Below are 57,038 nucleotides of genomic sequence, written 5' to 3' on the forward strand. Positions count from 1 at the left end.
CGCCTGCCAGGCCGTGTGGATGCGCGGCGCCTCCATCACCATGCTGCACCAGCCGACGCCGCGTACCGACCTGCAGGTGTGGGCGCACGACACCGAGACCGTGCTGGGCATGATCGAGGCGCGGGCGGTGATCCTGGGCGCGCCGTTCGAGATCGCGGAACCGCTGCTGCGCGAACGCGGTATCGCGGTGGTCACCATCGACGCCATGCGCGCGGGCGAGGCCGTCGAGCCGGTGCCCACCGGCGAGGACGTCGTCGCCCTGCAGCAGTTGACATCCGGCTCCACCGGCTCGCCCAAGGCGGTGCGGATCACGCACGGCAATTTCTTCGTCAATGCCTACGCCATGTTCGATCGGGTGAAATTCCAACTCGACGACGACGTGATGATCAGTTGGCTGCCGCTGTTCCACGACATGGGCATGGTCGGATTCCTCAGCGTGCCCATGCAGTTCGGCGCGGAAGTGGTGTGCGTGACGCCGATGGACTTCCTGGCCCGCCCCATCCTGTGGGCGGAATTGATCTCGAAGTATCGCGGAACTGTCACCGCCGCACCCAATTTCGCCTATTCGCTGCTGGCCCACCGATTACGCAACGCGGCGGAGGGTTCGGTCGATCTGAGCAGCGTCCGCTACATGTGGAACGGCGCGGAACCCGTCGACGCCGACACCATGGAAGCCCTCGCCGAGGCCGGAAAACGCTTCGGTCTCAACCCCACTGCCCTCACCCCCGTCTACGGCATGGCCGAAACCACCCTCGCCGTGTCCATTCCCGACCCGGGCCTCGGGCAGGTGCTCGACGTGGTCGACGCCGATCTCCTCGAAGCGCTCGGCAAGGCGGTCCCCGTCCGCGATCCGGAACATCATCACAGCGGGCTCCGCCGCCTCCCCACCCTCGGCTATCTGGTCGACAACCTCGAAGGTCGGGTGGTGGACGCCGAACGCCAACCGCTTCCGACCCGCAGTGTCGGCGTCATCGAATTACGCGGTCCCGCAGTGACCGCCGGGTACGTCACGGCCGACGGGTTCCGCTCCGCCCAGGACGCCGAGGGCTGGCTCGACACCGGAGACATCGGCTACTTCACCGAGGACGGCCTGGTCGTGGTGTGCGGCCGCATCAAGGACGTCATCATCATGGCCGGCCGCAATATCTTCCCCACCGATATCGAACGAGCGGCCTTGCGCGTCAAGGGTGTTCGTCCCGGCAACGCGGTGGCGGTCCGCCTCGACGCGGGCCAGAAACGCGAAAGCTTCGCGGTGGTGGTCGAATCCAACGACCATCAGAATCCGGACGAGGTGCGCCGCATCGAACACGAGATCGTGCACGCGGTGTTCTCGGAGGTGGGGGTGCGCCCGCGCAGCGTGACCGTGCTGGGGCCCGGCGCGCTTCCCAAGACCTCGTCCGGAAAGCTGCGCCGGTCGGCCACGGCGACACACCTGTCCTGAGACAGCGACTCTGGCCCGCGACTCAGTGCACTTGGTTCTGAGCGGTTTCCAGGCCCACGCGCAGCAGCAGTTCGACCGCGTCCGCGGTCTGCTCGACGATCACCGGGACCTCTTTGCGCTCCGGCGCGGAGAAAGGCTTGAGAACGTAGTCCGCGGGGTCCTGCCGGCCCGGCGGGCGGCCGATGCCGAAGCGGACACGCAGATAGTCCTTGGTGGTGAGGGCCTGCGAGATGGAGCGCAGGCCGTTGTGCCCGCCCTCGCCGCCGCCGCGCTTGAGGCGGATGGCGCCGAAGGGGAGGTCGAGTTCGTCGTGGATGACGATCACCTCGGTGGCGGGCACGGAGAAGAATTTGGCCAGCGCCGCGACGGGCCGCCCGGACAGATTCATATAGGTGCGCGGTTTGGCCAGCAATACCTTGCGCCCGTCCAGGCGGGCCTCGAGCAGATCCGCGCCCGACTTCTTGTGCACGGTGAAACGGCCGCCGACGCGCTCCGCGAGCACGTCGGCGACCATGAAACCGACATTGTGCCGGGTGCGCTCGTATTCGGATCCGGGATTACCCAGACCGACCACCAGCGCGGGCCCGGCCGTTGCCTCGGTCATCGAGAACCGTTGTGGGAGTAGGGAGTTACTCGGCGGCGGCTTCCTCGGCAGCGGCCTCTTCCTCGGCGGCGGCGGCCGGGGCGGCGATGATGTTGACGATCAGGGCCTCGGCGTCGCCGGCCAGGGTGACGCCCTTCGGCAGCGCGATGGCGCCGGCGGTGATCTGGGTGCCGGCCTCGGCGCCCTCGATCGAGACCTCGATGGCCTCGGGGATGTTCAGGGCCTCGGCCTCGACGGAGAGGGTGGTGGCCTCCTGGGTGACCAGGGTGCCGGCGGCGGCGTCACCGGTCAGGGCGACGTGCACGTCGGCGGTGACCTTCTCGCCGCGGCGCACGATCAGCAGGTCGGCGTGCTCGATGTAGCGGCGGATCGGGTGGACGACGACCGACTTGGTCAGCGCCAGCTGCTTCTTGCCGTTGATGTCCAGGTTCAGCACGGCGTTGGTGCCGTGCTCACGCAGGATGGCGGCGAACGCCAGGGCGTTCACGGCCAGGTGCTGCGGCTCCTCGTTGTGGCCGTAGAGCACGGCGGGGACATTGCCGTCGCGGCGGGTGCGGCGGGCAGCGCCCTTGCCGAACTCGGTGCGTACGGTGGCTTCGAGAAGGTTGGCGTCGGACATGACTGTCTACTCCCTACGGCTCGTCCGGCTGTAATGTCAGCGTGTCGCCAGGCGACTGGGCCGCCCTGGCAAAGGTTGGTCTGCTCGTCGGCGAAGACCAACATGGACGGCCGAATAGGCCGAGCCGCGTCGATCACGGTGGGCAGCTGGGTGCCACACCCTCGCCGAGACAACCTGAAGACTCTAACACGCGGCCGGAACGGCTCCGCGGCACCCCCTCGACGGCCGCGCGGACGGCGCGTACTACGGGGAATTGCGGCGGATTATTTCCGGTCTTGTTTCCAGGAATCTGACACACTAGCATTTCGCATCACTCCGCCTCACCGTCGTTGATGCCCCTTCTTTTCCCGTCTGGGCAATTCGACGGCACGCTGAGTGGCTTGTCTTCCAAGTAAGGAACAGATATATGAAGAACATCCGTCGGATCGGCCTCAGCGCCGTGGGCATCGCCGCCGTCTCCACCGCCGTCGCCCTCACCGCCCCGATCGCCTCGGCCGACTCCAACCCCTGCCCTCCGTCCACCACGGGCACCGGGGGAACCGGAACGGGCAGCGCGAGCTCCCTGGGCCCGCTCATCACCAACATCCTGAACGCCCTGAGCCACGGCGGCGCCACGTCCGGCGGCAGCGGCGCCTCCGTCAGCTGACGAATTATCCCGGTTCTGGTAGCGGGGATTCCTTTCTGATGCTAGGCAATTTGATCGGCACGCTGAGTAGCTTGTCTTCTAAGTAAGGAACAGATTTATGAAGAACATCCGCCGGGTGGGCCTGAGTGCTGCGGGCATCGCCGCCGTCTCCGCCACCGTCGCACTCACCGCCCCGTTCGCCGCCGCGGACACGACCGCCAACGGCCTGACCGTATCGGGCAGCAGCTACACGGTCGGCCAGACCTACACGATCACCGTTGTCACCGGTTCGCCCAGTGTCAGCGCGAACGTGTACGACACCACCGGTTCCAACACCGTGTCCCTCGGCACCGCCACTCCGGCGGGCACCAGCACCTCGGCTGCCATCTACTGGACCCCGTCGACCGCCGGCGCGCACCACATCTCGGTCGCCCTGAACGGCGCCGGCCAGTCGGTCACCGCCGGCCCGGTGGACGTCACCGTCTCCGCCGCCTCGACCTCGGGGGGCACCGGCAGCGCCGGCGACCTGATCCCGGCCCTCAGCGCCCTCAGCGGTCTGTTCTCCGGCTCGAGCAGTTCGGCGCGCGTCAGCTGACACCGTCGGCCGAACGGCCGGTTGTTCGGATCCTGCCCGGATTCCGAACAACCGGCTGTTCGTCTACCCGGCCCCATGCTGTGCGGCCGCGGCCCGCTCCTTGAAAGTGGCTGCGTAGCAGTCGACGTAGGCCCTTCCGGAGCGCCTCACGATATCGGCCATGAGTTCGTCGGTGGCCCGGCGCACGGCCTGTTGGTCGGCGGGCGGGAAACAGCGCGGGCGACCGAAGGAGATGCGGACCTTGGCCGGGCGCAGGAAGCGCCGATTGCGTGGATTGACCCGATCGGTCCCGGACAGCACGACCGGAATCACCGGAGCGCCGGTCTGCATGGCCACCCGGATCACGCCGGTACGTCCCCGATAGACGCGGCCGTCGGGCGAGCGCGTCCCTTCCGGGTGAATGCCCCAGATGCCGCCCGATTCGAGAATGCGCACCGCCGCCGCCAGAGAATCCGATCCCGAGGTACCGCCGGTGCGGTCCACCGGAACCTGACCGGTGGCGTTCATGACGAAGCGATTGACGCGGCCGCGGAAGCCGCCCCCGGTGAAGTACTCCTGCTTGGCGATGAAGGCGACCCTGCGTCGCAGCGCCAGACACAGATAGAGAGAATCCACCACGGCCAGATGGTTGGCCGCGATGATCACCGGACCACCCTTCGGAACATGGTGCAGCCCTTCGATCTTCGGGCGGCCGAGCAACCGCAGCACCGGCCCCACCAGAACATGTTTCAGCAGCCAGTACCACATGGGAGCCCTCCTGAATCACGGCGTAGACAGTGTCTACCAAATGTCTTACCCACCCGCGTAGACAATGTCTACCCCTATCCGGAGAATGTGACGCATGACTTCGGTTGAGCCTCTCCGGGAACGGCTGGTGACCGCGGGCGTCGCCATGCTCGAGGAAATCGGCGCGGGCGAGCTCGGGCTGCGGGCGATCGCCCGGGAGGCCGGGGTGTCGCACGGCGCGCCCCGGCGATACTTCCCCACGCACAATTCGCTTCTGGCGGCGATCGCGGCGCGCGGCTATCTGGATCTGCGGGCGAAAATCGAAGCCGCACAGGGCGATACGGCCGAAGCCCGAGTGCGCAACACCTGCCTGGCCTATATCGACTTCGCGACCGCCCGACCGGAGATGTTCACCCTCATGTTCCGACACGACCTACTGGAAGGCGCCGGCGAGAACCTGCGGGTGAACACGACGCTGCCGATGTTCGCGCGCTGGCGGGAGCTGGTCGCCGAGTGCGTGAGCGACGGAGCGGGCGAGCGCGCCCTGAGTCTGTGGACCCAGTTACACGGCATCGCCGTGGTGGTCGCGAACCGCAGTATCGAGGCGGTCGCGCCGGGCACCGATATCGAGGCGCTGGTGGCGCGGGCCGTCGCCCGGCACCTCGCACCGGATCCGAGCTGAGCCGATCGGGCCGGACCGGCCGGTTGGGGCCGAGGGGCCGGTCGCGTACCCTGGTGCGGTTGCCTCGTCTGCACAAAAGGAGTCCCCCGTGAGTTCCCCGACTGCCAGCGCGACCTCAGCTACCGCCGGTCGGCTGGCCGGCGAGGCGGCGCGGCGGCGCACCTTCGCGGTGATCTCCCACCCGGACGCCGGTAAATCGACGCTGACCGAGGCGCTGGCGCTGCACGCCAAGGTGATCTCCGAGGCGGGCGCGATCCACGGCAAAGCGGGCCGCAAGTCCACCGTCTCCGACTGGATGGAGATGGAGAAGGCGCGCGGTATCTCCGTCAGCTCGACGGCCCTGCAGTTCGAATACGGCGACTGCGTCATCAACCTGGTCGACACCCCCGGTCACTCCGACTTCTCGGAGGACACCTACCGCGTGCTGACCGCTGTCGACGCGGCGGTCATGCTCATCGACGCCGCCAAGGGCCTGGAACCGCAGACGCTCAAGCTCTTTCAGGTTGCGCGCGATCGCGGCATCCCGGTCATCACGGTCATCAACAAGTGGGACCGACCGGGTCAGGCGCCGCTGGAACTGCTCGACGAGATCATCGAGCGCATCGGCCTGACCCCCACTCCCCTGTTCCTCCCGGTCGGCATCGCCGGCGACTTCCGCGGCCTGCTGCGCCGCGGCGAGGAGGGCGCGCCCACCGAGTACATCCACTTCACCCGCACCGCGGGCGGCGCGACCATCGCCCCCGAAGAGCACTACACGCCCGAGCAGGCCCTCGAGCGGGAGGGCGAGGTGTGGATCACCGCGGTCGAGGAGAGCGAACTGCTCTCGGCCGCCGGGCAGGACCACGATCAGGAGCTGTTCCTGGCCGGGCACACCTCGCCGGTCATCTACGCCTCCGCCATGCTGAATTTCGGTGTGCGCCAACTGCTCGACACGCTGGTCGAGCTGGCGCCGCCGCCGCGCGGCCGCAAGGACGTCAACGGCGTTCCGCGCGAGACCACCGCGCCGTTCAGCGCTGTCATCTTCAAGGTGCAGGCGGGCATGGACACCGCGCACCGCGACCGGCTGGCGTTCATGCGCATCGTCTCCGGCGAATTCGAGCGCGGCATGGTGGTGACCCACGCGCAAACCGGGCGGCCCTTCGCCACCAAATACGCGCTGACCGTCTTCGGCCGGGAGCGCACCACCGTCGATACCGCCTACCCCGGCGATGTGGTCGGCCTGGTCAACGCGACCGCCCTGGCGCCGGGCCACACCCTGTTCGTGGACAAGAAGGTCGAGTTCCCGCCGATCCCGTCCTTCGCTCCGGAGCACTTCGCCACCCTGCGCGCGCAGACCGCGGGCAAGTACAAGCAGTTCCGCAAGGCCATCGACCAGCTCGACTCCGAGGGCGTGGTGCAGGTGCTGCGCAACGACGTGCGCGGTGACGCCTCGCCGGTGCTGGCCGCGGTCGGCCCGATGCAGTTCGAAGTCGTCACGGCCCGAATGCAGTCCGAGTTCAATGTCGAGACCCAACTCGACCACCTCCCCTACCAGCTGGCCCGCCGCACCGACGCCGAATCGGCCGAGGAACTCAACCGTCAGCGCGGCGTCGAGGTCTTCACCCGCAGTGACGGCGTCTTGCTCGCCCTGTTCAGCGACAAGTGGCGGCTGCAGTACATCTCCAAGGAGATGCCGAAGCTGACCCTCGAACTCCTGGTCGCCGGAACCGAATAGGCAACGTCAGCCGAGCGCGCCGGACCCGTCCGAACTGCTGGGTTCGACGCGCGGCGTGTCGGCGGGGTTGCGGGCGATCAGGCCCCAGCGGCTGGAGGTCAGGCGCAGGCTGGGCAAGTCCGATAGGGACAGCACCACTTCGTAGGTGCGCTCGTATCCGGTGTGCGCGATGCGCCATTGCCCGTCGTCGCAGCGGACGTAGCGGTCCGAATAGAAGGCCGCGCCGTGAAGCAGCATGTTGTGGCCGGGGATCAGGACCGTGTCGGCCAGGTACCAGGTGCCCGTCGCCTCGTCGCCGTCGACGTCGATCTCCGGGTGGTCGCAGCGATGTTCGGTGATGACGTGCGGACCCAGGGTGTTGCGCATGAAGGCCAGGAAGGCGTCGCGCGATTCGAACTGGAGGTACTCGCTGTAGGTGGCGGTGGCCTCCGGAAGCATGGTGTCGGCGAACTCCTCCCACGCCTTCGTGTCGAGCGCGCGCAGGTAACGGAACTTCAGCCGGCTGATCGCCGCGACGGCATCGGGATCCATACCTTCAACAATCCCATCAGGTGTAGGAAACCTTCAGGGATTGGCACGGATTTGTACCGGATCGCTATCAGCCGGATACCGACTCAGCCGTTGATGCTGAAGCAGGTGTGGCAGAAATCCTCGCCGAACTCGGTCAGGCGCAGACTCTTTCGCACGATCTTGGGCACGCGGCCGGCCTTTTTCAGGGCCTGTTCCACGACCGGCTGCACCTCGAGCACCATGTATCGCGACAAGACCACCGGATCGTCCGAGGTCATGGTGAGGCCGAGGCGGTTCAGATTGATCAGGTAGTGCCGCGACCGGTCCGGGTAGCGGACGCCGGACTGCTCCGGAACCGAGGTCAGATCCCCCGCGACCAGCTCGGAACCGATACCCAGCGGCCGATTGGTGCGCACATCCACCGACGGCTGCGGACCCTGCAGGGCCATGAAGCGCAGGATGCGGGCCTCGTCGGGCGCGAGCTGATCGAGGATCCGGTCGTAGGCCGGGTGCACGTCCTCGGTGAAATAGACGTCGGCCGAGCGGGCCAGCAGCGCGTCGCCGCGGCGGCGCAGGTCATCGGCGGTGGCGGAACGGACCAGCCCGGTGGTGACGGCCGACTGCGGCGCGCCCGTGGGAGTCGGCACATAGCTGACGATCTCGCGCACCGACCCCTCGGTGACGCCGAGCGCGCTGCGCGCGATGGACCGCAGCGCCGCCCCCGTGCGCTCGGCGATATCGGCCGACGACTCGCCGTCCAGCGCGGCCTGGGTCAGCTGTTTGGTGATCTCGACGCTGGTGCCGACCGCCCACTCGGTCCCCCGCACCGCGGTGCCGACCGCCAGCCCGGCCGCCCGGAAGGCGCCGCGAATCAGGCGGGCCTCATTGCTGATCTGCCGCTTCTCCACATCCGAACTGCGTTCCACGGCACGAGGTCCGGGACGGGCCACGTCCTGCCCCGGGATCCTGTCTTCCGCCACGTCCATCTCCGAATATCGCCAGGTGAACCCAATCGTCCACAGATTATTGCCCCCGATGGACCTTCGGGCGCGTTGAACCCGCGAGCCAGAAGGTTACCGCAGTCCACGTCGGCCGACTCAACGACGCACATGACCCCCGACACAGCGCGCGCAAGGCACGATATGGATGTGGTCCCCGTCATTCTCGTGATCCCCTCGAGAGAGACGAACTTCGAGCCGGGCAGTGTGACCGAGATCTCCGACCAGGACACTCCGCCGCTGGACTCGATTCCTGAACAGACAGTAAGGTCCGAACCGCCGAGGGGTTGTCAACGCCGACGGCGGTGCGTTGTGGGTCGGCAGGAGGGTGTCGTGCTAGAGAGTGTCTTCGGGGTGCGTCCGACCATCCTCTTGGAATTGATCACCATCCCGTTGTTCACGGGTGTGATCGGCTATATCACCAACTGGACCGGCGTACTCATGCTGTTCAAGCCCGTCCGTTTCCACGGGTTCCGGCTACCGGGCCTGGCAGCGCTGTTTCCATTGCTGCCCAAGCGCATTCAGGTGCTGCCATTGCTGCAGTACGACGGGCGATTCGGCTGGCAGGGCATCGTGCCGTCGCGCGCGGACAAGATGGCCAGCATCGCGGTGGACAAAGGGCTGGCGAAACTCGGCAGCGTCGCGGATTTCTACCGAGAGCTCGAACCCGACAGGCTTGCCGAACATTTCGTCGAAATCGCGGATCTTCAGATTCGCGACATCGTCGAGGACATCCTCAAACGCGAACATCCACAGCTCTGGTACAACCTGCCCACCGGACTGCGGGAGATGGTCCACAGCCGGGTGCGCGAACAATTGCCCGATATCCTCCGAGAACTCACCGATGAACTCGGCAAGAACATCGATCAGCTACTGGACGTCAAGTCCATGACCATCCGCTACTTCCAGGCGCGGCCGCAGACGCTGAACTCGGTGTTCCAGGTGCTGGGCGCCAAGGAACTGCGATTCATGCAGAACTTCGGCTTCTACTTCGGCGCGCCCATGGGTCTGGTGCTGGTCGCCGTCCTGCATTTCACCGGTTGGTCGTCGCTGGTGGTGCTGCCGGTCGGCGGAGTGATCATCGGCTGGGTGGTCAACTGGATCGGCATCAACCTGATCTTCGAACCGGCCTACCCGAAGTGGTGGTGCCCGTGGCGGCAGGGCCTGCTCATCAAGCGACAGCCGGAGATCACCGAGGGCTACGCGGCCCTGGTGGCCAGCGAGATCATGACCGTCGCCAATATCGGCGACGAGCTGCTCAACGGCCCGCGCGCCGACCGCACCATGCAGATGCTCCAGGACACCCTCAAGCCGGCGGCCGACCGGGCGCTCGGACCGGCCCGGTCGGTGGTCAAATTCGCCCTGGGCAGCCGCGAGTACGACTCGCTGCAGGACTCCTTCACCTCCGAGGCGATGACCATCGCACCCATCGCCTTCGCCGACCCGGCCTTCAATATGCAGCAGGGCAAGCAGGTGCAGGAGTACATCGCCAAACAAATGTCGGCGCTGCCCCCGCCGGAGTTCGTGGACATGTTGCGTTCGGCCATCAAACAGGACGAATGGCTTTTGTTCGTCCATGGCGGCGCGCTGGGCCTGCTGGCCGGTTACGCTCACCTCCTGATCTTCGGAACAGGAGTGGCGACCTCATGGATATGACCGAATCATCCTCTTGCGAGGACGATCCCGCCGATTCGACCACCGAAATCGCTGTTCGCGAGCCCGCGCCGCTGCCGGTGGCGGTGTCCGCGCCGGAGTGGCGGGGTCCGGCGGGGCCGGTGCGCGCCGCCACGGGAGTGGTGCGGGTGGCCATGTCAGCGGCCGTCGAGGCGAGTTTCTGGAGCCTGCACACCGCGCTGGGAGTGACCTCGGTGGTGCTGCGCGGCAGCATATCCGGGCAGCCGCCGCACGAGATCCTCTCCGATGCCGGTGCGCAGGTGCGGCATTCGGTCCGGCAGGCGCTGGGCGTGACCGCGCCGGAGACCGCCGAAGCCACTCCCGAACAGAGTCCCGCCAGCGTGCTGCGCGCCCGTGGCGCCGAATTGCTGCGTCGCTCCGCCGATTTCCACGCCGAGGACGACAACCACCATCACACCGCCTACGCCCGCGTCCTGGGCGAGCTCGCGCCCGATGAGGCGCGCATCGTGCGGCACCTCTACCTGGACGGGCCGCAGCCCGCGATGGAGGTGAAGACCGGACGGACCGCCTACCGCGGTGTTTTCAACCTGCTGGGCGAGGACGCGGCGCTGCGCTATCCGAACCGGATCGACGAGTATCTGACCAATCTGGACCGGCTCGGCCTCGTCGACGTGACCCGGGAAGCGCTCGGCAATCCCAACCGCTACCAGTTGCTGGAGGCCATGCCGGAGGTGCGCCGACTGCTCAAGCGGACCAGCTTCGGCACCAAGGTGCTGTACCGGACCATCGAATTGACCTCGTTCGGCGCGGGTTTCACGCGGACCTGCCTGCCGGTGCCGTCACTGGATCCCCAGGTACTCGAACAGCACGGCTGAGCATCCATCCCGCCACCGGCGAACACCACGCCCTCATTCGGAACACCCGCCCCGCCATCCCCGAACATCGACCCCGCCATTCCGGCGTGTTCTCGGCCGGAATCCACCCGGTACTCGAAGGGCGTGTATCCCGGCCGAAGCACGCCGGGATGACGAGGGGCTCACGCCGGTATGACCAGGACCCTTGCGAGGGTCGTCCAGTACGAGTGGCCCGTATCAGGCGTTGTCGGCCAATTCGAGCCAACGCTCCTCGGTGGCTTCCTTCTCGGCCTGCACCTGCTTCAATTCGGCCCCGAGCGTGACCAGCTTGTCCGGGTCGGTGGCCGCCTCGGCGAGCGCCGCGTGCAGCTTGTCCTCACGGTCGGTGAGCTTCTCCAGCGCCCGCTCCAGCTTGGCCAGCTCCTTGCGGGCCGCGCGGTAGGCGGCCGAATCCGTTGCCGTGGCAGCCGAATTCGCGGCGGCCGCAGCCGCGGCCTTCGCCGGGGCGGCCGGCTTGCCGGTGACGAGGGCGGCGCGCTTGCGCAGATATTCTTCGATGCCGCCGGGCAGGTTGGTGAGCTTGCCGTCGCCGAACAGCGCCCAGGTGGAGTCGCAGATGCGCTCGATCAGGTAGCGGTCGTGGGAGATCACCACCAGGGTGCCCGCCCAGCCGTCGAGCAGGTCCTCCAACTGCTGGAGGGTGTCGATGTCGAGGTCGTTGGTGGGCTCGTCGAGCAGCAGCACATTGGGCTCGGCCATGAGGATGCGGGTCAATTGCAGGCGGCGGCGCTCGCCACCGGACAGGTCGCCGACCGGGGTGCGCTGCTTGGCCGGGGTGAAGCCGAGCCGCTCGGCCAGCTGACCGGCGCTGATCTCCTTGTCGCCCAGCATCATTCGCTGTGCCACGTCCTGAACCGCTTCCAGCACAAGCATGTTCAGAGGCAGGTCGTCGAGCTCCTGGCGCAGCCAGCCGATCTTGACGGTCTGGCCCTGAATCCGCTTGCCGGACACGAGCTCCGCGTCGCCCGCGAGCGCGCGCAGCAGCGTGGTCTTGCCCGAGCCGTTCACGCCGACCAGACCGACCCGCTCGCCCGGCGCGAGCCGCCAGGTCAGGTCGGTCACCAGGTCGCGACCGTCCGGGGTGGCGAGGGTGGCGTGCTCGAGCTCGATCACCACGCGGCCCAGCCGCTTGCGCGCGAAGGAGGCCAGCTCCACGGTGTCGCGCGGCGGCGGCACATTGGCGATCAGGGCCTCGGCGGCCTCGATGCGGTAGCGCGGCTTGGAGGTGCGAGCCGGTGCGCCGCGACGCAGCCACGCGAGCTCCTTGCGGGCCAGATTCTGGCGGCGGGCCTCGCTGGCGTCGGCCTGGCGGGCGCGCTCGGCGCGGGCGAAGATCCAGTCGTTGTAGCCGCCCTCGTACGTTTCGACGCGGCCGCCCTGCACCTCCCAGGTGCGGGTGGCCACGGTGTCGAGGAACCAGCGGTCGTGGGTGACGACCACCAGCGCGCTGCGGCGGTCGAGCAGGTGCTGAGCCAGCCACTGCACGCCCTCGACATCGAGGTGGTTGGTGGGCTCGTCGAGGACCAACAGGTCGAGGTCGCGGACCAGGGCGGCGGCGAGCGCGGTGCGGCGGCGCTCACCGCCGGAGAGATTGGCGACCGGGGTGTCCATGCCGAGGTCGGCGATGCCGATGCCCTCGACGACGGAGCGGATGCGCGGGTTCGAGGCCCATTCGTGTTCGGCCACACCGTCGGTGCGCTGGTCCTCGGCCAGGCCCGCGAGCACGACCTCGCCGACGGTCGCCCCCTCGGGGAGCACGCCGCGCTGGGTGACGACCGCCATACGCAGGTCCCCGCGACGGCTGACACGGCCCGAATCGGGTTCTTCCAGTCCCGTCAGCACCTCCAGCAGTGTGGTCTTACCGCCGCCATTGAGACCGACGACACCGATCCGCTCTCCCTCTTGGATCCCTAGGGAGACCGTGTCGAGCAGCGGCTTGATGCCGAAACTCTTGGAGACCGCCTCCAGGTTGATCAGGTTGGCCATGAACTGTCCCGCCTCTGCGCGCCTTTTGCCGAACCGTAAGAGCCTACGCAATACCGCCTCCCCGGGGCTTCAGCGCCCGACCGAGAGCCGCTGACCGTTGGGCACGGGCGCCCGGCGGTTGCGAGCCGAACCGATTTCGGACACGCCCGGGAGCTACCCGGGAACCACGAAATCAGCTGTCACGGTGGGATTTCGACGGGATCACCCCGAACGTCACGAAATCACGAACGTCACGAAATCAGTTGTCGCCAATAATTCGGCGTGCGCCCGGCACCGGGCCGTGGGCCGTTCGGACGCTGCGGCACACCCCCGCACCCGCGAGCTCGGCGGCGACGGTGACCGCGGCCTCCTCGCTCTCGCAGAGGAACGCGCAGGTCGGGCCGGAGCCCGAGACGATGCCCGCGAGGGCTCCCGCGCCGACGCCCGCGCGCAGGGTGCGGCGCAGGTCGGGTTTCAGCGAGAGCGCCGCGGCCTGCAAGTCGTTGCCGAGCAGCGGGGCGAGCTGCGCGGACTCTCCGGAAGCCAGGGCCTGCAGCAGGTCCTCGGGGCTGCCGAGCCGGGGCGGATCGCCGACCTCGCGCAATCGGTCGAGTTCGCGAAAGACGGCCGGGGTGGACAGACCGCCCTTGGCCAGCGCCAGCACCCAGTGAAAAGTGTTGCGGGACAACACCGGAAGCAGCTTCTCGCCGCGACCGCGGCCGAGGGCGGTGCCGCCGTGCAGCGAGAAGGGCACGTCACTGCCGAGTTCGGCTGCGATATCGGACAATTCCGTGCGCCCGAGGCCGAGTTCCCACAGGTCGTTCAGGCCGACCAGGGCGGCGGCGGCGTCCGCGCTGCCCCCGGCCATGCCGCCCGCCACCGGAATACCCTTGGTGATGGCGAATTCCACCAGTGGCGCGCGTCCGCCCAGGTCGGCCAGTTTGACGGCAGCCTGCCAGACGAGATTGCCGCGATCGGTGGGCACCTCGTCGGCGCCTTCGCCGGTGACCTTCACCCGTAGCGCCGCGGCCGGCGCGATCTGGACGTCATCGCTCAGCGACAGCGCCTGGAACACGGTGGTGAGGTCGTGGTAGCCGTCCTCGCGCAGGTCGCCGACTCCGAGGTGCAGGTTCACCTTCGCGGGCGCGCGCACGACGATGGGGCTGGGCACAACTGAGAGCACGCGCACAGCCTAGTCGACAGATTTCCCATTCGAGTACTTGCGCGAGGTACCCATGGGGGGTATGTTTCTCGATGTCGGGGATACCCCCACACCGTATGAATCAGCGAGCGAAGGAGTCCGCCATGGCCACCAGCACCTACACCGTCACCGGCATGACCTGCGGCCACTGCGTCGGTTCGGTGCAGAAGGAGATCAGCAAGATCGCGGGCGTCACCAGCGTGGATGTGGATCTCGCCACCGGCCTGGTCACGGTAGAGTCCGCGGCCCCGCTCACCGACGCCGATGTGATCGCCGCCGTCGACGAAGCGGGTTACGAGGTGGCCAGGTGAACGATCGACTGCGGTTCGCCGCCTTCGGCGGCGGACTGGTCGTCTTGTTCGGAGCCGCGCTCGGCATCGGCGCCCTGGTGGGCGACCGGTCCGGCGCGGCCCCGACCGAGGCCGGCCCCGACCACAGTCAACATGCGGCCGCGGCGGCGACGGGACTCCAGGACAACCTCTCCGGCTACTCCCTCGGTGAGATCAGCGCCCCCGCCGCTCCCAATCAGCAAGGCGCACTGCGATTCCGGATCACCGGCCCGCAGGGCACCGTCACCCAGTACGACAACCTGCACGACAAGGACCTGCACCTGATCGTGGTCCGCACCGACGCGAGCCAGTTCCGGCACGTGCATCCGAACCGGGCCGCCGACGGCACCTGGTCCATCGACTGGAAGTGGGCCGAACCCGGCAGCTACCGCGTCTTCGCCGACTTCTCCCCCGCCGGCGGGCCCGGCGAACTGATACTCAGCCGCACCGTCGCGGTCGCGGGGAGCGTGACCGACAGGCCACTGCCGCCGGTCTCGAAGACCGCCGAGGTGGACGGCTACCGCGTCACCCTCAACGGCGATCTGAACACCGCGGGCAGCGCGCTCACCTTCACCATCACCCGCGACGGCAAACCGGTCACCGATCTGCAGCCCTACCTGGGCGCGTACGCTCACCTGGTGGCACTACGGGTCACGGACCTGGCCTACCTGCACGTCCACCCCGAGGGAGAGGTCGGCAAGACCGCACCCGGCCCCGACGTCGTCTTCCACGCGCAAGCGCCGAGCGACGGCACATACCGCCTGTACCTGGACTTCCAGCACGGCGGCGCGGTGCACACCGCGGAATTCACAGACGAAGCATCCACTGTCGCACCCGCTTCGGGTGCGCCCGCCCACCACGGAGGAGGTCACTCATGAGCGCCCCGGCTCCCGAGCGTTCGATCGAACTCGATATCGGTGGGATGACCTGCGCCTCCTGCGCGGCCCGGATCGAGAAGAAGCTCAACCGGATGGACGGCGTCACCGCCTCCGTCAATTACGCGACCGAGAAGGCGAAGGTCAGCTTCCAGGAGTCGGTGACGACCGACGACCTCATCGCCAAGGTGGTCGACACCGGCTACACCGCCGCCGTGCACCACACCGAACCGGCGAAAACCGAGAAAGCCGAATCCGATTCGGCTCCGTCGGCGGCGGATCAATTGCGGCACAAGCTGCTGGTGACGCTGGCGCTGGCCGTGCCCGTGGTCGCCATGGGCATGTTCCCGGTGCTGCAGTTCACCAACTGGCAGTGGCTGTCACTGACCCTGACCGCACCCATCGTGGTGTGGGGCGGCTCGCAGTTCCACCAGGCCGCGTGGGTGAATGCCAGGCACGGCGCGGCCACCATGGACACCCTGATCTCGCTGGGCACGGTGGCCGCCTTCAGCTGGTCGGTGTACGCGCTGTTCTGGGGCACGGCCGGCATGCCCGGCATGAAGCACCCGTTCAGCCTGGCCATCGAGCGCGGCGACTCGTCCTCGGCGCTGTACTTCGAGGTGGCGGCGACGCTGATCACCGCCATCCTGGCGGGCCGGTACTTCGAGACCCGATCCAAGGAGAAGGCCGGATCCGCGCTGCGGGCACTGCTGGAACTGGGAGCGAAGGACGTGTCGGTGCTGCGCCCCGCCGCGAGCGCTGGGTCCGAAGGCGGCAGCCCGCGTAACCAGGAAGGGTCCCGGGAGCGGCGCGACGGGCATCTCGTCGAAACCCGCATCCCCATCGGCGATCTGCGGGTCGGCGAGGAGTTCCTGGTCCGTCCCGGCGAGAAGGTCGCCACCGACGGCATTGTGGTGAACGGCAATTCGGCCCTCGACATGAGCATGCTGACCGGCGAGTCGGTGCCGGTCGAGGCCGGTCCCGGCGATCAGGTGGTGGGCGCGACCGTGAACGCGGGCGGTCTGCTGACCGTCCGCGCCACCAGGATCGGCGCGGATACCCAACTCGCGCAGATGGCCGCGCTGGTCGAGGAGGCGCAGAACGGCAAGGCCCCCGTGCAGCGGCTCGCCGATCGGGTCGCGGGCGTGTTCGTGCCGATCGTCATCGCGATCGCGGTGGCCGCGCTGGGCTTCTGGCTCGGCACCGGCGCGGCGGTGGCGACCGCCTTCGGCGCGGCGGTGGCGGTGCTGATCATCGCCTGCCCGTGCGCTCTCGGATTGGCCACGCCCACCGCGCTGCTGGTGGGCACCGGTCGCGGCGCGCAGCTGGGCATCCTGATCAAGGGCCCGCAGGTGCTGGAGTCGACGCGGCGCATCGACACCGTGGTGCTGGACAAGACCGGTACCGTCACCACCGGCAAGATGACCCTCGCAGAGGCGATTCCGGGCGCCGGCGTGGACGCCGACGAGCTGCTGTCGGTGGCGGCGGCCGTCGAGCACGGCTCCGAACACCCGGTCGCCAAGGCCGTGGTCGCCGGTGCGGCCGAGCGCGGACTCGGCGCCGAGCGGGTGGAGCAGTTCGTCAGCCATGGCGGCAAGGGCGTGCAGGGTCTGGTCGGCGATCGGGCGGTGGTCATCGGACGCACCGAGCTGCTCGAGGATTGGTCCATCCCGCTGCCGGAATCCTTGGCGGAAGCCAAGATCCGGGCCGAGCGTGCGGGCAGGACCGCCATCGTGGTGGCCTGGGACGGGCAGGCGCGCGGCGTACTGGTCATCGGCGACGCGGTGAAACCCACCAGTGCCCAAGCGATCTCGGAGATGAAGGCCCTCGGCCTCACCCCGGTGCTGCTGACCGGCGACAATGCGGCCACCGCCCGCACCGTAGCGGATCAGGTGGGCATCGAGCGGGTCATCGCCGAGGTGCTGCCCAGCGACAAGCTGGACGTTGTCAAGAAGCTGCAGGACGAGGGCAAGGTGGTCGCCATGGTCGGCGACGGCGTCAATGACGCGGCCGCCCTGGCCCAGGCCGATCTGGGCCTGGCCATGGGCACCGGCACCGACGTCGCCATCCAGGCCGCCGACATCACCCTGGTGCGCGACGACCTGCGCTCGGTGCCGACCTCGATCACGCTGTCGCGGGCCACGTTGCGGACCATCAAGGGCAATCTGTTCTGGGCCTTCGGCTACAACGTGGCGGCCATCCCGCTGGCCGCCGCCGGACTGCTGAACCCCATGCTCGCCGGTGCCGCCATGGCGCTGTCCAGCGTGTTCGTGGTCAGCAACAGCCTGCGCCTGCGCCGCTTCCGCGGATGAGGAAAACCGATTCCAGCCCCCGGGCCGCCCGAATCATCCGATCCGGGTGGCCCTTTCGCATCCGTCGGATATCGACGCCGCGGCTGCAGGGCATCGATGCCGCGGGGGCGTAGGGCATCGGCGCTGCCGCGAACGGAGCATCGTGTTGAATGGCGGGTGACCACCGCCGCCCCCGCTCGAGGAGCCCAGTTGACCACCATCGCCGAATACCTGGCCACCGCCCAGATCGAGGCCGCCCCGGTCGACCCCGCCGCGCCCGGCGCACCCAAGGTCGCGGTGGGCGTCCCCGAAGGCTGGCGGCACGTTCCGCCGAACATGTTCCCCGGCTCCTACGGCGTCTGGACCGAGGCCCCCGTCAACGGCTGGGCCGACAACGCCGTCCTCCTGGTCGCCACCTTCACCCCACGCGTCGACGCCCGCGAACTGCTCACCCACGCCTTCGCCGACGCCCGCCAACTGCCGAGCTGGCAGGACCTGGAAACCGACACCGAGGACTTCGAGGGCTACCCCTCGGCCGGCATCACCGGCACCTACGTCGTCGGACAGCTCACCCTCTGGGCCTACAACCGCTACATCATCGTCGACTCCGACAACGGCCAGTACCTGGTCCAGCTCACCATCACCACGCGCGGCGACAGCGACGGCGCCGCCCCCACCGCCATCCTCGAGGGCCTGTCCATCTCGGCCTGAGACTTCACCGCCCCCGACGCCGCTGGCAAGAAAGCGGTCCCACTGCTCACCGGAGAACACGAGCGCGGGACCGCTGGGATTCCCGGAATCGCGGACTCCCATCTCGCCCCGGTGCAGGAATGCGACTTCGACGCAGTCCTGACCTCCTCCAGGTACTTTTGAACCATTCGGCTTGGGCCAGCTCACCTTTCACCCTGAGCATTCCTTCGCCGGCCGCCGCAGCATGTTCGCGCTGTCCGCCGCGTTCAACGCCATTCGCTCGATCGTCCCGAACGCGGTCCGATAGTGAGCGACCGTATCCTGCAGTTCGAAGCACATTGCACCTCGATGCAAACCCTGAATCCAGGGCGGTGCGCACTGCCCTGAGCGTCCAGATCACCGACATCGAACGTAGGGGTACCTCATGAAGATCGCGGTTCTCGGCACCGGACTCATCGGCTCACAGGTCATCAGCGACCTGACCGCAGCCGGACACGACGCCACCGGGCACTCCCGCGCGACCGGCGTCGACCTGCTCACCGGCGACGGGCTCGACGACGCGCTCCGCGGCGCCGAGGTCGTCGTGAACGTGACCAACTCGCCCACCTTCGACGACGCCTCCCTCGACTTCTTCCGCACCTCGGTGACCAACCTGCTGGCCGCCGCGCAGGCGGCGGGCGTCGGGCACATCGTGACGCTGTCGATCGTCGGCGTCGACCAGGTACCCGACATGGCCTACTACCGCGCCAAGACCCTGCAGGAGGACCTGGTCAAGGCCGGGCCGATCCCGTACTCGATCGTGCGCGCCACCCAATTCATGGAGTTCGTCGCACCGACGATGGACTGGACCACCGACGGCGACGTCGTACGCCTGCCCGCCACCCCGATTCAGCCCATCAGCTCCGCCGAAGTCGCGGCAACGGTCGCCGAGGTCGCCGCGGGTCCTCCGCTGCGGGGCACACGTAACATCGCCGGCCCCGACGTCTTCACACTCGACGAACTCGCCCGTATCACACTGGAGGCCACCGGCGACCACCGTCACGTCGTCACCGACTCGACCGCCGGCCTGTTCGCCCTTGTCAAAGGTGACGTACTCACCGCACCAGAAGGCGCTCACCTGACCGGCACCCACTACCGCGACTGGCTACGGTCACACTGACCGCCGTGAACGTCCACCAGGCCGTCACTACAGCGGACGGCGGGCGGACGCATCGCCAGGCCGGCGATGTTCGCTGTCCGCAGGTGGTGGAGCGCGGTCGTCCAATGCGGTAGTGCCGGAAACGCACCTTCGGCCTGCCGGGCCGCCCGGGGGTCGAACCGTAAATTCGAAAAATGGCCGCTACGAAACCCACCGCACACGTCTTCCTGACCGACTCCGCCGAGTGGTTCGCCCGCTCGGCACTCGGGGCACGACTGATCAACCGGGAACCGGACGAATCATCGAGCGACCCGGGCTTCCTGAGGGTCCAATCCCACTCGATACGAGAGGGGTGGCTGATGTGCTGGGCTATCCTCACCAACCCGGTCACCGACGATGACATGGTCGAGGTGAAGCTTCCCACCCACGCGGTCTCCGGCGTCGTGGTGCTCGAGAACTCCTAGCTTCCCCGTCCTGGATGACGCTCGTACTGGCGGCGCGCTCGCGTGGCCGGCCACCGACACGGGAACGTTTGCTGACAGCCAGACCAGACGACCTGCAAACCTTCGACAGAATTCGAAACCGACAATCATCACTATCCAGCTAACGGGCTCGGACCCTGCCTGACGATCGGAAAGCATGCCGGTGATCCGCACGGATCAAAATGCCGTCCAACGCGACACACCAACCAAGAAATAGCCGTCCACCAGCGCATACACAAATGGATGCGCACATTATGATGTGAAAGGAGCAGCGGAGGAGAAAGCCGACCAGAGCAGGGGCAGGAAAGGAACGAAGATCATGGCGACACCCGAGCATGCGACGCACCGAGAGCACGACCACACTCACGGCGAAGGTTGCGGACATGTAGCTGTCCCGCACAACGGGCACACCGATTATGTGCACGACGGCCACCTGCACCGCCGCCACGACGACCACTACGACGAGTGCGAACCGGCCGGACACACCACGCACGACCACCACGATCACGTCCACGGCGAGGGCTGCGGCCACACCGCCGTACCCCATGGCGACCACACCGATTACCTCCACGAAGGACACCGGCACGCGAGCCACGAAGGCCACTACGACGAGCACTGACCGCGCGAGGCCGGGATGGCGAAACCGCCGGTGCCCGGCTTGCGCGGGATCAGAACATCGACTGATCGGTCGGGACGAGTGAGCGTCGTGGCGAGGGCAGCGCCATCGCGAGTTCCCCCCGTCGAGCAGCCCGCCACCACCGGCGTCCGGAGTCCATGGCACTCCCCATCTTGCGCACAGCGGATACCTGCGTGAGCAGGTGCAGCTGATATCGCCACGGCATCTGCAGCCCGTGCCGAGCCGCCATCGCATAGGCGAACCGCACGGCGTCGCGGTCGAGATACCGGTCGACGTGTTCGAACCAGATCATGCTGGCACGGGCGGCGGCCTGGATCGGGCGCAGCGCGGCGCGGCTGTGCGCATCGTAGTTCTCCAGCGCGTCGGCGAGCTCGGCATGCTCGTACAGGTTCTGTGCGAGCACCACGGCATCGACGATTGCCAACCGGGTGCCCGAACCGATGGTGAAGTGCGTCGTGTGCGCCGCATCGCCGAGCAGCACAACGTTGTCGTGATACCAGGTTTTGTTGGTTACCTCGGAAAAGCGGCTCCACCTTGCGAACTCGCCTCGCGTCTTGCTGATCAACGAGTGGCCGTCGAGAACGCGCGCGAATATGTTCTCCAGAACACCCAAGTTCTCCAGGTTGTCCAGGGAATCGAATCCCAGTCCATGCCAGGTCTGCGGTTGGCACTCAACGATGCAGGTGCTGATTTTGTCGGCGACCGACGGGTAGGCATGGAACCAGATCCAACCGGCCGAGGTGTGTTCGAAGGCGAAGGTGAATCGGGTGAAGACCTTGTCCGTACCGAGCCAGATATATCGATTCTCGCCGAGTGTGACGGATGTGCCGAAATGATGATTACCCAGCTGCCGTACCCGACTGTTCGCGCCGTCGGAGGCGACGATGAGATCGGTGTCGTCGAAGCCGGACAGATCGTGGACCTCTCGACCGTGCTGGACATCGACACCCAGGTCGCTCGCCCGCCGGGAAAGTACGTCGAGCAGTGCCGCGCGCCCCAAGCTGAAACCGTAGCCCCCGAAATGTGCGGTCTGGTCGCTCACATGGATTGCCTGTTCACGCCATAGGACCGACTCGGCACGCACCGCCTGGGCGCTGTCGGGGTCATTGAGATACAGAATGTCGAGCAAGTCGTCCCAGTACACGACGCCCCAGCCAAAGGTGGACCCGGGGGGATCGCGGTCGATAACCGTGATGTCATGGGCCGGGTCGCGCCGCTTCATCGAAATAGCGAAGTACAACCCGGCCGGCCCACCACCGACACACGCAATCTTCATCTCGTCACCAACTCCAGCCCTGGTCGGTCGAAACCCGGCTGGACATGATCGGTACTCGATGCAACCGAGCCCGGCACGCTGTGCGTGTCCGGGCTCAGTCACCGGCGCTAGAAGCTGCTGCCCCAGCCGAATGGGTTCCACCAGCCGGGATTCCATCCCCAGCCGGAGCCGCCACCCCACCCGGGGCCGCCACCCCAACCGGGGCCGTTACCCCAGCCGTGGCCGCCACCCCAACCGGGGCCGCCACCCCAGCCATGGCCGCCACCCCAACCATGGCCGCCACCCCAACCGGGGCCGCCACCCCAGCCATGGCCGCCGCCCCAGCCATGGCCACCCCCACCGGGGCCGTCGACGAGCTGGGTCGCGGACGTGGGCGTCGTCGCGTGCGCGGTAGGCGTTTGCGCCGCGGCTACGGCGACCGGAAGCGCGGCGACCGCGGCTATACCGGCGGCGGCCGCCAGCCGTGCGAACTTTGTGTGTGAATTCTTTCTCTCGGTCATGATAGGGCTCCAGATGCTGTCCCGACCTGCTGGAATTCTACGCGGTTTCGCAACCTCTAGAAGTCGCCGCAATGACCCATATACAATGCCCGGCACATTTCCCACGGTGCCCTGATCCGAGGATATGGGCGCTCCGGGCCTTCGCTGCGATCGGATATTGGTGACGCAATGTCGTCGAGCAATGCGTCAGGGGTCTCGACAATGCTCCCGCTCAGGGTTCGAGATCTGGCACTGCCTTTCCGCTGGAAACATCGAAGGGCACCGAAGCCTGGTCGTGCGTAATCACCCAGCGCCCGTCGAGCCTCCGATAACAGAACGTGGCGCGGACCCACATTCCGCCGGTCTCCGTTCCGTTGTGCAGGGTGCCGCTCAGGCGACCGAAGCCGTGCCCGAATGCCACGTCCTCGCCCACGGTGAGAGTCAGGTCGCGCAGCTCATAGGTCACGTCCCGGAAGAACGTGAATACCTTCGCCCAGTTCGCCAATTTCGCCTCGACGCCGACATGCTGTAGCGGCGGCTCGACATCGAAGGACACCACATCGGTTGCGTAGAGCTGTCCGAGGCTCTCGAGGTCCTTCGCTCGGATTCCTTCGATCAAGTTCTCGATGTGCTGCCTGATAGCGGCTTCGTTCGAAGTCATTGCATTACCCATGGGTAGATATCTTTCGGATAGATGTGTTCAGGCGACCGGTACGGCGGCGCGCAGCGGTGCGAGCGCGTTGCTCCAGGCGATGAGCTGATTCAGCGTTTTGTCCAAGGCGGCGACATGGTGGTCGCGCGGTGTGAAGGTGGTGTGGTTCTCGAAATCGGTGAGCAGCGAGATCGAGACCTGATAGCCGACGTCGGCCATGCCGAGCGTGGCGCAGACCGTCCGCAGTTGCACCACGGCGCGGGCGCCGCCGTTCGCGCCGTAGGAGACGAATCCGATCGCCTTGTCGGTCCACTCCGCCAACAGGTGGTCGAGGGCGTTCTTCAGTACTCCGGGGACGCCGCCGTTGTATTCCGGCGTCACGATGACGAAGCCGTCGAACGGGGCGATCCGCTCGCCCCAGGCGCGGGTGTGTTCATGGGGCGAGGGGCCGAACAGCGGCGGCGCGGGCTCGTCCAGATGTGGTAGCGGGTGGTCGCGCAGGTCGATCAGTTCGAACTCGGCGTCGCCGCGCTGCGATGCCGTGTCCAGAACCCACTGGGCGACCTGCGAGCCGTTGCGGTTGGGCCGGGTGCTGCCGAGGATGATGCCGATTCTGGTCATTTCCGGAACTCCTGCTTTGCTGAACGGGTCATGACCTTCCGACGACGCAGCCGTCCGGAATGTCAGGCCGCCTCACAAATCGGGTCGCTGATTCGTCGATTTCGGTGAGCCACGCACAGACCGGAGGAGCCGACCATGACCGACCCGCACCTGCCCGCGGTGATCAGTGAACGCCGCCAGCTGATCAACCTCGCCTACCGGCTGCTCGGCTCACTGGCCGAGGCCGAGGATGTGGTGCAGGAGACCTACGCGCGCTGGTACGCGCTGTCCGAGCGGCAACGACGCGAGGTGGCGGCGCCCGGCGCATGGTTGACGACGGTCGCCAGCCGAATCTGCCTCGATGTGCTGGGCTCGGCGCGCGCCAGGCGGGAACGGTATGTGGGCGAATGGATTCCGGAGCCGGTACCCGGCGGTCCCGAATGGCTCGACGGTCCCGTCGATCCCGCCGACCGGGTCACCCTCGACGAGTCGATCAGCATGGCCTTCCTGGTCGTGCTGGATTCCATGACCCCGGCCGAGCGGGTGGCGTTCGTGTTGCACGACGTCTTCCGCTACTCCTTCGCCGAGGTCGCCGACATCGTCGGCCGCACCCCCGCAGCCTGCCGCCAGCTTGCCTCCAGCGCCCGCCGCCGCATCGACACCTCACGGGGCCCATCGAGCGCCGAGCGCGCCGAGGTGGTCCGGGATTTCAAACAAGCCTGGGAGACAAGAAATATCGAGGCCCTGATCGGCCTGCTCGATCCGCAAGCGACCGCGACGGCCGACGGCGGCGGCCTGGCACTGGCCTTCCGCGACCCGATCAACGGCGGCGAGCAGATCGCCCACGCCTGGATGGAAATCGCCGCCCGAGGCCCCGCGGTAAAACTGCTGGAACGCACGGTGAACGGCCAGCCGGGCCTGGTAGCACAGCTCGACGGCACCATCATCTCGGTCTACGCCTTCGATATCGCCGACGGCCGGGTCACGCGCATCTGGGTGATCCGGAATCCGGAGAAACTACGGCCCTGGACGGCCGACTGAACGCGCTCGACTCGGCGGTGGCAGACGTTCTGTACCGGACCAGGTTCCGGCCGTCACACCCCCGCACTCGCCCGGTTCAGTCAGCGCGGTATGCCGCAGGAGCGTGCATCGTCATGATGCGCCCGGCCTGATCGACCGGCAGACTCGCGCACTGCGGCAACGGAATTGGCGAGCAGGTGCTGTTCGGTGACGGGTCGTGCGGGTTCACCGGCGCTTTTCGGCGCTCACGTAGTGCGCCTGCCGCATAAGGTCGAGCAGTTCGGCGGGTACATCGGTGATCGGGTGGCCGTAGGTGGCGGCGAGGTCGACAGGGGTGGTGCGGTGGACCGACCAGCCGTGGCGTGACAGCCAGTCGCCCGGCTCGGCGCGGGCGTCGTCGTACCACAGGTCGCTCACGTCCAGGTTGCCGAAGGGGTTGCTGCCGAAGAACCTTTCCTCCGTATCGGCGAAGCGGTGCGGGTCCACGCCGCGGCCGAAGTCGTCGGTGGCCACGCTGCTGCCGGGCGCGGACAGGGCGTCGATGCGTTCGAACAATGCGTCGTGCGACGGACCGGGCAGGAACGGCAACAGCCCCTCGGCCGACCATGCCGCCGGCCGCCCCGGATCGAATCCCGCCGCGGTGAGCGCATCGGGCCAATACTCGCGCAGATCGACCGCCAGCACGCGCCGATCGGCCTTGGCCACGGCACCGTGCTCGGCGAGAACCCGGTCCTTGAACTCCAGCACCCGGGGCTGATCGATCTCGAAGACGACCATGCCCGCGGGCCAATCCAGCCGGTACGCCCGCGCATCCAGACCGGATGCCAGGATCACCGCCTGCCGCACACCCCGCTGCCACGCCGCGGCGAAGAACTCATCGAAGAACCTCGTCCGAACACCCATCAACCGCCCGAACCGTCTGACCTTGCCCACGGACTCCGGGTCGTGCAGCATTTGCATGAAGTGCGGTTCACCCGCCGCCTCGACGAACCACGTCGCGTACTCGTCGTGGATCATCGGCTCGGGATCGATCGTCTCGAGCGCGCGAAACGTAGCCACGCCCAAGGCGGTCAGGCCCACGCTCGTCACGATGTCCCAGCTGTCCCCGTCCGTTCGCATCAAGATCACCCCATGGTGTCAGCGATCGTTTGAGCAATCTCGGAGCGGAGCTGACGCCCCGCACCCACCCGCTCGATTCTGCTCCCATACAGAACCTCCCGGCAACCGACCAGACATCGTGCCCGCCGGGGACACCGTCGCCGCGATGCCAACGCCGCCGACGACCGGCGAATCAGCTCGGCCTTCCCCGCCGCGCTTCCCACCCGCAGACCGGTTCGTGAGTACAGCAATGTTGTGGCAAGCCCGATGGCCGGAAGGCCCGCCATGGTCAACCAGAATGCGGCGTCGGCGGGCTGGTGTGTGGTCACTCCGGCGGGCGCACAGTTGCCCGACCAGCGTCGTCTTACCGATCCCGTGCGTCCGGACACGCCGATACGCGTTCGTCTTCCTCGGATCAGCTCTGCTGGGCGAGGCGGACGTAGGCGGCGGTATCGAGGGTTTCGCCGCGGGCGGTGGGCGCGATTCCGGCTGCGGTGAGGCGCTTTTCGGCTTCGGCGGCGGAACCGGCCCAGCCGGAGAGCGCGGCGCGGAGGGTTTTGCGGCGTTGAGCGAAGGCGGCGTCGATCACGTCGTAGACGCGACGGCGGAAGGCTTCGTCCTGGGGCCAGGGGGCGTCGGCGAAGCGGTCGATACGGACCAGGCCCGACTCGACCTGTGGGACGGGCCAGAAGATCTGCCGCCCAACGGTTCCGGCGCGGCGGACGGTGCCGTAGAAGCCGGCTTTGACGCTGGGGACGCCGTAGATCCGGCCGCCCGGCGTCGCGGAGAGACGGTCGGCCACTTCCAGCTGGACCATGACGAGAGTGGTTCGGATGCTGGGGAATTCGGCCAGCAGGTGCAGCAGGACCGGGACCGCCACGTTGTAGGGGAGGTTGGCCACCAGCGCGGTCGGTTCGGCGGGCAGGTCGGCGTGGGTGACCTTCATGGCGTCCATGGGGACGACCGTGAGCCGACCGGCGAGCTCGGGGGCGCGGGCGGCGACCGTCTCCGGCAGATGGGTCGCGAGGGTCGGGTCGATCTCGACGGCGATGACCCGGTCGACCACGTCCAGCAGCGCCAGGGTCAGCGAGCCCAGGCCGGGACCGACCTCGAGCACGGTGTCCGCGCGGCCCACACCCGCGGTGGCGACGATGCGGCGCATGGTGTTGGCGTCGTGCACGAAGTTCTGCCCGAGCTGCTTGGTCGGGCGGATGCCGAATCGCTCGGCCAGCTCACGCACTTCGGCGGGGCCCAGCAGGGCGGCTTTTCCACGACCGGCGATTTCGGTTTCGGACATTCTGGAAAACCTATCAAGCTGCGTGAATCGACCCGCACCCGGTCAGGCGGCTTTTCGTTCACGACGTGGTCGGGGCGTTCGGGGCACGGCCGGGGCGGCGAAGAGGCCGAGTCCCACACGGTCGGGCGCGACCACCGCGTAGCCCGTGGACAGGAAGAACCACATGACCCCGTCCGCTTTCGCGGCGTCGGTACCGCGTCGAGCCCGATCGCCACGGTCCAGCGATATAGTTCGCCAAGAGCTTGCCGATGCTCGGACACGGGCGCGGCGGCCGCGCGCGGCGGATCAATTACGCCATCTCGCAGGGTTTTTCACGAGGCATCCGAGTAGCGTCGCCACTGGGGAACAATCACCGTGAAGGAGAGTGCATGCCCGCTCGGCGGATTCGACGGCTCGTCCTGGGAGCGACGCTGCTGACCGCGGCCGTCGCGCTGCCCGCCGGACCGGCGAACGCGGACGCGACCTCGGGGCTGAACCGCTTCTACCACCAGGCGCTGGACTGGAAGCCGTGCAATCACGCGGCTCTCGACGCGGCCGGCGCACAGTGCGCCGGTGTGACCGTCCCCCTCGACTACGACGATCTGGGGGGCCGCACGCTGACGGTCGCCATCTCCCGCATCACCGCCACCGACCCGGACCGCCGCCGCGGCATTCTGCTGACCAATCCGGGCGGACCGGGCGGCGCGGGCCTGGCCATGCCGGTCAGCACCCAGAAGGCCATGACCCCGGACGTGCGCGCGCAGTACGACCTGATCGGCATGGACCCGCGCGGCGTCGGCCGCTCCGACGCGGTCAACTGCACGATTCCCGTGCCGACCATGCTGTTCTCGGCCGGATTCGACATCTTCGGCTACGCCCGCGACACCGGCGTGGCCGCGGCGCTGGCCACCGCCTGCGTGGCCACCGACCCGGGCAAGGTCCGCTACATCACCACCCGCAATACCGCGCGTGACATGGATGTCATCCGGGGCGTTCTCGGTGCGGAGAAACTCGACTACTTCGGTGCGTCCTACGGCACCTACCTGGGCGCGGTCTACACGCAGATGTTCGGCGATCGCGTCGACCGCATGGTCTTCGACAGCGCCGTCGACCCGGACCGCTACTACGTCGGGCTCTACCAGGACATGGGCGCGATCAACGAGTACGCCCTCGACGACTGGGCGAAATGGGCGGCCCGCCATGATGACCAATATCACTTCGGCACCACCCCGGAGCAGGTGCGCGCCTGGGTCGAGGATCTCATCCGGCGGTCCGCGGGCAAGGAGATCTACGGCAGCGGCTATCTGGTCGACGAGCACACCATTCCCATGATGCTGCTCGCGCTGCTGCCGAACCCGCGGCTGAACACCAACCTCGCCGAGGTGCTCACCATGGTCGCGAGCGGCGTGGCGGGCGGGCCCATCGACATGGACGCGTTGAAGGCCAAGATCGTCGCCGTGGTGCCGCTGGACGCCGCGAGCATGGCCGCCATCATGTGCGGCGACAAGGCCGCACCGCGCGATCCCGCCTGGTACTACCGCAATGTGGAGGCCGCGCGGCCGACGCAGCCGGTGTTCGGCGCGTTCGCCAACAACATCACCGCCTGCGCCTTCTGGCCGGATCCGGTCGAGCCGCCCACCGAGGTCCGCAATGCGGCGCCGGTCTTGATCGTGGCCAATGTCCACGACACCCGCACCGCCTATTCGGAAGGGCTTGCGCTGCACGCGGATCTGCCCGAGTCACGCCTGGTCACGCTGGCGGACGCCAGGATTCACGGCGCGTTCCGCCCGGACCTGAGCCCATGCGTGAACGACATCGTGAACACCTACCTGGCCACCGGTGTCCGGCCGGAGCAGGACGTGACCTGCGAACCCGACTTCAGCTGGTTCCCGCAGTAAGTCTCGGCATTCTGATTGGGGGCCCGGGGTTTTCACCCCGGGCCCCATGCGGCTCGCGTGGCCGCGACCGCTGTCACGCCACGGTGGGCGTGGCCAGGATCCGATCGGTGAAGGCGCCGATGGCATCCCACATCTGCGGGCTCAACTGGGTGTGGGTGCCGGTGCCGACCACGGTCTGGAAGTTCACGCCATTGGCGGCGAACTGCGCGGCCAGCGCGGCGTGCAGCGGGGACGGCACGGTGGTGTCATTCGTGTTGACCAGCAAGAGGATCGGCGCGTCGTAGCCATTGACCGGCACGGTCATGTACTCGCTCATGGCCGCCTGGAACGCCGGCGTGTTCAGTGGCCGCGACAGCATGTCGCCGATGCCCATCCCGTCGACCACCTTCATGATGTCGGCGAAGCACAGGCTCTGCGACGCGTCCACGGCCTGCCTGCCGCGCGGAGTGAGATAGCTGTCGACGTCGATTTCCGGGTGGGTGTCCCGCAGCCCGGCCAGCATGCTGACCACGAAGCCGTTGACGGCGGTCCCGGCCTGGCCCGGGATCTCCGGCACCCAGGGACCGACGAAGGGCGTGATCATCTCCAGATCGGATTCCGGGTCGACGGTGATGGTCCCGCGGAAGTCGAGGTCGGGAACGAGCGCGGACTGCAGGTGCGCGGTGCCGAGCGCCGCCTGACCGCCCTGCGAGAAGCCGGTCACCGCCCAGGTGCGCGACAGCGCCGGATCGCTGGCGCGGGCCGCCCTGATCAGGTCGACGGTGGACCCGGCCTCGGTGCTGATCTCCAAGTACGGGTGCGGGCGGGTGTCGAAGCGGCCCAGGCCGAGGTAGTCGGGCGCGACCACGGCGAAGCCCTTGTTCACGAAATATTGGATGACCTGGTCTTCCTTCGGCCGCGACATGCGGCTGGTATCGGTCTGCCCGCCGCAGCCCGGTCCCATGCCGGAGGTGCCGTGGTCATACGCCATGATCGGCCAGCCGCCCGCGGGCGCGGGGCCGGACGGAACGAACAGCGCGCCACTGGCTTTCACCGGTTCACCGTTGGAGCGGGTGGTCCAGTAGTCGATGATGGTGCCGTTCGACAGGCCCCGGAAGCCGTCCGGCAGTGCGGTGGTGTCGATGGTGGCGCCCGCCGGATCGGCGGCGGCCGGGCTTCCCGGCAAGACGAGCAATGCTCCCGCCGACGCTACGGCCGCAGTGAAAATCCGCGTCCGCCAAGCCATTGACCGCATGAATCCTCCATCGGGTTCCGACCCACTCACCATTCACATCCGGGGAAGGAGTCTATTCGACCTGGACGGAAGACCAGTATGAGAACATTCTGGCAATTAGCTACTTAGAAGCGGAAACACAACCCATTGACGCGCCCTGAAACTTGTTCTAATTTCGCGCCATGTCGCGCAGATACGAAGGCCGTCGAGTACTTGTCACCGGAGCGGGATCGGGCATCGGTCAGGGCGTTGCCCTGCGACTGCTCGACGAGGGGGCGCAGCTGGTCGCCGCCGACGTGAACGCGGCCGGGCTGGCCGCCACCGTCGACGCCGCCCCCGCCGATCAGCGCGAACGCCTGCGCACCCTCACCCTCGACATCTCCGATCCAGAGGCGGTCCGCACGGTCACCGCCGAGGCGCTCGAATTCCTCGGCGGACTGGACGTTCTGGTGAACGCCGCGGGCATTCTGCGCGCCGCGCACACCCATGAGATGCCGCTGGAAGCGTGGAACAAGGTCATCTCGGTCAACCTGACCGGCACCTTCCTCATGATCCAGGCCAGTCTGCCCGCGCTCATCGAGTCCGGCCACGGCGTGATCGTGAACTTCTCCTCCACCTCCGCCTTCGGCTCCAACCCCTACATGGCCGCGTACTCCGCCTCCAAGGCGGGCGTCAACGCGCTGACCCACTCCATTGCCCTGGAGTATGTGAAAAAGGGCCTGCGCGCGGTCAATATCGTCCCGGGCGGCATCAACAGCGGCATCACCTCCGGCCTGGAACTCCCGGCCGATGCCGACTGGAGCCTCATGGCCCGCCTCCCCGGCTGGATCGAGGGCGGCGCGCTCGGCAAGCCCGAGGACATCGCGGGCGTGGTCGCCATGGCCGCCTCCGATGAAGGCCGCTACATGACCGGCACCGAACTTCGCGTCGACGGCGGCGCGCTGATGTAGCCAGCGGCAGCCCCGCTAGCCGATTCCGAGCCGCGAGGTGCAGGCCGGCCACGCGCCCCAACCCTGACGGGCGCGCGTCACTTCGGCGATGGCGATCTGTTCCTCGCGGGTCGCGAGGTCCGCGCGCGGGGCGTAGCGGGTGCCGCCCTGCCGCTCCCAGGTGCCCTGGTCGAACTGGATGCCGCCGAAATAGCCGTTGCCGGTGTTGATGGCCCAGTTGCCGCCGGATTCGCATTTCGCCAGGGCGTCCCAGGTCGCGCCGTCGCGCACGTCCGGGACCTCGGTGCCGGGCTTGGCGCCCTTGCGCACGGTCTTGGGCTGGGCGGGCACGATCACGGTGGACTTGATCGGATCCTTGCCCGCCTCTTTGCCATTCACGATGGAGACCGCGAAAGTCACGTCCTGCGTGCCGGGCACACCCGGGTTCTCGACGATCGTGCGGCTCATATTGAGCGTCTGATCCTCGATGATGTTCTCCGGCGGATCCAGCGGCACCCGCTCGGTGCGGTTCTCGACGATCTTGCGCGTGACGGTGATCTTCATGCCCTCGGTGAGCGGGGTGCCCGCGGCCGGTTCCACGAAGTCCTGATTGATCAGCGGACGGCCCTGCGCCTCGAGCAGCTGCCCGACGGTCGGGGCGGCCAGGCGGACCAGCGAGGCCGGCGCGCCGTTGTCGCTGAGTTCGACCGTGCGCGGATTGGTGATGAGCAGCTGCGCGCCCTCGAGGGGCAGTGGGGTCGGGCGCGCGGGCGAGGTGAAGACATCGCCGGGCAGGTTCAGCTTGACGATGGCCTCGCCCACGGTGAGGGCGGTTGTCCACGCCTTGGACGGGGTGCCGTCGATGATGAGCGCGACCTCGCGGGCCCGGTTCAGCGTGATGGTCGCCCCGTCGCCGATATGCGCTCCGGCGGAAGGGGATACGTCATCGCGGCTGGTGATCGCGTACCCGGCGTCCTGGAGCGCGCCGCGCACGTCGCCGCGCATGGTGGATTCGGCGAACTTCTTGCCGTCGACGACGAAGGTCACCTGCTTCTTGCTCATGATCGCCATACCCGCGCCGACGATGAGCGTGACGAGCATCGCCGCGATGGCCCCGTACAGCATCGGGGAACGCGACGAGTTGATCTTCGTCAAAGCGTGCATCGGAAATCCCGGCATGGTCACAGTACGATAACGAGAGGGTCAGGGATTGACAACCACTCGTGGCGGAACTGCGATGACCAAAATCACGGCCCGATATCGAACCGCAGGTGGATAACAATCACGCGAGATCATAGTGAGCCGAGACATACTTGGCGAGTCGAGCGCCAAGCCGCTCCGGCCCCCGATAGCGACAACTGATTTCGCACCGTCCGGGCAACTCGCCGGATACGTCCGAAATCGTTTCGGCATCGACCGCCGGCACGCGCGCGTGAGCGGCGACGGCGCCCAACCGGGCGCTGAAGTCGCGCAGAGGCGGGAAAGCTCAGATTCCGTAGACGCGCCGCGCGTTGGCCGTGGTGATCTTGGCCAGTTGCGCCGGGTCCTGTTCGCGCAGTTCGGCCAGTGCCCGCAGCGTGTACGGCAGCATGTACGACTCGTTGGGCGCGCCGCGGAACGGGTGCGGGGTCAGGAAAGGCGCGTCCGTCTCCACCAGGATCTGTTCGTCCGGAACGAGTTTCGCGGCCTCGCGCAATTCGTGCGCGTTCTTGAAACTGACCGTGCCCGAGAAACTCAGCACATAGCCCTCCTCCACGCAGGCCATCGCCATGTTCGCGTCGGAGGAGAAGCAGTGGAAGATCACGGTTTCCGGCGCGCCCTCGTCCAGCAGCACCGCGAGCAGGTCGTGGTCGGCCTCCCGGTTGTGGATCATGAGCGGCTTGCCCAGCCGCTTGGCCAGGTCGATGTGCCAGCGGAAACCCTCGACCTGATCCTCGATCGCGGCGCAGCCGTCCAGCTTGCCGGGCCAGTAGTAGTCCAGCCCGGTCTCCCCCACCGCGACCACGCGCGGGTCCCCGGCCAACTGCTCGAGCTCGGCCTTGGCGGCGTCGTCGAGGTGGTTGGCGCGGGTCGGATGCAGCGCGACCGCCGCGTACACGCGGTCGTCCCAGTTCGCGGCGCGGACCGCGAAGCGCGCGGCCTCGAGATCGTCGGCGACCGTCACCAGCTCGCGCACGCCCACCGCGCGGGCCCGATCCACCAGCGCCGCGACCGATTCCGGATCGGTGGCCCCGCAGGCGTCGATGTGTGTGTGCGCGTCGATGAGCGGCGACAGCGGCTCGGGCGGCTCGGGCGCAGGTCGGCGGCTACTCATGGACGGTGCCTCCCTCGCGGTCACGAAGGTCCTGCCGGCCATCGTGGGTATGGAGGCAGCGCCCCCACAAGGGGATATTCACGCGAGCATCTGCGGGCACGCAGATAGAGTAGACACACCATGAGCGCATCCGATCGCCCCACCTTTTACATCACCACGGCCATCGCGTACCCGAACGGCGCACCGCACATCGGGCACGCCTACGAGTACATCTCGTCCGATGCCCTGGCCCGCTTCAAACGGCTGGACGGCTTCGATGTGTTCTACATGACCGGCACCGACGAGCACGGCCAGAAGGTGCAGCAGGCCGCCAGGGCCGCGGGCGAACCGGAGCGTGAGTACGCCTCGCGCAACTCGGACGTGTTCGAGCGCATGGACAAGGCCCTCGACATCTCCTACGACCGGTTCATCCGGACCACCGACGACGACCACCAGGTCGCGTCGGTCGCGCTCTGGGAGCGGATGGCCGCCAATGACGACATCTATCTCGACACCTACGCCGGCTGGTACTCGGTGCGCGACGAGGCGTTCTACACCGAGGAGGAAACCACCCTCCTCGAGGACGGCACCCGCATCTCCACCGAGACCAAGACACCGGTGGAGTGGACCGAGGAATCGAACTACTTCTTCCGGCTGTCCAAGTACCAGGACAAACTGCTCGAACTGTACGAGACCCATCCGGAATTCATCGCGCCCGCGACCCGGCGCAACGAGATCGTCTCGTATGTGAAGGCCGGACTGAAGGACCTGTCCATCTCCCGCACCACCTTCGACTGGGGTGTGCCGGTGCCGGGACACCCCGATCACGTCATGTACGTGTGGGTGGACGCGCTGACGAACTACCTGACCGGCGCGGGCTTCCCGCACACCGATTCCGAAGCGTTCCAGAAGTACTGGCCCGCGAACCTGCACATCATCGGCAAGGACATCAGCCGGTTCCACACCGTGTACTGGCCGGCCTTCCTGATGAGCGCCGGAATCGCGCTGCCCGAGCGCGTTTTCGTGCACGGGTTCCTGTTCAACAAGGGCGAGAAGATGTCGAAGTCGGTCGGCAATGTGGTCGACCCGATGGATCTGGTGGAGACCTACGGCCTGGACTCCCTGCGCTTCTTCCTGCTGCGCGAGATCTCCTACGGCCAGGACGGCTCCTACAGCCATGAAGCCATCGTCGGCCGCATCAATACCGATCTGGCCAACGAGTACGGCAACCTGGCCCAGCGCTGCCTGAAGATGGTGGGCCGCGACTTCGGCGGCGTGGTCCCGACCCCGGGCGAGTTCACCGAGGACGACAAGGCCCTGCTGGAGCGCGCCAACGGCCTGCTGGAGAGGATGCGCGCCGAATTCGACCAGCAGCAGATCCATGTGGGCCTGGAGCAGCTCTGGCTCACCCTCGGTGAGACGAACCGCTACTTCTCGGCGCAGGCTCCCTGGACCCTCGCCAAGGCCGGCACGCCGCAGGACACCGCCCGCGAGGGCACCATCCTCTACGTGACCATGGAGGTCCTGCGCATCGTCTCGATCCTGGTCCAGCCGGTCATCCCCGGCTCGGCCGGCAAGATCCTGGACCTGCTCGGCGTCACCGACCGCACCTTCGCGGATATCGCCACCCCGCTGCATCCGGGCACCCCGCTCCCGGAGCCGGAGGTGGTCTTCCCGAAGTACGTCGAGCCGAAGTAGACCCCGGAGGAGAAACCTCCGGCGCCGCCCGCCCCCCTTCGGCGGGCGGCCGCCGAGTCACACCCGTCCGCCACGGGTGGAGATTCCTCTCCGAACTCCACCATCGCCGGAACGGGAATGCAGTGCGCGAACAGGCAACTGCCCGATCCGAATGGCGGAATCGGATCGGGCAGCAGCTGATCTCGCCGAACCAGCATCGGGTCCGCCGACGGCGAAGGTCAACCGGGGGAAGCGGCACGAATTGGGGCACCGCCGCTGACCTGCGGGTCTGGGTCGGCTGGCCGTTCGAATTCGGGGGAGTCCTACCTGGACGCGCGCGGGGTGAGCATGAACAGCTGGTAAGGACAGTTGTCCGGGTGCCAGGCATTGTAGGAGCGCATGGTCAGCGCCATCTGACCACCGGTTTCCGGATCCCGGACCAGCACCCGGGAGTCGTTCCAATCCTCTTCGCTGATATCGGTGTTCCAGAAGCGCTCGAATTCGGGGTTGACCCGGCAGGCGTCGAGGATCTGGGCGAGCCGTTCCGGGGCGACGCTGCCCGGCGCGTTCACGCGCAGGACGAACATCAGGCGGTGCACGATCAGCTCCCAATTGATCAGCACCTCACGCGCGAGCGGGGTGGTCATCATCTGCACGATGACATTGGTGGGCTGGTCGGCGTGCTCTTCGGCGGGCAGCAGCCAGGGAAATGCCTCGCGCGCGGCCTGATTTGCCGCCAGGACCTCATATTCGGGCACGCGATGGTAGAAGGCCGGGAACGGCAGTGCCTCGAGGTGCTCGATGTCCTCGTCGCGCAGGGCGGGCGGCCAAACACCGGTCTCAACCGACATCAGGTTCGGCATCGCCACCGAGACCATCTTGCGCAGCAGCCATTCCGGTGCCTCCATGGCCACCGACCAATCGGCCAGTCGTTCCGGAGACATGGGGCGCTCGCCCTTCTCCAGCTTGCGGTAGAGGGAGAGGCTCACGAACATGCGCCGCGCGACGTCCTCCTGCGTCAATCCCAAGCTCTCGCGCCGGTACCGCATGAACAATCCGAGCAGGGGCTGTTCCGGTACGGACCCGATCTCCCCGGTCACCACTTGTCCGCCTACCTCCTGGCTCGAACCACCCCTTCTTCTCGTCCACCTAAGCAGAAACGACGCCGACGCCCGTACATGTGCGCGCGGTGGGTGCGATTGCCCGGATACTCCCGGTCGTTGGCTGGACGCGGCCCCCGCAGCGACACCTGGACCCGGGCGGATGGCGTCGAGTGCAGTCTTAATGCAACGATGTGCATATGGCGTCCATCGGCAGGAGAAGTGACCTTTCGCTGCGCTCCGATCGGCACCGGGCGACTCGGGAGGCGCTGCTGATCTCGCAGCGGGGGCGGTTGCTGGAGGGAATCAGTGAGTGTGTGGAGGTCAAGGGGTACAGCGGGACGACGCTGACGGACATCGTGGGGCGGGCGCGGGTGTCACGGAGCACGTTCTACGAGCACTTCGCCAGCAAAGAAGAGTGCTTCGTGGCGGCCGTGGAGGCGGGGGCGAATCTGCTGTACACGCGGATCTCCGAGGAGATGGCCGGGCTGGAGCATCCGGATACGCGGGCGCTGGTGACCAATTCGCTGATCACGTACTGCGAGGTGATCGTGGCGGAGCCACAGCTGTCGCGGCTGGTGCTGGTCGAGGCGTTCAAAGTGGGCGGGGCGGCGGTGGAGCGGCATGATGCCTCGCTGGATATGTTCACCGCGCTGTGTCGGCAGTTCCATCGGCGGGCGCTGAGTGAGTCGTCGGAGGTTCCGCAGGTGAGCGACGGGCAGCTGGCGTTGATCATCGACGCCGTCGCCGAACGCACCCGGCGACTGATCGAGCGCGGGGAGATCGCGCAACTGCCGCGGCGCATTCCGGACCTGTGCGCGTTCGCCTTCGCGGTATTGCGGCTGCAGCGGGCGTGACCGAATCGGCCGACCTCGATCCCTGACGGGGCGCGTTCGGCCGGTTCATCGATAATGACCATCTGAAGCGACAGCGGTTCAGTGAGAGAGGGATGGGATGCGCGACAGGCAGGTTCGAGCGACGACTATCGCCCCGCACGGAACCACGTTGCGGCGCACCAATTTCGACGAACGACATCGCGCCGCCCGCGACGCCGTGCTCACCTCCCAGCGCGGCCGGCTGCTCGAGGCCATGGTGGAGTGCGTCGAGGCCAAGGGCTACCACACCACCACGCTCACCGATATCGTGGCGCGCGCCCGGGTGTCGCGCACCACCTTCTACGAGCACTTCAGCAACAAAGAGCACTGCTTCGTGGAGGCGGTGCGCACCGGATCCGACATCATCGCGACCCGCATCGTCGACGAGCTGGCGCAGCTGCCCACCAATGCCGGCGCGCACGAGCGCATCGAGTCCATCGTGGTCACCTTCTGCGAAACCGTCGCCGCCGAACCGGATTTCGCGCGTCTGATGCTGGTCGAGGCGTTCAAGGTGGATCAGGAGTCGGTGGCGCTGCGGGATCTGTCGGTGGATCGGTTCGCGGATCTGTACCGCGCCTTCTACGCTCAGGCGCGCGAGACCGATCCGAGCCTGCCGGTCATCGCCGACGCGCTGTTCGCACTCATCCCGGATGCCATCGGCGAACGCACCCGCCGGGTGATCGTGGCCGAGGGGGCGCACCGGGTGCCCGAGTTGGCGCCGCTGTTCGTGGAATTCGTGATCGCGGTGCTCGGGCTGCCCGCGCAGGCCTGACTCGGCACCCGATGTGCCGAAATCCGCTGTCGCTCAGACAGTTTTCGGATCGACGCCACCGAGGCCCACGGATGTGACGCAGTCAGGTGAACTCACTCACAGCGAGACACGTGCTTGGTCGCCCTCGGGCCATACCGATGGCACATAACGAGCGATAGCCGTTGAGTGACCGCTACGCCCGTACGTCCACGTACCACCACTTCAGCGGGCCTGCAGCCCGACAGGCTGGGCGTGAGAGCTTTACGGCACCGCACGTAACACTAAGCGCACGTTCACGTTTCGTCTGAGACAGCTACACGGAACGCTTCAGTTCCCCGAGTTAGTTACCCTCGGGTAGCCTCATCTCATCCGAGCTTGACGTTCACATTCTCTTCCGTGTTTCAGCCTCCCAGTTTCAGGAGTTCCCCTGTGCCGCAATCTCGATTTGAGTCTATCGGCGCTTATCTGCCCGAGAAGCGTGTCACCACAGCAGAATTGCTTTCACAATTGAAGGAGGTCCCCGAGTTCGATCTCGAACGAATCACGGGGGTCAAGGAGCGGCGTTTCCGCGATACCAGGCCGGAGAGCCGCGAGGACTCCTTCGTCCTGGCCATGAAGGCCGTCGAGGACAGTCTGTCCAGGTCATCCTATGCCGCAGGCGATCTCGACGTCATCATCTCCACCTCCATCACACGTAGCAAGCACGGCACCAGGATGTACATGGAGCCGTCCTTCGCCGGGGCCATCGGCCGCGCCATCGGAGCGCGCGAGGATGTCATCGCCTTCGATCTCTCGAATGCCTGCGCGGGCATGATGAGTGGCGTCTACATTCTCGACCGGATGATTCGCAGCGGTGCGGTGAAGCGCGGCATCGTGGTCAGCGGCGAGGCCATCACGCCCATTGCGGAAACGGCCGTGAATGAGATCTCCAGTAAATACGATCTGCAATTCGCTTCATTGACCGTCGGCGATTCCGGTGCGGCCGTGGTGCTGGACGAGGCCGTCGACGACAACGACAAGATCCACTACATCGAGTTGACCACCGCGTCGGAGTTCTCGCACCTGTGTCTGGGCATGCCCAGCGACAAGACCAACGGCGTGGCGCTCTACACCGACAACCGGAAGATGCACAACGAGGCGCGATTCCTGCTGTGGACCGACACCCAGCGCAACTTCATGGAGGCGAACGGGATCACCTTCGCCGATGAGGGATTCGACTACATCATTCACCACCAGTTCGGCGCCGCGGCCATCCCGTTCATGAACGCCATCGCCGAGCGCGAGTTCGGTCACCCCATGCCGCCGGACCTGAATGTGATCGAGAAGTACGGAAATACCTCCAGCACTTCGCATTTCATCGTGCTACACGATCAACTGAGCCGGCAGAGCATTCCGACCGGCTCCAAGATCCTGATGATCCCGGCCGCCTCCGGCGTCGTCGGCGGCTTCCTGTCCACCACCATCTCGTCGCTGAAGGTCTGAGGTTCCGCACATGGGCGTACGCATCAAATCCACCGGAATCAGCCGGGACACCGACACTTTCAGCATCGTGGAGCTCAGCGGGCGGGCCGCGCGGCGGGCCATGGAAAGCGCGGGCGTCGAGCCGGGCCAGGTCGGCGTCATGATCAACGCGGGCATCTTCCGCGACAGCAATACCGTCGAGCCGGCCGTGTCGGCGCTCATCCAGAAGGCCGCGGGCATCGGCCTGGACTATGTGAAGGAGGACCCCCGGTCGTTCTCCTTCGACCTCATGAACGCGGGCACCGGCGTGCTCAATGCCGTGCAGGTGGCGCAGGCGGTGCTGGCCACCGGCAGCGCCGAGCACGTGCTGATCGTGTCCGGTGACACCCACCCGTCGCTGCAGCGGTCCGCCGCCGATGACGAATTCCCTTACGCCACCGCCGGTGCCGCGCTGCTGCTGGAGCAGACCGGCGAGCCCGAGGGTTTCGGGCAGGTGCACACCCGTGCCGCCGCGGGCACGCCGGGCCTGGAGTCGTACGTGGACATCGAGACCATGGGCGACCGCGGCCGCGGCATCATGACGGTGGAGCGGGAAGCCGACTACCTGGACCGGCTGCTGGTGACCGCCGCCGAGGCCGCCCGCGCCGCGCTGGCGGGCAGCGAGATCGACGAGGCCACCACGGCCCTCATCGCCGCCACCCCGAGCGCCGACTTCCCGGCCCGTCTGGCCGCCGAGGTCGGCATCGCGCCGGAAGCGGTGCTCATCCCGGACCTGTCCCAGGGTGATCCGCACACGGCAGCGCTGACGCTGGCGTATCACGCGGCCGCCGAGGCGAATTCGCTGGCCCGCTACCGGGATGTGCTGTTCGTGGCCGCGGGCGCGGGTCCCTCGGCCGCCGCGGTCGTGTACCGGCTTCCGGCCCTCGCCGGAGCCGCGGCGTGACCACCGCGACCTATTGGCAGGCCATCGACCGCTTCCGTGCGGTGGTGGCCGCCGATCCGGACCGTGAGGCGGTGATCTATCCCGCCGGGAAGACCGCCTCCGGCCTCCCGGACTACCGCCACCTGACCTACCGTGAGCTCGACGAGTGGTCCGACACCATCGGCCTGCACCTGGCCGCGGCGGGCGTGGGCCGCGGCACCCGCACCATCGTGCTGGTGCTGCCCAGCCCGGAGCTGTACGCGATCATGCTGGGGCTGTTGAAGATCGGCGCCGTTCCCGTGGTCATCGATCCGGGCATGGGGCTGCGCAAGATGCTCAACTGCCTGCGCGCGGCGAATGCGGAGGCCTTCATCGGCATTCCGCAGGCGCACGCGGCGCGGGTGCTGTTCGCCCAGTACTTCCGGAATGTGCGGGTGGCTCTCACCGTCGGCCCGCGCTGGTTCTGGGGCGGTCCGACCCTGCGCAGCTGGGGCGGCCCGGTGACCTCGGGCCGTCTCGGCCACCGCCTCCGGGCCGGCGCCGACACCGCCGGTCCGGCCGGTGCGAAGGCCGCGGCGCGGCTGGAGGAACTGCTGGCCGCCCTCGCCGAGCGGCGGCCGGCCGGGGAGCACCGCGCCCCCTTCGATGCCTTCACCCTGCGCGAGCGGGTGCCCGCGCCGACGGAGGAGCTGCTGCTCATCGCCTACACCACCGGCAGCACCGGGCCCGCCAAGGCCGTGGAGATGACGCACGGCAATCTCAGCGCCATGGTCGAGCAGGTGCACGCCGCGCGCGGCCGGGTGGAACCGGGCACCTCGCTGATCACCCTGCCGCTGGTGGGCATTCTCGACATGCTGCTCGGATCCCGCTGTGTGCTACCGCCCTTGGTGCCGAGCAAGGTGGGTTCCACCGATCCGGCACACGTGGTCGACGCCGTCAACCGGTTCGGCGTGAAGACCATGTTCGCCTCCCCGGCCGTGCTGATTCCACTGCTGCGGCACCTGGAGACGCACAAGACGCCGGTGCCCACGCTGCACAGCATCTACTCGGGCGGCGCGCCCGTCCCGGACTGGTGCATCGCCGGGCTGCGGCAGGTGCTGGCCGAGGACGCCGAGGTCTACGCCGGTTACGGCTCCACCGAGGCGCTGCCCATGTCCACCATCGAATCCCGGGAACTGCTCGGCGGTCTGGTGGAGCGCGCGCACCTGGGCGACGGCACCTGCGTCGGGCGGCCCGCCGAGGGCGTACGGGCGCGGCTGGTCGCCATCACCGACGATCCGATCCCCACCTGGGCGCAGGCCGAGGCCCGCGAGTCCGAGCTGGTCGCCACCCGCGGCATCGGCGAGCTGGTGGTGTCGGGACCGAATGTGAGCACGCGGTACTACTGGCCGGAGTCGGCGAACCTGGCCGGCAAGATCCTTGAGGACGAGACGGTGTGGCATCGCACCGGCGACCTGGCGTGGATCGACGGCGAGGACCGGATCTGGTTCTGCGGCCGCAAGAGTCAGCGCGTGCACACCGCCGCCGGGCCCATGTTCAGCGTGCAGGTGGAGCAGGTCTTCAACACCCTGCCCGGCGTGGTCCGCACCGCGCTGGTCGGCGTGGGCGCGCGCGGCGCGCAGCTGCCGGTCCTCTGCGTGGAGGCCGCGCCGAGCGCGGACACCACGGTGCTGGCGGACCGCTTGCGGCAGCGTGCGGCCGAATTCGAGGTCACCGCACCGGTTTCCACGTTCCTGTTCCATCCGAAGTTCCCGGTCGACATCCGACACAATGCCAAGATCGGCCGCGAACAGCTCGCGGTCTGGGCGGCGGAGCGGCTCGGAAAGGACGACGGACGATGAAGGTGTCTGTGCTGCGGGCGATTCCGGTACTGGGCTGGCTGTACCTGGCCATGGGCATCCTGCTGGCGGCGAGTGATCGCGCCCCCGCCAACCGGTTGCTGCGCGCGGTGTTCTGGATCGACGCGTTCCTCAGCATCGTGGTGCACGCGGCCCAGATCCCGGCCGCGCTGAGGGCCACCGCGGGCACCGGGCATTCACCGGTCACGACGGCGGCCATGACCCAGATCTTCGGAATCACCTGGTGGAAGACACAGGAGGCGGCGTGACCGGGTCGGGCGCGAACGAGCCGCTCCAACAACCCCCGCGCGCTCGCGTAACCACGCAGCGCTCCCGGGCATGCGGAAAGGACAGGGCATGAAAGCACTCGTGACCGGGGCGTCCGGATTCCTGGGCGGGGCGCTGGTGCGCCGCCTGCTCCGCGACGGCGACTACAAGGTGGCCATCCTGGCCCGGGCCAGCAGTAATCTGCGCGACCTGTACGAGGTGATCGACCAGGTCGAGATCATTACCGGCGATCTCACCGACCAGATCTCGCTCCAACGCGCCACCGAGGGCGTGGACGTGGTGTTCCACAGCGCGGCCCGGGTGGACGATCGCGGCACCCGGGCGCAGTTCGTGGCCGAGAACGTCACGGCCACCGAGAATCTGCTGCGGGCGGCCGCGCGCAATGGCGCCTCCCGCTTCGTGTTCATCTCCAGCCCCAGCGCGCTCATGGACCGCGACGGCGGCGACCAGGTGGACATCGACGAATCGGTGCCGTACCCGAGCCGCTATCTGAACCTGTACTCGGAGTCCAAGGCCGCGGCCGAGCGCCTCGTCCTGGCCTCGAACACCGAGCAGTTCACCACCTGCGCGCTGCGGCCCCGGGCCATCTGGGGCGCGGGCGACCGGTCCGGGCCGATCGTGCGGCTGCTGGGCCGGGCGGCGGAGGGAACGCTGCCGGATCTGTCCTATGGCAAGCAGGTGTACGCCTCGCTGTGCCACGTGGAGAACATCGCCGAGGCGTGCGTGCTGGCGGCCCGGTCCGAGAAGGTCGGCGGCAAGGCGTATTTCATCGCCGACGCCGAGCGGACCGACGTGTGGGGCTTCCTCGGCGAGGTGGCCACCGGTCTCGGGTACCCGAAGCCGACCCGGCAGCCGAATCCGCGGGTGCTGAACACGGTGGTGGCCGCCATCGAAACCCTGTGGCGCATACCGTTCGTCGCCACCCGGTGGTCGCCGCCGCTGTCGCGGTACGTGGTGGCTTTGATGACCCGCACGGCCACCTACGACACCTCCGCCGCCGCACGGGATTTCGGGTATCAGCCGATCGTGGACCGGGAGAGCGGACTGGCCGGTTTCCTGGCCTGGCTCGAAACCCAGGGCGGCGTCGTGGCATTGACCGAGAAGATCTAGGCAGGTAATCGCATGTTCCGCCGTCCCATCTCCCCCACCGAACTCATCTACTTCCCCATGCGGGATCTGGCGCCGCCGTTCCTGATGCAACTGGTGGTGGAGGGCCAGGGCAGCATCGACCCGGAGGCGCTGCGGCGCGCGGTCGCCACCGCGGCCGCCGCGAATCCGGGCGCGCGCCTGGTGCGCGAGGGCAAACAGTGGGTGGACAGCGGGATCGCGCCCAGCGTGTGCGTGGTCGACCACGCGCTGGAGTACCCGGCGCTGGAGGCGGATCCGGTGCTCACCAGCCCGATCGGGCCGACCCCGGATGCCACCGTCGAGGTGCTGCTGCTCACCGCCGCGCCGACCACCCTGGTGTTCCGGGTCTTCCACGGCGTCATGGACGGCATGGGCATGGTCATGTGGGCCACCGACGTGCTGCGGGCGCTGCGCGGCGAGGAGCCTGTCGGCGCGCCCGATCCGATCGCCGATGCCGAACTGGTGCGCAAGGTCGGCGCGCCCGGACGGCCCACGCTCATGCTGCCGCGCTTCCGCTCGGCGGTCGGGCACGGCCGCCAGGAGCCGGGCGAGCACCGGCACCTGCTGCGCACCCGCACCATCAACGCCACCGGTCCGGGCGCGCTCATGCGGGTGGCGGCGCTGCTCGCCGACGAGGGCGGACCGGTCTCGCGCATCATGATCCCGGTCGACCTCCGCCGCCACGATCCAGAGCTGCGGTCCACCGCGAATCTCGCGCTGCCGCTGTTCCTGGACGTGCGGCCGGGCATGGATTGGACGCGGCTCAACGACATCAAGCGCGCGGGGCTGCGGGAGAACCGCGAGCTCGACCAGATGGACAACGGCGGTCTGAAGTATCTGCCGCAGGCGGCGGGGCGCGGACTGCTACGCGCGCTGAACCTGCTCGGCTCGCGCGCCGGCCTGAATCTGGCCTCCGCCACCGTCTCCCACATGGGCCGCTACGACCTCGAGGCGCTCGCGGTCCCCGGCTTCGCCCCCACCGCCATCAAGGTCATGCCCCAGCACAGCGTCGCCATGCCGCTGCTCATCGGCATGACCGAATGCGGCGGCCGCACCGAGCTCACCGTCTCCGCGCGCAGCGGACGCGGTATCCCGGAGCGTCTGGACGCCCTCCTGGACAAGATCGTCCGCACGCTGGAAAGCGAACTGAGCCGAGCGAATTCGGAAACCACCCGCTGACCTCCTCTCGCCCCGAGCCCGGCCGCGGCAGTAGGCCACTCGCACACAAGGATCGGAGTGCCCCATGACCGCCGTCGACAGTTCCGCCGAGGTCTCCGAGGCCATGGAATCGAGAGGCCTGATCGCCGCCTGGGCTCGGGCGGTGGTGGCGCGGCCGAAGACCGTGCTGGTGGCCGCGGTGCTGTTCGCGCTGGCCTGCGGACTGTTCGCGGCGGGGCTGCAGCAGCGGGTCAGTTCGGCCGGATTCGTCGCGCCGCGGGGTGAGTCCGCCGAGGTCGACGCCTGGGTCACGCAGCGGCTGGGGCCGCAGAATCCGGATGTGATCGCGATCTACACCGCGCCCGCGGGCCAATCGCTGGCCGATATCGGGCCGCGGGTGACCGAGGCGATCGGGAAGATCGATCCCGCGCTGCTGGATCGGCCGATCGAAAGCTATTGGAACAGTTCGCGATCGCAGTACCTGCGGTCCTCGGACGGGCGGCAGGCCGTCGCCGTCGTCTTCTCCGCGGGCGATGACGATCGGCGAGTCGCGGAATATCCGAAGATCGCGGCAGCACTGCGTGTTCCGGGGCTCGACACCAAGCTGACCGGGTACAGCGCGCTCGCCGACACCATCAGCGCGCAGTCGCGTCACGATCTGGTGCTGGCCGAATCCATCTCCATTCCGCTGACCGCCATCGTGTTGGTGCTGGTGTTCGGCGGGGTGGTCGCGGCCTCGCTGCCGGTGCTGATCGGCACGCTGGCGGTCGTGGGGGCGCTGGGCGCGGTCGGGCTCATCGCGCGGCTCACCGAGGTCAGCGTGTTCGCCATGAACGTGGTGTCACTGCTCGGGCTCGGATTGGCCATCGACTACGGGCTTTTCATCGTCGGCCGCTTCCGGGAGGAACTCGGACGCGGGCGCACCGTCGAGGAGGCGGTGATCCGCACGCTGGGCACCGCCGGGCGCACGGTGCTGTTCTCGGCGCTGCTGCTCATGTGCGCGTTCGCCGGGACTTTCGTCTTCCCGCTGGCGGTGCTGCGTTCGCTGGGCATCGGGGCCATCGCGGCGGTAGGGCTGGCCGCCGCGCTGTCGGTGACCGCGCTGCCCGCGATTCTCGCGCTGCTGGGCCCGCGCGTCTCCCGATGGAGCTGGCGTGCCGATGCCTACGAGCGCTCCGAGGAACGAGCGCAACGATTCTGGGGCCGGGTGGTCACCGCGGTCATGCGGCGACCCGGCGCCGTCGCCATCGCGGTGGGCGCGATCCTGCTGGTGCTGGCCGCGCCGCTGAGCGGGGTCCGGCTCGGCGATGTCGACCACACCGCGCTGCCCGCGGGCAATGAAACCCGGGCCGCCGTCGGGGAATTGACGACGCGCTTCCCGGCGGCGAACAGCGGCGCCACCATTCTGGTACGCGAAACCGACGGCAGCGCACCGGCTCCCGCGTCGATCAGCCGCGCGCTGCGGGAGATCAGCGGCGTGCGGGGCGTACGCCAGGCGATGACCCTGGACACCCGTGACGACACCACGATCATCCACGCCGCGCTGGCCGCACCGGACCGTTCGCCGCAAGCCCAGGACATCGTGCGCGACCTGCGCGACCTGCGCCTGGACGGACTAGAACTGCGGGTGGGCGGCGAGAGCGCCACCACCGTCGACAGCATTGCCGCCGTCCTGGACCGGCTGCCGCTCATGATCGCGGTGATGGTGGCCGTCACCCTGCTCATGCTGGCGGTGGCCTTCCGGTCGATCGTATTGCCGCTCAAGGCCGTCCTCATGGCGTTCCTCAGCCTGACCGCCACGTTCGGCGTGCTGACCTGGATCTTCGATCAGGGCCACCTGGCAGGTGTCCTGCGCATCAGCGTCGGTCCGCTGTCGGCGGGCATGATGGTCCTGATCATCGCCGTGGTCTTCGGGCTCTCGACCGACTACGAGGTGTTCCTGCTCTCCCGCATGGTGGAGGCCCACGACGCCGGCGCCGACACCGAGGAATCCGTCCGGGTCGGCACCGTGCGGACCGCCCGCGTGATCACCGCCGCCGCCACGCTGCTCGTGCTCATCACCGGCGCCTTCACGCTGTCCCCGCTCACCCCCATGCGCTTCCTCGGCCTGGGCATGGTGATCGCCCTGTTCATCGACGCCACCCTGGTGCGCATGCTGCTGGTTCCGGCCCTGGTCAAGCTGATGGGGCCCGCCAACTGGTGGGCCCCGGGAAATCGGCACAGGGATCGGCCGAAGAGTTCGATCAGCGTCGGCGCCGGCGCGGATGCCTTGACCGGATGAGTCCGGCCGGGCAGTACCCGGCGCGAGGCGCCGATCACGCCCTGCTGCTCCGGTGACGCAGCTGCGTGCCACGGATTCCGCACGTGGGCACACAGCTGCGTTTCCTCGGGACGCCGCGTTCCCCATTGAACGCGTCGCACCCGCAGACCGGGCCGGACCCGCCACGGCGGAACCGATTCGGCCGTCGCGCGTCGGCCCGTGGAGATGGGCGCACAGCCCCCTTCGCCATACGCACATCTCAACGGGCCGACGCCCGGCTCAGGGACGAAGCCGCACCGGCAGTGCGGTGAGACCTCGCACGATCAGGGATTTACGCCAGGACAGTTCGGCATCGGCGGCCAGCTCCAGGTCCGGATAGGCGGCGAGCAGCCGGCTCAGTGCGATCTCGCCTTCCATGCGCGCCAGGGGCGCTCCGACACAGCGATGGATGCCGTGGCCGAAGGCCAGATGGTTCTTGTCGGCCCGGTCCAGGTCCACGCGATGCGGGTCGGCGAAGCGGGCCGGGTCACGGCCGGCAGCGGCCATGGACACCAGAATGCGCTGCCCGGCAGGGATTTCGACGCCGCCCAGGGTGACCGGGACCGTGGTATAGCGGAAGGTGGCCTCGCTCGCCGGGGACTCGTAGCGCAGCACCTCCTCCACGAAATCCGTTACCCGATCAGGGTTCCCGGCCAGCGCGGCACGGACGTCCTTGTCCGCCAGCAGGATCGCGACCGCGTTGGAGATGAGATTGACGGTGGTCTCGAAGCCCGCGACCAACAGCAGCAACACCATGCTGATCAATTCGCGGTGCGAGAGCCGATCGCCGTCCTCGCTGACCGAGATGAGCTCGGACAGCAGGTCGTTGGCGGGCTCGTCGCGCTTGGCGCGGATGAGCTGATCGATGTAGGCGACGAACCGCGCTACCGCGGCGGTCCGAGCCTCGACGTTCTCGTCATTGGAGACCAGGGTGGTGGACCAGGCGCGGAAGTTGTCGCGCTCCTCGTTCGGCACCCCGAGCAGCTCGCAGATGACCAGCATGGGCAGCGGGAAGGCGTAACGGTCCAGCAGGTCCTGGTCTACGGAGGCGTCCACGGCCAGCTCGGTGAGCAGGGCGTCGGCCAGTTCGGTGATGCGCGGGGCCAGCTCGCGCACGGCCCGGCTGCTGAAGGCGCGGTTCACCAGGGTGCGCAGGCGGGTGTGCGCCGGCGGGTCGTAGAAGACCATCATGTCGCCGAACATGGCGCTGGCCACCTGCGCGCCCGCACCGTCACCCGCCAGCGCCGCCCGCGCGCCCTGCGACTCGAGAGCCTTGCTGATGGTGGGGTCCAGGAAGGCGGCCTTGGCCACCTCGTAATCGGTGATCAGCCAGCCCGTACCGCCGTCCGGGAAGCGCACGAGATGCGCGGGCCCGCGCGAGCGCAGCCGGTCGTACGCGGCGTGCGGGTGCTGATAGAAATCGTCGGTCAGCTCGAATGGCTCGATCACCAATTCGCTTGCCGGGACGGCGGTCTCGTGCACCATGATCGGGGACTCTAACAGTGGCTTCGTCGACCCGGCACGCCATCGGCCGACCGCGCCACTGCATGCACTCACAGTGCACATTCCCCGAGCGGATGAGAACCCATACCACCATGGATGAACCTGAGAAGCCTACGCTGGGAAGGCTTTTCACGTCTCCGCGGCAGCGTGGAAAGCAGCGACGGCACACCGCGGGCGCAGTAGTACAGCTGCGGCAGGCCCAGGGTGTCCTCACCCATCACCGTGATTCGCCGACAGCGGCATCACCCCGTGGGGCTACTCGGCGGAACGCGCCGCGAGCACAGCGTCGTAGAGCTCCCGGCGCGAAGCCCCGGTAGCGGCCGACACCTCCGCACACGCGTCCTTGAGCCGCAGCCCCGACGCGATCAACGCCTCGACCTGCCCGACCAGGTCGGCAGGCTCGGCCGAGAGCGGCTGCGCGCCTTCGAGAACCACGGTGATCTCCCCGCGGGCCCCCTCGACCGCCCACCCGGCCAGCTCCGCGAGTGTGCCGCGCACGACCTCCTCATAGGTCTTGGTGAGCTCGCGGCAGACCGCCGCGCGCCGGTTCGGGCCGAGCACCTCGACCGCGTCGGCGAGACAATCGGCGAGCCGGTGCGGAGCTTCGAAGAACACCACCGCCCGCGGTTCGGCGGTGAGCGTGCGCAGCCATTCCTTCCGCTGGCCGGACTTGCGCGGCGCAAAGCCGTCGAAGCAGAAGCGCTCGACCGGCAGACCCGACAGTGCCAGCGCGGTCGTGACCGCGGACGGACCCGGAAGACACGTGATCGGCAGTCCGGCCGCTACGCACGCCGCCACCATCCGATATCCCGGATCACTCACCGACGGCATCCCGGCGTCGGTGACCAGCAGGACCGTTCGCCCGGCCCGGATCTCCTCGAGCAGCATCGGAATCCGGGCGGTCTCCACATGGTCGTAGAAGCTGACGACCCGACCGGTGATCTCGAGGCCGAGTGCCTTGGCGAGTGCACGCGTCCGGCGCGTGTCCTCGGCGGCCACCACATCAGCCGACACCAGCGCGTCCCGCAACCGCTGCGAAGCGTCACCGATATCCCCCATCGGCGTAGCCGCCAAGACCAGCCGTCCGCCAGCACTCGGCACCGCGCTCATCCCGCTCCTACTCCTCGAAGATCCGCCAAACCCGCCCCCCGACTCTATCCACGGCCCCGGCCTCCCCCGCCACCCGTGTTCTTCCGCCACCGCGCCAACCGGGACACTCGGCCACGATGACGACGCCGCGCCGACTTCCGTGACGGCCGGACCGCGCCGAAGGAGCCGAACCGTCTGCGAACAGGCCACCGCGGCAACCGCTCCGCCGTGGGTTTCGCCCCGAGGCTCGGCATGGGGAGCCGAACGGGCGCATATCCGAGCAGCAGGTCTGCTCGGGCGGCTCGCGGCGAACACCGCCGCGGCCTCGGGCTTCGCCCGGGTGGCGAGCCCGGCAGCGGCACGTCGGAGTCGCCGGTGAGGAGACGGGCGGCTCACCGCGGCGGGACTCGAGGCCGGGGACCGCTTACGATCGACGGCGTGACCCAGGTAACCGACGTGCGACCGGCAGCGGTGGGGGCGGAGACGGCGGCGCTGTCGAGTCCGGCTCCGCTGGCGCCCTCACCCGATTTCGGGCCCACGGATTGGGCTCGGGGCTGGGTGGTCACGCTGTTCTTGACGGCCCTCGCCGCGATCACTCGGTTCCTGCGCCTGGACTATCCAACCGATCTGCATACGCCCGTCTTCGACGAGAAGCACTACGCGCCGCAGGGCTGGCAGGTGCTGACCGGCGGCGGCGTGGAGGACAACCCCGGCTACGGGCTGGTGGTGCACCCGCCGGTGGGCAAGCAGATGATCGCCATCGGTGAAGCGATCTTCGGATATTCACCGTGGGGGTGGCGGTTCACCGCGGCCGTCTCGGGAACGCTGCTGGTGCTGCTGGTGATTCGCATCGTCCGCCGGATGGCGCGGTCGACCCTGATCGGCGCGTTCGCGGGCATTCTGCTGATCTGTGACGGGCTCACCTTCGTGTCCTCCCGGATCGGCATGCTCGACATCTTCCAGGCCCTGTTCGTGACGGCGGCTTTCGGCTGTCTGGTGGTGGACCGCGACGATATCCGGGCGCGCATCGCGCTGGTGGCCGCCGAGGGACGCATCGACGACAGCGAGTACGGGCCGCGATTCGGGGTGCGCTGGTGGCGGTTCGGCGCGGGCGTGCTGCTCGGGCTGGCCTGCGGCACCAAATGGTCCGGCGCGTACTGGATCGTCGGTTTCGCCGCGCTGTCGCTGGCCTTCGACCTCTCCGCCCGCCGCGGCTACCGGGTGCGCCGGCCGTGGGCCGGTGTCGCGGCGCGCGATCTCGGGCCCACCGTCTACGCCCTCGTCGTCATCCCGGTGTTCGTGTACCTGGCCTCCTTCTGGGGCTGGTTCGCCAGCGAGACCAGCTACGACCGGTACGCGGTCGGAGTGAAAGTCGGGCGCGGCGGTGACTTCTCCTGGGTGCCGAGCGCGCTGCGCGGGCTCTGGTACTACGGCGGCGAGGTGCTCACCTTCCACAAGGAGCTCACCAATTCCGCGGGCAATCACCATCCCTGGGAATCCAAGCCGTGGACCTGGCCCATGGGCCTGCGGCCGATGCTCTACTACTACGCCGACACCAATGTGAGCGGCTGCGGCCAGGCCACCTGTGTGAAGGCCGTCATGGCGATCGGCACCCCCGCGCTGTGGTGGGTGGCCTTCCCCATGCTGGCCTGGGCGCTGTGGCGCAGCGTGGTGCGCCGCGACTGGCGCTACGCCGCCGTCCTGGTCGGCTACGGCGCGGGCATCCTGCCCTGGTTCCTGGATCTCGACCGGCAGATGTACTACTTCTACGCGGTGCCGCTGGCCCCGTTCCTGGCCATGGGTGTCGCGCTCGTGCTCGGCGACATTCTCGGCCACGCCCCGCCCAGCGGCCGCCGACTCTCGGGCGCTCCAGGCTGGCAACGCCTCACGCCGCCCAGCGAGCGACAAGGCTTGGGGCTCTTGCTGGTCAGCCTCTACCTGGCGCTGGTCATCGCCAATTTCATCTGGCTGTGGCCGATCCTTACCGCCATGGCCATCACTCCGGGCGACTGGCACGACCACCTGTGGCTGCCGAGCTGGCGGTAACGCCTTACGTCATCGACGCCCTCCCCGACCCCGGCACGTCTTCGACCTCCTTCACCCCGGCCGGGATTCCACACCGGGAGCTCCCTGGCGGCCGCGGCGGACTCCGGCCGAGAGCGCGCCGGAATGACGATGGCGCTGTTCGCACCCGAATGACCGGAGCTGCTCTCGCGCGTCAACCGACCGTTGGGGCTTCGCCGAGCGCCGCGTGCACATAGCGCACCGCCGCCGCATCGTCCAGACCCAGCCGCCGGATCACCGCGACGTACTCGGTGGCGGCGCGCCCCGCCAGGTCCCGGGTCGGGTCACCGGAGGAGGCGATGAAAGAGCCCAGCCGCCCGCGGGTTTCGAGGACGCCGTCCTGCTCCAGCTCACGGTAGGCGCGCGCCACCGTGTTCGGCGCCAGCTTCAGCGTCGCCGCCAGCGCCCGGACCGTGGGGATCTTGGTCCCGGCGGCCAGTTCGCCGGAGCGCACCCGGGCGATGATGCCCTGACGCAGTTGCTCGTACGGCGGGACCGTCGAGTGGTGGTCGACCGGGATGTCCAGCATGGCTTCATCACACCTCGTCACGCGACAGCGGGCAGGACAGACAGCGCGGACCGCCACGGCCGGAACCCAACTCGGAGCCGGGGATGCGCAGCACCTCGATCCCGGCGTCTTCGAGCCGCGCGTTGGTGTTCTCGTTGCGTTCGTAGGCAACCACCACGCCGGGGGCCAGGGCGAGGGTGTTGTTGCCGTCGTCCCACTGCTCCCGCTCGGCGGTGACACCGTCCAGACCGGTATCGACCACCCGCAGTTTGCCGATGCCCATCGCCTCGGCCGCCACGCGAAGGAAGGGATCCGGGCCGGAGATGCTCACCCCGTGGCCCTCCTCCTTGCGAATGGTGAAGGCGGACAATTCATCCTGGACGGCCGGGTACATGACCACCGCGTCGACGTCCACCATGGTGCAGACCGTGTCGAGATGCATGGTCGCACGGGTCTGGGCGATCGGCACCACGAGCACGGTGTGCGCCAGATCGTCCTCGAAGAGACTGCGCGCCAAGGCTTCCGCGCCCGCGGCCGTGGTTCGCTCCCCGACCCCGACCGCCACCACGCCCGGTGCCAGCAGCAAAACATCGCCGCCCTCGATGGGCGCGGTGTGCGACTCGTAGGCCCGCCGTACCCCGAGGAAGCGGGGGTGGAAGGCGTAAATCAGGTCGGTGAGCGAGGTTTCGCGGGCGCGCGCCGGCAACGCCAGCGAGGTGATGGCCACCCGCGGCCCGATCCAGAACGAGGAATCGCGGGTGAACAGCAGGTTGGGCAGCGGGTCGATGACGAAGTCGTGCCCGTGGTGCATGCGCCGCACCAGGGAGGTGGCGTCCGCGCCGAAGGGCAGTTCGTCGAATGTCATACCGGACATCAGGATCTGCGCCAGCTCCGGGGCCGGCACGCCGCGCAGGTGGGCCGCCAGCTCGTCGGCGAGCACGTGCCCGAGCCGACGCGCGTCCACCGCGCCCGAGATGCCCTGGATCCGCGCGGCGCCGCTGACCTGGATGGTCTCGGCGAGCACATCGGCCAGCAGCAATACCTCCACCCCACGCGCGCGTAGCACTCCGGCGAAGATGTCGTGCTCCTGCTGCGCGCGCTCGACCCAGGGAATGGCGTCGAACAGCAACTGGTCGTTATTGCGGGGGGTGAGCCGGCGCAGCTCGTCACCCGGGCGGTGTAACAGCACCGTGCGCAGTGTGCCGACCTCCGAGGTCACGGAAAACGGTCGCGCCGTGGGTGCGGCCTTTGTTCCCATGACACGACGGTAGTTCCCCGCGGCACGGATGGCATGCAATTCGCACCCGCGAAAAACCTGGAGTAATGTTCAGGTGTGCAGACCGCGTCGTGGCAGGCGAAGGAGCTGACCCCCGGTCAGCTGGCTCAGCGGGCCGGAGTTTCGGTGTCCGCCTTGCATTTCTACGAGCGTGAGGGCTTGATCACAGCCCGTCGAACCAGTGGCAATCAACGCCGGTACGCGCGGGAAACTCTGCGCCGGGTCGCCTTCATCCGCATCTCACAGCGTGTCGGCATCCCCCTCGCCGAGATCCGCCGCGCCCTCGACAACCTCCCCGACGGCCGCAACCCCACCCGCCGCGACTGGGAGACACTGTCCACCACCTGGCGCGCAGACCTCGACGACCGCATCGAACAGCTGATCCGGCTGCGCGACAACCTCACCGGCTGCATTGGCTGCGGCTGCCTGTCCCTGGGCGTCTGCAAGATCTTCAACGCCCACGACCACCTCGGCGACGAGGGCCCCGGCGCGCGCGTCCTCGACACCCACGCGGCCGAGAAATGCGCCAAGGCGATCTGCGCACCCCCGGACGAGCACTGAGCCTCCGCCTCCAGCAGCATGGATCCGCCAAGAGGTCCGCGGCCGAGCGCGGACAGGCGGGGCGCTCGATTCCAGATCGCGGCTCGATGGACCGTCACCTCGGAACGGTGGTGCGAACGGCCTCATAGACCTGCGCCTCGGCGGAGGGGAGGGAAGAATCGAGACCTCCAGCGCCGCGAACCCGTCCGGAACGAAGCCGACGGCGAATTCAACGCGGCAGGAATGTGGTGAACAGGTCGTTGGCGCGGCGCATGGCGAACTCGTAGGGCCAGGCGAACTTGCGGGCCCACCAGTATCCGAATCGGATGTCGAATTGGGTGTGGATCAGGTAGGTGCCCTTCTCGACCCCGCGCAGGATCGTCACGGCCACCTCGTCGGGAGACTTGGCGTGACGACGGAAGCGTTTGATCCAGGCCTGGATTCGCGGGTCGTCGCGATTCACGCCGACAATGTCCACGGTCTGCACCAGCGGCGTGTCGACCGCGCCCGGCACCACCAGGTGAACGCCGATGTCATGGCGTTCCAGCTCGAAGCGCAGCACCTCCGAGACGCCGCGCAGACCGAACTTGCTGGCGCTGTAGGCGGCGTGCCACGGGAAGGCGAGCAGGCCGGCCGCGGAGGACACATTGACCAGCGCGCCACCGCGTTTCGCCTCGATCATGGGCGGCACGAAGTTCTCGATGACGTGGATGGGACCCATGAGGTTCACATCCACCATGCGCTTCCAGTGGCGATGCTCCAGGTTCTCCACCGTGCCCCAGGTGGAGACGCCGGCGATATTCATCACCACGTCCAGCGAGCCGAGGTCCTCGTGCACTTTCTCCGCGAAGGCGGTGACCGCCTCGTAGTCGCTGATGTCGAGGGCCTCGGACACCTCCACGGTGCCGCCGCCGGTACGGATGGATTCGACGGTCGCGTCCAGCCCCTCGGCATTCACATCGGTGAGCACCAGCCGCGCGCCCTTGCGGGAGGCTGCCAGCGCCGTGGCCCGGCCGATGCCGCTCGCCGCGCCGGTAATCAAAGTCTTCTTGCCATTCAGGCCACGATCACGCACGTCGATCCATCCCTCATTTCGACAGCCTTGTCAGACCGCACGCTACTACGCGAACAATATTGTTCGCGAGCCGGGCGAACACCTGTTACGCCCTTATTTTCCTGGGCTCACGCACCCGAGTCCCGGATTCGACGAACGGGTCGGGAACGTTGGGGAGTCGCGCTCTCGGAATGGCCGGAACGCGACTCAGGACTGGCCGGGCAGCACCGACCGGCTGGTCCCGGGCAGGTCCAGATCCAGCGCGATCCGCCCCGCCGCCAGATGCTGCTCGACCTCCTCGGCCGGCATGGGCCGCGCGATCAGGAACCCCTGCGCGCGATAGCACCCCAGCGCCACCAGAGTGCGCGCCGCCACGGTGGTCTCCACACCCTCGCCGACCACCCCGAGGCCGAACGAACCCGCCAGCCCCACAATCGATTTCACGATCGCCAGATCATCCGCGCTGGCGCCCAGCCGCTGCACGAACCCGCGGTCGATCTTCACCGCGTCCACCGGCAGCGCCTTCAGATGCGACAGCGACGAATACCCCGTCCCGAAGTCGTCGATGGCGATCTGCACACCCATCCGCTTGAGCCCGCGCAGTGTCACCTGGGTGCGCGCGAGATCCTGCACCACGACATGTTCGGTGATCTCCAGGCACACCGACGACCCGTCGATCCCGTACCTGCGCAGGATCCCCTCCATGGTCTCCACGAAATCCAGCGAAACCAGTTGCACCGGAGACACATTGATGCGCATCACCACATTCGACGCCAGCCCCCGCCGCCGCCATTGCGCGAACTGCTCCGCGGCCGTGCGAATGACCCAGCGCCCCAGCTCACCCGCCAGATTGGTGGCCTCCGCGACACCCACGAACGCCCCTGGCGGCAGCAGCCCGCGTGTCGGATGCTGCCAGCGCACCAGGGCCTCCAGCGCCACGATCCGGCCCGTCCGCAGATCGACCTCGGGCTGATAGTGCAGCACCAGCGAACCGTCGGACACCGCGCCCCGCAGGTTCAACTCCACGTCATCCTGCAACTCGAACTGCGCGCGCATGGCGTCGGTGAAGACCGCCACCCCGTTGCCGCCGCTCGACTTGGCCGACAGCAGCGCGTGATCGGCCCGCCGCAGCACGTCGGCGACCGTGGTCTCGCCGGGAATGCCCAGTGCAACACCGACACTCGCACCGCGACTGACGGTCTCCTCACCAACCGTGACCCGCCGGCCGATGAGCTGCTGGATACGGGCCGCCTCGGCCCCGGCCACCTCGGCGTCCATCGGCTTGGCGGGCACGATGACGAACTCGTCACCACCGAGCCTGGCGATCACGTCGCCCGGATCCAGGTTTTCCCGCAGCCGCGTGGCCAGTGTGCGAATGAAATTGTCCCCGGCAGTATGGCCGAGAAAGTCGTTGAGCGCCTTCAGCCGATCCAGATCGAGGAAGAACGCCGCCACCGGTCCCGGACTGCCAGGTCTGAGCCGGTCCTCCATATGCTCGAGCAGCGCGCGCCTATTCGCCAATCCGGTCAGGTCGTCGTGCATGGCGATATAGCGCAGCCGCTCGTCGGCCTCCACACGCGCCTGCAATTGCGCGAACAGCGCGGCGATCGCCTTGAGCACATTGACTTCTCGCATGCTCCAGTCGCGATCGCCGACCTTGATGAAGCCGAGCCAAGCCCGTGGATACGTCACGCGACACCAAGGGCACCGCGGCGGCGGAAACCTGCGAGAATCCCGTGGATTCCAGGATGAACTTCTGATAGTCGGGGTACTCGCCGCTGTCCCTCAGGACCATCGGCTCCGTGGCGTGTTCGAACTGCGAGAACACCGAATTGGTGTCATCGAAGTACGTCACCCTGAGCGGGTCCGGGTCGACGGCCACCGGTCGGGGCGGCCACTCCGCGATCAGGATCGAGGCACGCTGTTTCTGGTCGGTGAAGCGCAGAAAGCTGAAATCGACGTCGAAATGCTCGACCAGCCACGACAGCACCCGCTCGCTCGCCGACGCCATGGTTGTGGCGTCGACTGCCATCAACTCGGAGGCGACCTGCGTCACCAGTGAGTCGAGTGTTCGCCGAGGCACCTTAGTCTCCGATCACGCT

Annotated in this window: 52 protein-coding genes and 1 pseudogene (2 of these 53 cut by a window edge); 29 read left to right on the forward strand and 24 right to left on the reverse strand. The window is 68.0% G+C overall.

All coding sequences use genetic code 11. The features are described from left to right. Positions 1-1,441, forward strand: partial view of a fatty acyl-AMP ligase gene (locus GLP40_RS22100; RefSeq protein WP_328290514.1) — the 3' portion only. It extends 206 nt beyond the left edge of the window; the window shows 1,441 of its 1,647 coding nt (coding positions 207-1,647); its start codon lies off the left edge, out of view; it ends in the stop codon at positions 1,439-1,441. A 22-nt stretch (positions 1,442-1,463) separates the two neighbouring features. Here the strand turns inward: GLP40_RS22100 and pth are convergent, their stop codons facing one another. Continuing rightward, on the reverse strand, positions 1,464-2,045 hold the full coding sequence (gene pth / locus GLP40_RS22105; RefSeq protein ID WP_154789880.1) for an aminoacyl-tRNA hydrolase: 582 nt from the start codon (positions 2,043-2,045) through the stop codon (positions 1,464-1,466). Positions 2,046-2,070: 25 nt separating this feature from the next. Further along, positions 2,071-2,664, reverse strand: coding sequence for a 50S ribosomal protein L25/general stress protein Ctc (locus GLP40_RS22110; RefSeq protein ID WP_154789881.1), 594 nt, complete (start codon positions 2,662-2,664; stop codon positions 2,071-2,073). A 406-nt stretch (positions 2,665-3,070) separates the two neighbouring features. Here GLP40_RS22110 and GLP40_RS22115 point away from each other — a divergent pair, with 406 nt between their 5' ends. Next, positions 3,071-3,310 (forward strand): hypothetical protein, encoded by a 240-nt coding sequence (locus GLP40_RS22115; protein ID WP_154789882.1) that lies wholly within the window; start codon positions 3,071-3,073, stop codon positions 3,308-3,310. Between the two features lie 97 nt (positions 3,311-3,407). Continuing rightward, complete coding sequence (locus GLP40_RS22120; RefSeq protein WP_154789883.1) at positions 3,408-3,884, forward strand: hypothetical protein; 477 nt, start codon at positions 3,408-3,410, stop codon at positions 3,882-3,884. A gap of 63 nt (positions 3,885-3,947) precedes the next feature. Here the strand turns inward: GLP40_RS22120 and GLP40_RS22125 are convergent, their stop codons facing one another. Continuing rightward, positions 3,948-4,631 (reverse strand): lysophospholipid acyltransferase family protein, encoded by a 684-nt coding sequence (locus tag GLP40_RS22125; protein WP_154789884.1) that lies wholly within the window; start codon positions 4,629-4,631, stop codon positions 3,948-3,950. Between the two features lie 94 nt (positions 4,632-4,725). Between GLP40_RS22125 and GLP40_RS22130 the strand changes: the two genes are divergently transcribed. Both GLP40_RS22130 and GLP40_RS22135 read left to right on the forward strand, forming a co-directional pair. After that, the gene (locus GLP40_RS22130) at positions 4,726-5,292 is read left to right on the forward strand and encodes a TetR/AcrR family transcriptional regulator (protein WP_154789885.1); all 567 of its coding nucleotides are present in this window, start codon (positions 4,726-4,728) and stop codon (positions 5,290-5,292) included. Between the two features lie 88 nt (positions 5,293-5,380). Further along, on the forward strand, positions 5,381-7,006 hold the full coding sequence (locus GLP40_RS22135) for a peptide chain release factor 3 (RefSeq protein WP_328290515.1): 1,626 nt from the start codon (positions 5,381-5,383) through the stop codon (positions 7,004-7,006). A 6-nt stretch (positions 7,007-7,012) separates the two neighbouring features. Here the strand turns inward: GLP40_RS22135 and GLP40_RS22140 are convergent, their stop codons facing one another. Continuing rightward, on the reverse strand, positions 7,013-7,537 hold the full coding sequence (locus GLP40_RS22140) for a nuclear transport factor 2 family protein (protein ID WP_154789886.1): 525 nt from the start codon (positions 7,535-7,537) through the stop codon (positions 7,013-7,015). Positions 7,538-7,620: 83 nt separating this feature from the next. After that, complete coding sequence (locus GLP40_RS33985; protein ID WP_154789887.1) at positions 7,621-8,502, reverse strand: Abi-alpha family protein; 882 nt, start codon at positions 8,500-8,502, stop codon at positions 7,621-7,623. Between the two features lie 345 nt (positions 8,503-8,847). On the opposite strand from GLP40_RS33985, the gene GLP40_RS22150 reads away from it, so the two are divergent. Next, complete coding sequence (locus GLP40_RS22150; RefSeq protein WP_328290516.1) at positions 8,848-10,170, forward strand: hypothetical protein; 1,323 nt, start codon at positions 8,848-8,850, stop codon at positions 10,168-10,170. Further along, the gene (locus GLP40_RS22155; protein ID WP_154789888.1) at positions 10,167-11,024 is read left to right on the forward strand and encodes an Abi-alpha family protein; all 858 of its coding nucleotides are present in this window, start codon (positions 10,167-10,169) and stop codon (positions 11,022-11,024) included. Before GLP40_RS22150 ends, GLP40_RS22155 begins: the two co-directional genes overlap by 4 nt. 216 nt (positions 11,025-11,240) lie before the next feature. Here GLP40_RS22155 and GLP40_RS22160 read toward each other — a convergent pair whose 3' ends face one another. Together GLP40_RS22160 and GLP40_RS22165 are read right to left on the reverse strand one after the other, a co-directional pair. Further along, entirely contained in the window at positions 11,241-13,049 is a 1,809-nt protein-coding gene (locus GLP40_RS22160; protein WP_154789889.1) for an ABC-F family ATP-binding cassette domain-containing protein, read from the reverse strand. Positions 13,050-13,287: 238 nt separating this feature from the next. Next, on the reverse strand, positions 13,288-14,211 hold the full coding sequence (locus GLP40_RS22165) for a 4-(cytidine 5'-diphospho)-2-C-methyl-D-erythritol kinase (RefSeq protein WP_328290517.1): 924 nt from the start codon (positions 14,209-14,211) through the stop codon (positions 13,288-13,290). Positions 14,212-14,333: 122 nt separating this feature from the next. Here GLP40_RS22165 and GLP40_RS22170 point away from each other — a divergent pair, with 122 nt between their 5' ends. From GLP40_RS22170 to GLP40_RS22205, 7 genes are all read left to right on the forward strand, one after another. Then, entirely contained in the window at positions 14,334-14,540 is a 207-nt protein-coding gene (locus GLP40_RS22170) for a heavy-metal-associated domain-containing protein (RefSeq protein WP_154789890.1), read from the forward strand. After that, positions 14,537-15,436, forward strand: coding sequence for a hypothetical protein (locus GLP40_RS22175; RefSeq protein ID WP_328290518.1), 900 nt, complete (start codon positions 14,537-14,539; stop codon positions 15,434-15,436). Before GLP40_RS22170 ends, GLP40_RS22175 begins: the two co-directional genes overlap by 4 nt. After that, entirely contained in the window at positions 15,433-17,745 is a 2,313-nt protein-coding gene (locus tag GLP40_RS22180; protein WP_154789891.1) for a heavy metal translocating P-type ATPase, read from the forward strand. The genes GLP40_RS22175 and GLP40_RS22180 overlap by 4 nt, the downstream gene beginning before the upstream one ends. 189 nt (positions 17,746-17,934) lie before the next feature. Continuing rightward, complete coding sequence (locus tag GLP40_RS22185; RefSeq protein WP_196054745.1) at positions 17,935-18,435, forward strand: LpqN/LpqT family lipoprotein; 501 nt, start codon at positions 17,935-17,937, stop codon at positions 18,433-18,435. Positions 18,436-18,838: 403 nt separating this feature from the next. Beyond that, positions 18,839-19,573 (forward strand): SDR family oxidoreductase, encoded by a 735-nt coding sequence (locus GLP40_RS22195; RefSeq protein WP_154789893.1) that lies wholly within the window; start codon positions 18,839-18,841, stop codon positions 19,571-19,573. A 173-nt stretch (positions 19,574-19,746) separates the two neighbouring features. After that, positions 19,747-20,016 (forward strand): hypothetical protein, encoded by a 270-nt coding sequence (locus GLP40_RS22200; protein ID WP_154789894.1) that lies wholly within the window; start codon positions 19,747-19,749, stop codon positions 20,014-20,016. Positions 20,017-20,353: 337 nt separating this feature from the next. Beyond that, positions 20,354-20,653, forward strand: a complete 300-nt coding sequence (locus GLP40_RS22205) for a hypothetical protein (protein ID WP_154789895.1) — start codon at positions 20,354-20,356, stop codon at positions 20,651-20,653. A gap of 49 nt (positions 20,654-20,702) precedes the next feature. On the opposite strand, the gene GLP40_RS22210 is transcribed toward GLP40_RS22205, so the two are convergent. The 4 genes from GLP40_RS22210 to GLP40_RS22225 form a co-directional block, all read right to left on the reverse strand. Continuing rightward, positions 20,703-21,893 carry an FAD-dependent monooxygenase gene (locus GLP40_RS22210; RefSeq protein ID WP_230329806.1) on the reverse strand — a complete coding sequence of 397 codons (1,191 nt, stop codon included), beginning with the start codon at positions 21,891-21,893 and terminating at the stop codon, positions 20,703-20,705. A 161-nt stretch (positions 21,894-22,054) separates the two neighbouring features. Then, positions 22,055-22,447, reverse strand: a complete 393-nt coding sequence (locus tag GLP40_RS22215) for a hypothetical protein (protein ID WP_154789897.1) — start codon at positions 22,445-22,447, stop codon at positions 22,055-22,057. A gap of 211 nt (positions 22,448-22,658) precedes the next feature. After that, positions 22,659-23,087: a YybH family protein gene (locus GLP40_RS22220; protein WP_230329807.1), complete on the reverse strand. Its 429-nt coding sequence runs from the start codon at positions 23,085-23,087 to the stop codon at positions 22,659-22,661. 39 nt (positions 23,088-23,126) lie between these two features. Next, positions 23,127-23,699, reverse strand: coding sequence for an NADPH-dependent FMN reductase (locus tag GLP40_RS22225; RefSeq protein WP_154789899.1), 573 nt, complete (start codon positions 23,697-23,699; stop codon positions 23,127-23,129). Positions 23,700-23,834: 135 nt separating this feature from the next. Between GLP40_RS22225 and sigJ the strand changes: the two genes are divergently transcribed. Then, positions 23,835-24,719: an RNA polymerase sigma factor SigJ gene (gene sigJ, locus GLP40_RS22230; protein WP_154789900.1), complete on the forward strand. Its 885-nt coding sequence runs from the start codon at positions 23,835-23,837 to the stop codon at positions 24,717-24,719. A gap of 204 nt (positions 24,720-24,923) precedes the next feature. Here the strand turns inward: sigJ and GLP40_RS22235 are convergent, their stop codons facing one another. Further along, positions 24,924-25,817, reverse strand: a complete 894-nt coding sequence (locus GLP40_RS22235) for a class I SAM-dependent methyltransferase (RefSeq protein WP_154789901.1) — start codon at positions 25,815-25,817, stop codon at positions 24,924-24,926. Between the two features lie 394 nt (positions 25,818-26,211). Beyond that, positions 26,212-27,093: a 16S rRNA (adenine(1518)-N(6)/adenine(1519)-N(6))-dimethyltransferase RsmA gene (gene rsmA / locus GLP40_RS22240; RefSeq protein ID WP_154789902.1), complete on the reverse strand. Its 882-nt coding sequence runs from the start codon at positions 27,091-27,093 to the stop codon at positions 26,212-26,214. A gap of 368 nt (positions 27,094-27,461) precedes the next feature. Between rsmA and GLP40_RS22245 the strand changes: the two genes are divergently transcribed. Further along, positions 27,462-28,970, forward strand: coding sequence for an alpha/beta fold hydrolase (locus tag GLP40_RS22245; protein WP_154789903.1), 1,509 nt, complete (start codon positions 27,462-27,464; stop codon positions 28,968-28,970). Between the two features lie 73 nt (positions 28,971-29,043). On the opposite strand, the gene GLP40_RS22250 is transcribed toward GLP40_RS22245, so the two are convergent. After that, positions 29,044-30,204, reverse strand: coding sequence for an alpha/beta fold hydrolase (locus tag GLP40_RS22250; RefSeq protein WP_154789904.1), 1,161 nt, complete (start codon positions 30,202-30,204; stop codon positions 29,044-29,046). 161 nt (positions 30,205-30,365) lie between these two features. Between GLP40_RS22250 and GLP40_RS22255 the strand changes: the two genes are divergently transcribed. Beyond that, positions 30,366-31,133 (forward strand): SDR family NAD(P)-dependent oxidoreductase, encoded by a 768-nt coding sequence (locus GLP40_RS22255; protein WP_154789905.1) that lies wholly within the window; start codon positions 30,366-30,368, stop codon positions 31,131-31,133. Between the two features lie 15 nt (positions 31,134-31,148). Here GLP40_RS22255 and GLP40_RS22260 read toward each other — a convergent pair whose 3' ends face one another. Then, the gene (locus GLP40_RS22260; RefSeq protein ID WP_154789906.1) at positions 31,149-32,276 is read right to left on the reverse strand and encodes a resuscitation-promoting factor; all 1,128 of its coding nucleotides are present in this window, start codon (positions 32,274-32,276) and stop codon (positions 31,149-31,151) included. Between the two features lie 322 nt (positions 32,277-32,598). Beyond that, a complete protein-coding gene (locus tag GLP40_RS22265; protein WP_154789907.1) occupies positions 32,599-33,426 on the reverse strand; it encodes a TatD family hydrolase in 828 nt (275 codons plus the stop codon). A 120-nt stretch (positions 33,427-33,546) separates the two neighbouring features. On the opposite strand from GLP40_RS22265, the gene metG reads away from it, so the two are divergent. Then, positions 33,547-35,103: a methionine--tRNA ligase gene (gene metG, locus GLP40_RS22270; protein ID WP_154789908.1), complete on the forward strand. Its 1,557-nt coding sequence runs from the start codon at positions 33,547-33,549 to the stop codon at positions 35,101-35,103. A 302-nt stretch (positions 35,104-35,405) separates the two neighbouring features. Here the strand turns inward: metG and GLP40_RS22275 are convergent, their stop codons facing one another. Beyond that, entirely contained in the window at positions 35,406-36,182 is a 777-nt protein-coding gene (locus GLP40_RS22275) for an MmyB family transcriptional regulator (RefSeq protein WP_154789909.1), read from the reverse strand. 200 nt (positions 36,183-36,382) lie between these two features. Here GLP40_RS22275 and GLP40_RS22280 point away from each other — a divergent pair, with 200 nt between their 5' ends. From GLP40_RS22280 to GLP40_RS22320, 9 genes are all read left to right on the forward strand, one after another. Then, the gene (locus GLP40_RS22280) at positions 36,383-37,039 is read left to right on the forward strand and encodes a TetR/AcrR family transcriptional regulator (protein WP_154789910.1); all 657 of its coding nucleotides are present in this window, start codon (positions 36,383-36,385) and stop codon (positions 37,037-37,039) included. Between the two features lie 97 nt (positions 37,040-37,136). Beyond that, the gene (locus GLP40_RS22285; protein ID WP_154789911.1) at positions 37,137-37,829 is read left to right on the forward strand and encodes a TetR/AcrR family transcriptional regulator; all 693 of its coding nucleotides are present in this window, start codon (positions 37,137-37,139) and stop codon (positions 37,827-37,829) included. Between the two features lie 408 nt (positions 37,830-38,237). Then, a complete protein-coding gene (locus GLP40_RS22290) occupies positions 38,238-39,290 on the forward strand; it encodes a 3-oxoacyl-ACP synthase III family protein (protein ID WP_328290519.1) in 1,053 nt (350 codons plus the stop codon). 10 nt (positions 39,291-39,300) lie between these two features. Further along, on the forward strand, positions 39,301-40,212 hold the full coding sequence (locus GLP40_RS22295; RefSeq protein WP_154789913.1) for a beta-ketoacyl-[acyl-carrier-protein] synthase family protein: 912 nt from the start codon (positions 39,301-39,303) through the stop codon (positions 40,210-40,212). Beyond that, the gene (locus GLP40_RS22300; RefSeq protein WP_154789914.1) at positions 40,209-42,032 is read left to right on the forward strand and encodes a fatty acid CoA ligase family protein; all 1,824 of its coding nucleotides are present in this window, start codon (positions 40,209-40,211) and stop codon (positions 42,030-42,032) included. The genes GLP40_RS22295 and GLP40_RS22300 overlap by 4 nt, the downstream gene beginning before the upstream one ends. Then, a complete protein-coding gene (locus tag GLP40_RS22305) occupies positions 42,029-42,298 on the forward strand; it encodes a hypothetical protein (protein WP_154789915.1) in 270 nt (89 codons plus the stop codon). Before GLP40_RS22300 ends, GLP40_RS22305 begins: the two co-directional genes overlap by 4 nt. A gap of 88 nt (positions 42,299-42,386) precedes the next feature. After that, complete coding sequence (locus GLP40_RS22310) at positions 42,387-43,427, forward strand: NAD-dependent epimerase/dehydratase family protein (RefSeq protein WP_154789916.1); 1,041 nt, start codon at positions 42,387-42,389, stop codon at positions 43,425-43,427. Positions 43,428-43,439: 12 nt separating this feature from the next. Next, on the forward strand, positions 43,440-44,624 hold the full coding sequence (locus tag GLP40_RS22315; protein ID WP_154789917.1) for a peptide synthetase: 1,185 nt from the start codon (positions 43,440-43,442) through the stop codon (positions 44,622-44,624). Between the two features lie 121 nt (positions 44,625-44,745). Then, positions 44,746-46,884 carry an MMPL family transporter gene (locus GLP40_RS22320; protein WP_328290540.1) on the forward strand — a complete coding sequence of 713 codons (2,139 nt, stop codon included), beginning with the start codon at positions 44,746-44,748 and terminating at the stop codon, positions 46,882-46,884. 258 nt (positions 46,885-47,142) lie between these two features. Here GLP40_RS22320 and GLP40_RS22325 read toward each other — a convergent pair whose 3' ends face one another. Both GLP40_RS22325 and rsmI read right to left on the reverse strand, forming a co-directional pair. After that, complete coding sequence (locus GLP40_RS22325) at positions 47,143-48,387, reverse strand: cytochrome P450 family protein (RefSeq protein WP_154789918.1); 1,245 nt, start codon at positions 48,385-48,387, stop codon at positions 47,143-47,145. A gap of 273 nt (positions 48,388-48,660) precedes the next feature. Beyond that, positions 48,661-49,515 carry a 16S rRNA (cytidine(1402)-2'-O)-methyltransferase gene (rsmI, locus tag GLP40_RS22330; protein ID WP_154789919.1) on the reverse strand — a complete coding sequence of 285 codons (855 nt, stop codon included), beginning with the start codon at positions 49,513-49,515 and terminating at the stop codon, positions 48,661-48,663. A gap of 417 nt (positions 49,516-49,932) precedes the next feature. On the opposite strand from rsmI, the gene GLP40_RS22335 reads away from it, so the two are divergent. Further along, a complete protein-coding gene (locus GLP40_RS22335) occupies positions 49,933-51,540 on the forward strand; it encodes a dolichyl-phosphate-mannose--protein mannosyltransferase (RefSeq protein WP_407671646.1) in 1,608 nt (535 codons plus the stop codon). A gap of 172 nt (positions 51,541-51,712) precedes the next feature. Here the strand turns inward: GLP40_RS22335 and GLP40_RS22340 are convergent, their stop codons facing one another. Together GLP40_RS22340 and arcA are read right to left on the reverse strand one after the other, a co-directional pair. Beyond that, a complete protein-coding gene (locus GLP40_RS22340) occupies positions 51,713-52,087 on the reverse strand; it encodes a GntR family transcriptional regulator (protein WP_154789920.1) in 375 nt (124 codons plus the stop codon). Between the two features lie 7 nt (positions 52,088-52,094). Beyond that, complete coding sequence (gene arcA / locus GLP40_RS22345) at positions 52,095-53,324, reverse strand: arginine deiminase (protein ID WP_154789921.1); 1,230 nt, start codon at positions 53,322-53,324, stop codon at positions 52,095-52,097. Positions 53,325-53,399: 75 nt separating this feature from the next. On the opposite strand from arcA, the gene soxR reads away from it, so the two are divergent. After that, positions 53,400-53,903, forward strand: coding sequence for a redox-sensitive transcriptional activator SoxR (gene soxR / locus GLP40_RS22350; RefSeq protein ID WP_328290520.1), 504 nt, complete (start codon positions 53,400-53,402; stop codon positions 53,901-53,903). Between the two features lie 208 nt (positions 53,904-54,111). Here soxR and GLP40_RS22355 read toward each other — a convergent pair whose 3' ends face one another. The 3 genes and pseudogenes from GLP40_RS22355 to GLP40_RS22365 all read right to left on the reverse strand — a co-directional run. Next, entirely contained in the window at positions 54,112-54,957 is an 846-nt protein-coding gene (locus GLP40_RS22355; protein ID WP_328290521.1) for an SDR family oxidoreductase, read from the reverse strand. A gap of 186 nt (positions 54,958-55,143) precedes the next feature. Beyond that, positions 55,144-56,968 (reverse strand): annotated as a pseudogene (locus GLP40_RS22360) (putative bifunctional diguanylate cyclase/phosphodiesterase). Positions 56,969-57,020: 52 nt separating this feature from the next. Next, positions 57,021-57,038: the 3' portion of an Rv1355c family protein gene (locus GLP40_RS22365; protein ID WP_154789922.1), read on the reverse strand. The gene runs 2,145 nt beyond the window's last position; 18 of the gene's 2,163 nt are visible here — the last part of the coding sequence; the start codon falls outside the window, past its right edge — the gene reads right to left on this strand; its stop codon occupies positions 57,021-57,023.

The organism is Nocardia aurantiaca (genome assembly GCF_009708175.1).
Lineage (GTDB): Bacteria > Actinomycetota > Actinomycetes > Mycobacteriales > Mycobacteriaceae > Nocardia > Nocardia aurantiaca.

Excerpts from the sequence above, each read along its gene's own strand:
- pth (WP_154789880.1), bottom strand. The coding sequence starts at position 2,045 with ATGACCGAGGCAACGGCCGGGCCCGCGCTGGTGGTCGGTCTGGGTAAT.
- GLP40_RS22110 (WP_154789881.1), bottom strand. The coding sequence starts at position 2,664 with ATGTCCGACGCCAACCTTCTCGAAGCCACCGTACGCACCGAGTTCGGC.
- GLP40_RS22115 (WP_154789882.1), top strand. The coding sequence starts at position 3,071 with ATGAAGAACATCCGTCGGATCGGCCTCAGCGCCGTGGGCATCGCCGCC.
- GLP40_RS22120 (WP_154789883.1), top strand. The coding sequence starts at position 3,408 with ATGAAGAACATCCGCCGGGTGGGCCTGAGTGCTGCGGGCATCGCCGCC.
- GLP40_RS22125 (WP_154789884.1), bottom strand. The coding sequence starts at position 4,631 with ATGTGGTACTGGCTGCTGAAACATGTTCTGGTGGGGCCGGTGCTGCGG.
- GLP40_RS22130 (WP_154789885.1), top strand. The coding sequence starts at position 4,726 with ATGACTTCGGTTGAGCCTCTCCGGGAACGGCTGGTGACCGCGGGCGTC.
- GLP40_RS22140 (WP_154789886.1), bottom strand. The coding sequence starts at position 7,537 with ATGGATCCCGATGCCGTCGCGGCGATCAGCCGGCTGAAGTTCCGTTAC.
- GLP40_RS33985 (WP_154789887.1), bottom strand. The coding sequence starts at position 8,502 with ATGGACGTGGCGGAAGACAGGATCCCGGGGCAGGACGTGGCCCGTCCC.
- GLP40_RS22155 (WP_154789888.1), top strand. The coding sequence starts at position 10,167 with ATGACCGAATCATCCTCTTGCGAGGACGATCCCGCCGATTCGACCACC.
- GLP40_RS22160 (WP_154789889.1), bottom strand. The coding sequence starts at position 13,049 with ATGGCCAACCTGATCAACCTGGAGGCGGTCTCCAAGAGTTTCGGCATC.
- GLP40_RS22170 (WP_154789890.1), top strand. The coding sequence starts at position 14,334 with ATGGCCACCAGCACCTACACCGTCACCGGCATGACCTGCGGCCACTGC.
- GLP40_RS22180 (WP_154789891.1), top strand. The coding sequence starts at position 15,433 with ATGAGCGCCCCGGCTCCCGAGCGTTCGATCGAACTCGATATCGGTGGG.
- GLP40_RS22195 (WP_154789893.1), top strand. The coding sequence starts at position 18,839 with ATGAAGATCGCGGTTCTCGGCACCGGACTCATCGGCTCACAGGTCATC.
- GLP40_RS22200 (WP_154789894.1), top strand. The coding sequence starts at position 19,747 with ATGGCCGCTACGAAACCCACCGCACACGTCTTCCTGACCGACTCCGCC.
- GLP40_RS22205 (WP_154789895.1), top strand. The coding sequence starts at position 20,354 with ATGGCGACACCCGAGCATGCGACGCACCGAGAGCACGACCACACTCAC.
- GLP40_RS22210 (WP_230329806.1), bottom strand. The coding sequence starts at position 21,893 with ATGAAGCGGCGCGACCCGGCCCATGACATCACGGTTATCGACCGCGAT.
- GLP40_RS22215 (WP_154789897.1), bottom strand. The coding sequence starts at position 22,447 with ATGACCGAGAGAAAGAATTCACACACAAAGTTCGCACGGCTGGCGGCC.
- GLP40_RS22220 (WP_230329807.1), bottom strand. The coding sequence starts at position 23,087 with ATGACTTCGAACGAAGCCGCTATCAGGCAGCACATCGAGAACTTGATC.
- GLP40_RS22225 (WP_154789899.1), bottom strand. The coding sequence starts at position 23,699 with ATGACCAGAATCGGCATCATCCTCGGCAGCACCCGGCCCAACCGCAAC.
- sigJ (WP_154789900.1), top strand. The coding sequence starts at position 23,835 with ATGACCGACCCGCACCTGCCCGCGGTGATCAGTGAACGCCGCCAGCTG.
- GLP40_RS22235 (WP_154789901.1), bottom strand. The coding sequence starts at position 25,817 with ATGCGAACGGACGGGGACAGCTGGGACATCGTGACGAGCGTGGGCCTG.
- rsmA (WP_154789902.1), bottom strand. The coding sequence starts at position 27,093 with ATGTCCGAAACCGAAATCGCCGGTCGTGGAAAAGCCGCCCTGCTGGGC.
- GLP40_RS22245 (WP_154789903.1), top strand. The coding sequence starts at position 27,462 with ATGCCCGCTCGGCGGATTCGACGGCTCGTCCTGGGAGCGACGCTGCTG.
- GLP40_RS22250 (WP_154789904.1), bottom strand. The coding sequence starts at position 30,204 with ATGCGGTCAATGGCTTGGCGGACGCGGATTTTCACTGCGGCCGTAGCG.
- GLP40_RS22255 (WP_154789905.1), top strand. The coding sequence starts at position 30,366 with ATGTCGCGCAGATACGAAGGCCGTCGAGTACTTGTCACCGGAGCGGGA.
- GLP40_RS22260 (WP_154789906.1), bottom strand. The coding sequence starts at position 32,276 with ATGCACGCTTTGACGAAGATCAACTCGTCGCGTTCCCCGATGCTGTAC.
- GLP40_RS22265 (WP_154789907.1), bottom strand. The coding sequence starts at position 33,426 with ATGAGTAGCCGCCGACCTGCGCCCGAGCCGCCCGAGCCGCTGTCGCCG.
- metG (WP_154789908.1), top strand. The coding sequence starts at position 33,547 with ATGAGCGCATCCGATCGCCCCACCTTTTACATCACCACGGCCATCGCG.
- GLP40_RS22280 (WP_154789910.1), top strand. The coding sequence starts at position 36,383 with ATGGCGTCCATCGGCAGGAGAAGTGACCTTTCGCTGCGCTCCGATCGG.
- GLP40_RS22285 (WP_154789911.1), top strand. The coding sequence starts at position 37,137 with ATGCGCGACAGGCAGGTTCGAGCGACGACTATCGCCCCGCACGGAACC.
- GLP40_RS22295 (WP_154789913.1), top strand. The coding sequence starts at position 39,301 with ATGGGCGTACGCATCAAATCCACCGGAATCAGCCGGGACACCGACACT.
- GLP40_RS22305 (WP_154789915.1), top strand. The coding sequence starts at position 42,029 with ATGAAGGTGTCTGTGCTGCGGGCGATTCCGGTACTGGGCTGGCTGTAC.
- GLP40_RS22310 (WP_154789916.1), top strand. The coding sequence starts at position 42,387 with ATGAAAGCACTCGTGACCGGGGCGTCCGGATTCCTGGGCGGGGCGCTG.
- GLP40_RS22315 (WP_154789917.1), top strand. The coding sequence starts at position 43,440 with ATGTTCCGCCGTCCCATCTCCCCCACCGAACTCATCTACTTCCCCATG.
- GLP40_RS22325 (WP_154789918.1), bottom strand. The coding sequence starts at position 48,387 with ATGGTGCACGAGACCGCCGTCCCGGCAAGCGAATTGGTGATCGAGCCA.
- rsmI (WP_154789919.1), bottom strand. The coding sequence starts at position 49,515 with ATGAGCGCGGTGCCGAGTGCTGGCGGACGGCTGGTCTTGGCGGCTACG.
- GLP40_RS22340 (WP_154789920.1), bottom strand. The coding sequence starts at position 52,087 with ATGCTGGACATCCCGGTCGACCACCACTCGACGGTCCCGCCGTACGAG.
- arcA (WP_154789921.1), bottom strand. The coding sequence starts at position 53,324 with ATGGGAACAAAGGCCGCACCCACGGCGCGACCGTTTTCCGTGACCTCG.